General features: G+C 33.3%; 43 protein-coding genes and 9 pseudogenes (1 of these 52 cut by a window edge). 29 read left to right on the top strand and 23 right to left on the bottom strand.

Annotated elements, in window-relative coordinates:
* The 4 genes from P700755_RS18650 to P700755_RS05400 all read left to right on the top strand — a co-directional run.
* On the top strand, positions 1–1,106 hold the 3' portion of the coding sequence (locus P700755_RS18650) for a leucine-rich repeat domain-containing protein (protein ID WP_015023720.1). The gene continues 382 nt to the left of window position 1, outside the view; only the last 1,106 of its 1,488 coding nucleotides appear in the window; its start codon lies off the left edge, out of view; it ends in the stop codon at positions 1,104–1,106.
* An 87-nt stretch (positions 1,107–1,193) separates the two neighbouring features.
* Positions 1,194–2,480 (top strand): tetratricopeptide repeat protein, encoded by a 1,287-nt coding sequence (locus P700755_RS05390; RefSeq protein WP_015023721.1) that lies wholly within the window; start codon positions 1,194–1,196, stop codon positions 2,478–2,480.
* A gap of 514 nt (positions 2,481–2,994) precedes the next feature.
* Entirely contained in the window at positions 2,995–3,363 is a 369-nt protein-coding gene (locus P700755_RS05395) for a hypothetical protein (RefSeq protein WP_015023723.1), read from the top strand.
* A gap of 12 nt (positions 3,364–3,375) precedes the next feature.
* Positions 3,376–3,615, top strand: a complete 240-nt coding sequence (locus P700755_RS05400; RefSeq protein WP_015023724.1) for a hypothetical protein — start codon at positions 3,376–3,378, stop codon at positions 3,613–3,615.
* Positions 3,616–3,932: 317 nt separating this feature from the next.
* Here the strand turns inward: P700755_RS05400 and P700755_RS21205 are convergent.
* A pseudogene (locus P700755_RS21205) lies at positions 3,933–4,217 on the bottom strand (IS91 family transposase); the annotation flags it as partial.
* Between the two features lie 1,133 nt (positions 4,218–5,350).
* Between P700755_RS21205 and P700755_RS05405 the strand changes: the two are divergent.
* Together P700755_RS05405 and P700755_RS05410 are read left to right on the top strand one after the other, a co-directional pair.
* Entirely contained in the window at positions 5,351–5,626 is a 276-nt protein-coding gene (locus P700755_RS05405; RefSeq protein WP_245536006.1) for a type II toxin-antitoxin system HigB family toxin, read from the top strand.
* Positions 5,599–6,177: a helix-turn-helix transcriptional regulator gene (locus P700755_RS05410; protein ID WP_015023726.1), complete on the top strand. Its 579-nt coding sequence runs from the start codon at positions 5,599–5,601 to the stop codon at positions 6,175–6,177. Before P700755_RS05405 ends, P700755_RS05410 begins: the two co-directional genes overlap by 28 nt.
* A gap of 303 nt (positions 6,178–6,480) precedes the next feature.
* Here the strand turns inward: P700755_RS05410 and P700755_RS21210 are convergent.
* Positions 6,481–6,735, bottom strand: a pseudogene (locus tag P700755_RS21210) (IS91 family transposase); the annotation flags it as partial.
* Between the two features lie 809 nt (positions 6,736–7,544).
* On the opposite strand from P700755_RS21210, the gene P700755_RS05415 reads away from it, so the two are divergent.
* From P700755_RS05415 to P700755_RS05430, 4 genes and pseudogenes are all read left to right on the top strand, one after another.
* Positions 7,545–8,651 (top strand): hypothetical protein, encoded by a 1,107-nt coding sequence (locus tag P700755_RS05415; RefSeq protein ID WP_015023727.1) that lies wholly within the window; start codon positions 7,545–7,547, stop codon positions 8,649–8,651.
* A 230-nt stretch (positions 8,652–8,881) separates the two neighbouring features.
* Positions 8,882–9,931, top strand: a pseudogene (locus tag P700755_RS05420) (serine hydrolase domain-containing protein).
* On the top strand, positions 9,928–10,845 hold the full coding sequence (locus tag P700755_RS05425; RefSeq protein ID WP_015023728.1) for a hypothetical protein: 918 nt from the start codon (positions 9,928–9,930) through the stop codon (positions 10,843–10,845). Before P700755_RS05420 ends, P700755_RS05425 begins: the two are co-directional and overlap by 4 nt.
* A gap of 792 nt (positions 10,846–11,637) precedes the next feature.
* Positions 11,638–12,156: a YybH family protein gene (locus P700755_RS05430; protein WP_015023729.1), complete on the top strand. Its 519-nt coding sequence runs from the start codon at positions 11,638–11,640 to the stop codon at positions 12,154–12,156.
* Positions 12,157–12,501: 345 nt separating this feature from the next.
* Here P700755_RS05430 and P700755_RS05435 read toward each other — a convergent pair whose 3' ends face one another.
* Both P700755_RS05435 and P700755_RS05440 read right to left on the bottom strand, forming a co-directional pair.
* On the bottom strand, positions 12,502–13,269 hold the full coding sequence (locus tag P700755_RS05435) for a DUF481 domain-containing protein (protein ID WP_015023730.1): 768 nt from the start codon (positions 13,267–13,269) through the stop codon (positions 12,502–12,504).
* Positions 13,270–13,504: 235 nt separating this feature from the next.
* Positions 13,505–14,212: a class I SAM-dependent methyltransferase gene (locus P700755_RS05440; RefSeq protein ID WP_015023731.1), complete on the bottom strand. Its 708-nt coding sequence runs from the start codon at positions 14,210–14,212 to the stop codon at positions 13,505–13,507.
* Between the two features lie 690 nt (positions 14,213–14,902).
* Here P700755_RS05440 and P700755_RS05445 point away from each other — a divergent pair.
* The 6 genes from P700755_RS05445 (at position 14,903) to P700755_RS05470 (ending at position 23,806) form a co-directional block, all read left to right on the top strand.
* Positions 14,903–17,884, top strand: coding sequence for a M16 family metallopeptidase (locus P700755_RS05445; RefSeq protein WP_015023732.1), 2,982 nt, complete (start codon positions 14,903–14,905; stop codon positions 17,882–17,884).
* Between the two features lie 219 nt (positions 17,885–18,103).
* A complete protein-coding gene (locus P700755_RS05450; protein WP_015023733.1) occupies positions 18,104–18,466 on the top strand; it encodes a cupin domain-containing protein in 363 nt (120 codons plus the stop codon).
* Between the two features lie 195 nt (positions 18,467–18,661).
* Complete coding sequence (locus P700755_RS05455; RefSeq protein ID WP_015023734.1) at positions 18,662–20,092, top strand: IS4 family transposase; 1,431 nt, start codon at positions 18,662–18,664, stop codon at positions 20,090–20,092.
* Positions 20,093–20,184: 92 nt separating this feature from the next.
* On the top strand, positions 20,185–21,423 hold the full coding sequence (locus P700755_RS05460; RefSeq protein WP_015023735.1) for a TraB/GumN family protein: 1,239 nt from the start codon (positions 20,185–20,187) through the stop codon (positions 21,421–21,423).
* Positions 21,424–21,726: 303 nt separating this feature from the next.
* Positions 21,727–22,518, top strand: a complete 792-nt coding sequence (locus P700755_RS05465) for a peptidoglycan-binding domain-containing protein (protein WP_015023736.1) — start codon at positions 21,727–21,729, stop codon at positions 22,516–22,518.
* Between the two features lie 568 nt (positions 22,519–23,086).
* Positions 23,087–23,806 (top strand): alpha/beta fold hydrolase, encoded by a 720-nt coding sequence (locus P700755_RS05470; RefSeq protein WP_157609254.1) that lies wholly within the window; start codon positions 23,087–23,089, stop codon positions 23,804–23,806.
* On the opposite strand, the pseudogene P700755_RS05475 reads toward P700755_RS05470, so the two are convergent.
* Positions 23,780–24,187 (bottom strand): annotated as a pseudogene (locus P700755_RS05475) (IS5 family transposase); the annotation flags it as partial. The gene P700755_RS05470 and the pseudogene P700755_RS05475 overlap by 27 nt on opposite strands.
* Positions 24,188–24,453: 266 nt before the next feature.
* Here P700755_RS05475 and P700755_RS05480 point away from each other — a divergent pair.
* The 3 genes from P700755_RS05480 (at position 24,454) to P700755_RS21445 (ending at position 28,170) form a co-directional block, all read left to right on the top strand.
* Positions 24,454–25,623, top strand: a complete 1,170-nt coding sequence (locus P700755_RS05480) for an ATP-grasp domain-containing protein (protein WP_015023739.1) — start codon at positions 24,454–24,456, stop codon at positions 25,621–25,623.
* Positions 25,624–26,129: 506 nt separating this feature from the next.
* Positions 26,130–27,689, top strand: a complete 1,560-nt coding sequence (locus P700755_RS05485; RefSeq protein ID WP_015023740.1) for a GMC oxidoreductase — start codon at positions 26,130–26,132, stop codon at positions 27,687–27,689.
* A gap of 232 nt (positions 27,690–27,921) precedes the next feature.
* Complete coding sequence (locus P700755_RS21445) at positions 27,922–28,170, top strand: DUF3024 domain-containing protein (protein ID WP_483474993.1); 249 nt, start codon at positions 27,922–27,924, stop codon at positions 28,168–28,170.
* A 99-nt stretch (positions 28,171–28,269) separates the two neighbouring features.
* On the opposite strand, the pseudogene P700755_RS20580 reads toward P700755_RS21445, so the two are convergent.
* Positions 28,270–28,405 (bottom strand): annotated as a pseudogene (locus tag P700755_RS20580) (IS1595 family transposase); the annotation flags it as partial.
* A gap of 1,212 nt (positions 28,406–29,617) precedes the next feature.
* Between P700755_RS20580 and P700755_RS05495 the strand changes: the two are divergent.
* The 3 genes from P700755_RS05495 to P700755_RS05505 all read left to right on the top strand — a co-directional run bounded on the left by P700755_RS05495 (position 29,618) and on the right by P700755_RS05505 (position 31,938).
* The gene (locus P700755_RS05495; RefSeq protein WP_041758157.1) at positions 29,618–29,923 is read left to right on the top strand and encodes a hypothetical protein; all 306 of its coding nucleotides are present in this window, start codon (positions 29,618–29,620) and stop codon (positions 29,921–29,923) included.
* Positions 29,924–29,949: 26 nt separating this feature from the next.
* On the top strand, positions 29,950–31,200 hold the full coding sequence (locus P700755_RS05500) for a hypothetical protein (protein WP_041758158.1): 1,251 nt from the start codon (positions 29,950–29,952) through the stop codon (positions 31,198–31,200).
* Positions 31,201–31,512: 312 nt separating this feature from the next.
* Entirely contained in the window at positions 31,513–31,938 is a 426-nt protein-coding gene (locus P700755_RS05505; RefSeq protein ID WP_157609255.1) for a T9SS type A sorting domain-containing protein, read from the top strand.
* An 850-nt stretch (positions 31,939–32,788) separates the two neighbouring features.
* Here P700755_RS05505 and P700755_RS21080 read toward each other — a convergent pair.
* The 3 genes and pseudogenes from P700755_RS21080 to P700755_RS20595 form a co-directional block, all read right to left on the bottom strand.
* Positions 32,789–32,890: a T9SS type A sorting domain-containing protein gene (locus P700755_RS21080; RefSeq protein ID WP_157609256.1), complete on the bottom strand. Its 102-nt coding sequence runs from the start codon at positions 32,888–32,890 to the stop codon at positions 32,789–32,791.
* Between the two features lie 131 nt (positions 32,891–33,021).
* Positions 33,022–34,404 carry a S8 family peptidase gene (locus P700755_RS05510; RefSeq protein WP_015023741.1) on the bottom strand — a complete coding sequence of 461 codons (1,383 nt, stop codon included), beginning with the start codon at positions 34,402–34,404 and terminating at the stop codon, positions 33,022–33,024.
* A gap of 11 nt (positions 34,405–34,415) precedes the next feature.
* Positions 34,416–34,704, bottom strand: a pseudogene (locus P700755_RS20595) (aminomethyltransferase beta-barrel domain-containing protein); the annotation flags it as partial.
* A gap of 102 nt (positions 34,705–34,806) precedes the next feature.
* Here P700755_RS20595 and P700755_RS19845 point away from each other — a divergent pair.
* A pseudogene (locus P700755_RS19845) lies at positions 34,807–35,233 on the top strand (IS4 family transposase); the annotation flags it as partial.
* 487 nt (positions 35,234–35,720) lie between these two features.
* Here P700755_RS19845 and P700755_RS19850 read toward each other — a convergent pair.
* Positions 35,721–35,879: a hypothetical protein gene (locus P700755_RS19850; protein ID WP_015023742.1), complete on the bottom strand. Its 159-nt coding sequence runs from the start codon at positions 35,877–35,879 to the stop codon at positions 35,721–35,723.
* A gap of 367 nt (positions 35,880–36,246) precedes the next feature.
* Positions 36,247–36,933 carry a T9SS type A sorting domain-containing protein gene (locus P700755_RS05515; protein ID WP_015023743.1) on the bottom strand — a complete coding sequence of 229 codons (687 nt, stop codon included), beginning with the start codon at positions 36,931–36,933 and terminating at the stop codon, positions 36,247–36,249.
* A 275-nt stretch (positions 36,934–37,208) separates the two neighbouring features.
* On the opposite strand from P700755_RS05515, the gene P700755_RS05520 reads away from it, so the two are divergent.
* Together P700755_RS05520 and P700755_RS05525 are read left to right on the top strand one after the other, a co-directional pair.
* Positions 37,209–37,742, top strand: a complete 534-nt coding sequence (locus P700755_RS05520) for a hypothetical protein (protein WP_015023744.1) — start codon at positions 37,209–37,211, stop codon at positions 37,740–37,742.
* Between the two features lie 10 nt (positions 37,743–37,752).
* Positions 37,753–37,965, top strand: coding sequence for a helix-turn-helix domain-containing protein (locus P700755_RS05525; RefSeq protein WP_015023745.1), 213 nt, complete (start codon positions 37,753–37,755; stop codon positions 37,963–37,965).
* Positions 37,966–38,245: 280 nt separating this feature from the next.
* Here the strand turns inward: P700755_RS05525 and P700755_RS05530 are convergent, their stop codons facing one another.
* From P700755_RS05530 to P700755_RS05565, 8 genes and pseudogenes are all read right to left on the bottom strand, one after another.
* Positions 38,246–39,382, bottom strand: coding sequence for a glycerate kinase (locus tag P700755_RS05530; RefSeq protein WP_015023746.1), 1,137 nt, complete (start codon positions 39,380–39,382; stop codon positions 38,246–38,248).
* 6 nt (positions 39,383–39,388) lie between these two features.
* Complete coding sequence (locus P700755_RS05535) at positions 39,389–41,038, bottom strand: sodium:solute symporter family transporter (protein WP_015023747.1); 1,650 nt, start codon at positions 41,036–41,038, stop codon at positions 39,389–39,391.
* 917 nt (positions 41,039–41,955) lie between these two features.
* Positions 41,956–43,254 (bottom strand): MGH1-like glycoside hydrolase domain-containing protein, encoded by a 1,299-nt coding sequence (locus tag P700755_RS05540; protein ID WP_015023748.1) that lies wholly within the window; start codon positions 43,252–43,254, stop codon positions 41,956–41,958.
* Between the two features lie 1,204 nt (positions 43,255–44,458).
* Positions 44,459–45,001: a hypothetical protein gene (locus P700755_RS05545; RefSeq protein WP_015023749.1), complete on the bottom strand. Its 543-nt coding sequence runs from the start codon at positions 44,999–45,001 to the stop codon at positions 44,459–44,461.
* Between the two features lie 23 nt (positions 45,002–45,024).
* Positions 45,025–45,273, bottom strand: a pseudogene (locus P700755_RS05550) (DUF2806 domain-containing protein); the annotation flags it as partial.
* A 21-nt stretch (positions 45,274–45,294) separates the two neighbouring features.
* Positions 45,295–45,672 carry a hypothetical protein gene (locus tag P700755_RS05555; protein WP_041758161.1) on the bottom strand — a complete coding sequence of 126 codons (378 nt, stop codon included), beginning with the start codon at positions 45,670–45,672 and terminating at the stop codon, positions 45,295–45,297.
* Positions 45,673–46,509: 837 nt separating this feature from the next.
* Positions 46,510–47,259: a lipase family protein gene (locus P700755_RS19115; protein ID WP_083858476.1), complete on the bottom strand. Its 750-nt coding sequence runs from the start codon at positions 47,257–47,259 to the stop codon at positions 46,510–46,512.
* A gap of 1,123 nt (positions 47,260–48,382) precedes the next feature.
* A complete protein-coding gene (locus P700755_RS05565; RefSeq protein ID WP_015023750.1) occupies positions 48,383–48,829 on the bottom strand; it encodes a hypothetical protein in 447 nt (148 codons plus the stop codon).
* A 419-nt stretch (positions 48,830–49,248) separates the two neighbouring features.
* On the opposite strand from P700755_RS05565, the gene P700755_RS05570 reads away from it, so the two are divergent.
* Entirely contained in the window at positions 49,249–50,283 is a 1,035-nt protein-coding gene (locus P700755_RS05570; RefSeq protein ID WP_015023751.1) for an IS630 family transposase, read from the top strand.
* A 178-nt stretch (positions 50,284–50,461) separates the two neighbouring features.
* Here P700755_RS05570 and P700755_RS05575 read toward each other — a convergent pair whose 3' ends face one another.
* From P700755_RS05575 to P700755_RS20600, 3 genes are all read right to left on the bottom strand, one after another.
* Positions 50,462–51,577 (bottom strand): ISAs1-like element ISPto5 family transposase, encoded by a 1,116-nt coding sequence (locus tag P700755_RS05575; protein ID WP_076611591.1) that lies wholly within the window; start codon positions 51,575–51,577, stop codon positions 50,462–50,464.
* 332 nt (positions 51,578–51,909) lie between these two features.
* The gene (locus P700755_RS05580; protein ID WP_015023754.1) at positions 51,910–52,809 is read right to left on the bottom strand and encodes an oxidoreductase; all 900 of its coding nucleotides are present in this window, start codon (positions 52,807–52,809) and stop codon (positions 51,910–51,912) included.
* 509 nt (positions 52,810–53,318) lie between these two features.
* Positions 53,319–53,525 (bottom strand): hypothetical protein, encoded by a 207-nt coding sequence (locus tag P700755_RS20600; RefSeq protein ID WP_245536007.1) that lies wholly within the window; start codon positions 53,523–53,525, stop codon positions 53,319–53,321.
* Between the two features lie 861 nt (positions 53,526–54,386).
* Between P700755_RS20600 and P700755_RS05590 the strand changes: the two genes are divergently transcribed.
* The 3 genes and pseudogenes from P700755_RS05590 to P700755_RS21215 form a co-directional block, all read left to right on the top strand.
* Positions 54,387–54,818 (top strand): DoxX family protein, encoded by a 432-nt coding sequence (locus tag P700755_RS05590; RefSeq protein ID WP_015023755.1) that lies wholly within the window; start codon positions 54,387–54,389, stop codon positions 54,816–54,818.
* Positions 54,818–55,267: a MarR family winged helix-turn-helix transcriptional regulator gene (locus P700755_RS05595; protein ID WP_015023756.1), complete on the top strand. Its 450-nt coding sequence runs from the start codon at positions 54,818–54,820 to the stop codon at positions 55,265–55,267. The genes P700755_RS05590 and P700755_RS05595 overlap by 1 nt, the downstream gene beginning before the upstream one ends.
* A 145-nt stretch (positions 55,268–55,412) precedes the next feature.
* Positions 55,413–55,623: pseudogene (locus tag P700755_RS21215) on the top strand (IS91 family transposase); the annotation flags it as partial.
* A 312-nt stretch (positions 55,624–55,935) separates the two neighbouring features.
* On the opposite strand, the gene P700755_RS05600 reads toward P700755_RS21215, so the two are convergent.
* Positions 55,936–57,030: a HigA family addiction module antitoxin gene (locus P700755_RS05600; RefSeq protein ID WP_015023757.1), complete on the bottom strand. Its 1,095-nt coding sequence runs from the start codon at positions 57,028–57,030 to the stop codon at positions 55,936–55,938.
* Positions 57,031–57,671: the final 641 nt, after the last annotated feature.

Below are 57,671 nucleotides of genomic sequence, written 5' to 3' on the forward strand. Positions count from 1 at the left end.
AAAAACAAAAAGACCAACAAAAGGACCAACAAAATTGGAAGGTAGCGCTATCAGAAAAAACAATAGCATCTTTTGAAAATTATCTTCAAAATTCAAAAAACGCATTGTATCGCATTGAAGCTAAAAAATACCTAGAACATAGTGCTATAAAAAATCTAATGCTGCTTCCTGATGGCTATGAAGCTAATGCAATGAATTACTTGACAGTTAAAAATTTTAAGAGTATTAAAACATACTTTAATGTGACTTCTATTGTGATTACAAAAGCACATCCAATCCCTTATTTACCAGAAGAAATTGGCAGTTTGTCTAAATTAGAAGAATTAGATCTAAGTCAGTGCGGTTTTACAACCTTACCCGAAAGTATTGGTAATCTCACAAGCTTAAAAAAACTTAATTTAGTTAGTAATAATTTAACAACATTACCCGAAAGTATTGGAAACCTTACAAGCTTAGAAGAACTCTATTTAGGTAAGAATAATTTAACAACGTTACCTGAAAGTATTGGAAACCTCTCAAGATTAAAAACATTTTTTTCAGGGAGTAATAAATTATCGGTACTTCCCGAAAGTATTGGGAATCTTACAAGCTTAGAAGAACTTTTTTTAAGGGAGACTGATTTAACGACACTACCCGAAAGTATAGGAAATCTTATAAGCTTAGAAAGACTTTATTTAAATGAAAGTAATTTAACGGCTCTTCCCCAAAGCATTGGAAACCTTACAAGCTTAGAAAAACTCAACTTAGATGGGAATAGACTAACAACGTTACCCGAAAGTATTGGAAACCTTACAAGATTAGACCTACTTGACTTACAAGGAAATAAGCTAACAACGTTACCCGAAAGTATTGGGAACCTTACAAGCTTAGATGAATTTATTTTAAATAATAATGCTTTAACTGTACTACCCGAAAGTATTGGGAATCTTATAAAGCTAAGTGCACTTTACTTATTTGGTAATGATTTAACCACGTTACCCGAAAGTATTGGAAGTTTAAAAAATAATTTAACAATCTATATGTTAAAGTCTCAATATACAAGATGTGAAAAATCCATCAAATTAATAAAAAAGAATAATGAAACATTAGAAATAACGCAATATTAATTACTGTTGCTAAAAAATAAAAACACTATAAATAACGACGGCATTGTTGCGTTTATCACTTGAATCCACCAAATTAAAAAACATCTTATGAAAATAAAAATCATTCTATTACTAATTATTGGCTTAAGCTTAAATACAATGGCTCAAAATCCAGAAGCTATGGCAAAATACCATTTTATAGAAGCACAAAATGCTTACGGAAATGGGGATAATAACACAGCAACAACCCATTTGGAAGACTGTATAGAAGCTTTAACTAAAACAAATGCAAAAATTGAGGCGTTGTATACAAATATCTACTTAAGCAAAAAAGAATATCTAAAAGCTAAAAAACATATCACAGTTTATTTTGAAATTGCACAGGAAGATCATAGTGATTATATGAAAATGATTTCGCTATCAACAACAAACGAAAATAACTTCAAAAAAGCAGAGCAAGAAAAAATAGTGGAATTAAAGAGACAAGCTGACATGGGGGTTACAGACTTTAGTAATTACGATGAAATAGCTGACTTTGGTTCGGATAATGACTGGGCAAATAAAATACAATCATCGAGGAATTCTACTTCATTTATTAAAAGCGAATTAGAGAAAGCAAAAAAATACAAGTCAGCTCAAGGCAAAGCACGTTTGGCATTCTTTTATTTAGAAGGTATAGGTATAATCGAAAGCGAGAATTGGAAAGATGATTATACTAAAGCCGAGAATTTATGTTTAGATGGCGTTAATCTCAAACTATCTTTGGCATGTTACATTTATGCCAGAACCAAATATGGAATGGACAGTGGCGAAGAAGCCTATTTCAATTTATTGCAAATAGCAGATGGTAAAATAGATATAGCAGACTACGCTATAGGATACATGTATTTATCAGAATATACTGATGAAGGAACTCCATATAAGCCAACCTTGGGCTTGGAATATTATAAAAAAGGCTTTGGAAAACTCAAAGTAGTTAATAGTGAAGCAGCTTCCCGTATAGCAAGTTCAATTGCAAGTGCTTATAGTAAATATGATAATGAAATTACAAGAGACAAGACCTTACAATTAGAATGGTTGAAAAAATCTTACAATACATTTCCTAATGGGAGAGCAGCATTTAGTATTGCAGATTTTTATCTTTATAATTATAAGAATCCACAATATAATATTTCAAAGAGTGAAATAGGAAAATGGTATCAAAGATCAGCAGACTTAGGTTATCGCCCAGGGATGAGTCAAGTTGCATATGCTTATATGAAAGGATATTTCGGCTATTCTATGAATAAAAACCTTGCAATACAATGGTATAAAAAAGCAGCAAATAAAGGAGATAAATCGGCAATTAAGAGCTTAAAAGAGTTAGGTATAGACTATATCCCCAATAAGGGATAAATTTTCACTAGCTGACTAAATTAAAAAATGGAATTTAGAGTTAATTATTAGAAAAAATAAACTAAGCTCCTCTTTTATCTGCAGTCTAAAATAGTTTTATTATTAAACTGCAGAATGGAAACTACATCTGGCAACAAGAACGAATGGCAACAATGTATAAAAATAATAAGGGCGTTTGTGCTAAACAGAAAGTCAATGAGTTTTAACAAAGTCCACCAAATCGTTGATTTGGCTTTTATAAAGGAACAAATTAAAAACAAAATACAACGATTTGGCTAAGTGCTTAGTCTAAAGAACACTACTTTTAATTCCCGCACTAACCATAGCCGAGACGTTAGCACCAATTATGAAATCGAGCACTTTAATAATATTTCTGCTTTTATTTGGGTTATTTTATTCTTGCAATTAAAAACCTGAAAATAGGAAAGCGGAATTTATTGAAAGTAAATTATTTGGAAATGTAAAAAGTGTCGAAATAAAAACTTTTGAAAATGATACTTTAAAATCAAGAGTATTGGAATTTTATGGAGAAAACGGGATAATTGAAAAAGAAGAAACCCGTTTTGAACCTAATTTATCTTCTGTTGTTAGACTTTACGAATATGACAATAGGAATAGATTAATAAAAGAACAAATTGTAACAGATGGAGATTCCACCTTTTCGAGTAAATATTCATACAATAATCTCGGACTTGAAAAAAAAGAAGAATCTTATTTAAATAAACTTCAAACGGTTACAGAGTTTAAACTTGATAGTTTCGGAAAAACTATTGAAAAGAAATTTGGATATGTGGACACAAATGGATTTAGGAATTGGGAATATGAATATCCTAATGAAAACACAACTCTGACAAAAGAATTTTTTAAAAGTAATTCGCCATAAAAAATAACTGAATTGAAAATTTTCCCTCGAGAAAATAAAAAAGTTAAGACTACGAAATATTCGTTTCCAACATCAGAATCAAAAGAAATTTTCTATCATAATAACTTGGGAAATCTAGTAAAAATGGAAAAGTATTATAATGGAAAATTGACAGAAAGCAAAAGCATTACGTATGAATTAGACTTGAATCAAAATTGGATAAAGTCAGAAAGTGAATTGACAAGAAAAGAAAGAATTATAGAATATTACTAAAAAAATAACAGGTGCTAATAACTAAGCATATGGCTTGCCGATAGGCCAACACTTCGACAGGCTCAGTGGAGTCAGCTATATGATTTATTGACTGATCCGGGATTGCTGGTAAGGAGGGAATTCGATGAGTTAGCAAGACACTTACAATAGGAGAAGGTTATTTTTAGAGTGCTTTGCATCCCTTTTTATTCAGTTGCTTATCTAAATAAGATACCTTTTAGGGAGATCACCTTTTTTTTGTGTGAGAATCTGCTGTTTTTTATCATTTTCCTTCAGTTTGGGTATTAGTATGTCAAAGCTCTTTTTAGAACTGTTTTTTAATTTTTGTATTCTAGTTTATCCTTTATAATTTTTTTGTAATCCTTAGGCGGCCCACGACTGTCATAGTTGAAAAGTGTAATCAAGGTTTGCTTTTTACAACTCGGACAAAAGCGATGTAAGGATTTCTCTTGAATCGCAAAGGTTACAATGTGTGCCAAGTTTTTATCTCTTAATTGCAATTATAATAGCGGTAACTTCTCTTTTTTCCAACTGCTGCTTAAAAATTTATAATGCCTTATTCGAGTAAAGCCTTTGGGAATAATATGGAGTTGAACCCTTCGTCAAGCTCAGGATAAACTTCTGTGAACCATCGATGAGGTGTCCCCGAAAAAACGAGGCAGGCTGAGAAGTAGGAACCTCCAGTCAAAAGCTACAGGGCGGAGCGTTAAGAAAATGTCCTGAGGACATTTTTAGTGAATGAGCCAGTTGGCGTCGGGCATACGGAGTGAAATGAAATGTTAGCAATAACATTAATTACAGAGATAACCTATTTATTTTCTGTAAAGTCCCGATATCTATCGGGATCATTTAGGTGGCAAAACCTGCCCCGTCTTTTTCGGGGAACTTTACTTGGACTTAGTTACGAAACTTGGGAAACTACTTATGAATGATAGACTTGTTTAAAGCTAACGCATTAGGATTCGCTACAAGTCAAAGGGAAATATTCAATCGAAACAATCGAGAGATAGTCCCTATAGGTATCGGGAGAAGTTATAAGCAGAAGCGGACTCATTCGTAGTAGTGTTGATCCTGATATCTATCCTCTGTTAAATATAGCCAATCGCATAAAGACTTATATGTTAGGATCGTATCAAAAAGTGGAATCAAAATGAAAGCGCTGATTGCTGTGCAGAGAAAAATGCTTGAACTTATTTTTGTGATAGATAAAAACCAGAATCCCTATGAAAATGACTATCATCAAAAAAGGGTACACCACACGAATGCGGAGGTACCCTTGCAGGCTAACTTATAGTTGCCTTCAGATATCAATATTAATTAAATAAATTGAAATATCACTTGGTTATTAACACAGAATCTATCGGGAGTGTAATGGAACTGGAGCAAAGGGATGAGCTAATTTTTATTTACAATTTGCCAACTTGCAAAAGGAAGAGCTTATTTTTGTAAATTAAATTAGAAGAACCCCCGACAAAAACGGTGCAGGCTGAGTGAGGGGAGACTTTCAAGCACGGTGGTGCACTGAGCCTGTCGAATTTTTCTGTGAGAGGCTTGGGGTGAAATTCCCCTTGTCTACTCGACCACATCACGTTGGGCAACATAAAAAACGAAATCTAATAGTTCCACAATATATGAAACTTTTTTACTATCTTTGCAGTAAGTTATTTGAACTTTGAATTTACTAAACAAAAGAAAACTTTTAAAACTTGAGAAAAAGAATCAAGGAAATAAGAAGTTGACTGAAGCTATTGAAAAATTAATCGAAGATATTGAGAATGCGGAATGGAAAAAACCTCTTGAAATAAAAGAAGAAAGACCAGATGCTGACAATGTTCATCCAGAAGGCTTTTACTTTTTTAATATAAATATTCACAGGGCAATGATTTTAATTGTATTTGAGGATTCAGAAGCTTCAATCGTTTGGACAGGAAATCATCAAGAATATGATAAAATATTTAAAGGAAATAAAAACACAATAGAAAAATGGTTGAGAAACCAAAATTTGATTTAATTATGGAAAAATTTTCAATTCAAAATATAGAAAAAATCAACTTCTTAAATAGTGAATTAGAAGTTGAAAAAGCAACGAACTTATTTCTAAAATTAAGAGTTTTAGCTAAAGAAAATGAATCTTATAAAGTTTTGAGAAAACACTTATCAAAATTAATTAAAGATTACGAGGATAAAAATTGGTCAAATAATGAGAATATCACGAGCGAACAAATTGAGGAAAGTGATTTAGCTGAACATATTGTACAAGCAGAAAATAAGTTCTATTTAAAAAGAAAAGAAATCATTCGTGAAAAACTGAAAGAAAGCGGTTTGAATCAAACTGATTTAGCGAAAATTTTAGGACATAGAAAGGGTTATATTTCTGAACTAATTAACGGAATTAGACCATTTTCAAAAGATGACTTAATAATTATAAATCGTCTATTCAAGATTGAACTTGAAAAGTTAATTCCAACTTTTATAAAAGAGGAAAAAGTTATACATATTAGAAAAACTCTGAAATCAATTCCAAAAAGCCGAATAATATTATCGAAAGAGATATTGAATTGAATTGAATTTAGAAAGTTACGTTACCCAATAACTAAGCATATGGCTTGCCGATAGGCCAACGCTATATGATTTGTTGACTGATCCAGTATTTTTAAATAAGGGGGAATTCGATGAGTTGGCAAGAACCTTACAAGAGGAGAAAGTTGTTTTTAGAGTGCTTTGCATCCCTTTTTATTCAGTTACTTATCTAAATAAGGTACTTTTTAGTGAGATCATGCTTTTTTTGTGTGAGAATCTGCTGTTTTTTATCATTTTCCTTTAGTTTGGGCATTACTCTGCTAAGGCTCTTTTTAGAACTGTTTTTTAATTTTTGTATTCTAGTTTATCCTTTATAATTTTTTTGTAATCCTTTGGAGGACCTCGACTGTCAAAAGTAAAAAGTGTGATTAAGGTCTTCTTTTTACACCTCGGACAACAGCGATATAAGGACTTCTCTTGAGTTGCAAAGGTTATTATGTGTGCCAAGTTTTCATCTCTTAATTGCAGTTGTAATAGTGGTAACTTCTCTTTTTTCCAACTGCAACTCAAAAACTTATAATGCCTTATTCGAGTAAAGCCAAATTATATTTATAATGCCGTATGAATAAATTGAATTATACTACGGCGTAGCTCAGCACAGGTTTTTTGATTGATTGAAATCAAAAATAACTAGCATAGCCTTAGCTAAGGTAATTATTTTTGATGAAAAGCAGGCGAAAAAGAAACGATTTATTGCGACATTATTGGTCTAATTTGGTATAAAGCCTTTGGAAAGAATATGGAGTTGAAAACGCCGTATAAAATCTTTAGTGGAGAGTGTTAGTGTGGTTTTTTTAATAATCTTACAGCAATCATCAGTCGACGGATTACTAAGCAAAGTTTGCATTTATTTTTCACAACATCTCGACGAGGTCATAACTTAAGGATATCCGTTCTTAAGGGTTAAATACCTTTAAATGATTAAAAAGTAGTTTTTAAAAGTCTGTTTTAACTAATTTAGGAGACCAAGGCATAATTAATCTATGACTAAAAATAACTAAAGCATCTAAAGTTCAAGGTATATCGCAAAGCTTTAAAAGCAACAAGACTAAGCCTTTGAGGATCCCACACGCTTTACGTCATAGTTTTGCCACACCCCTATGGAACGGGGAACAAGCTTAAGACATATTCAGATCACTTTAGGTCATAATAGCTCTAAAGCGGCAGAAATTTACAGTAGAGTTTTAGCGATGAATACAAAGTCTGTTGGATATTATGTGCGAAAGTGTTAGTTTAGATAAAAATAAAATAACGTCCTAAATAAATATATACCCTATACTGAGGATTTGAATAGGGTTTATACGGATGTTGCCAGCAATTGAAACAAATAACAAAAACCAATCAATATTATGAAAAAGCAAATTTTAACAATTCTATTTGTAATGATAGGATTCTCAGTATTTAGTCAAAATTCAACTTGGCTATTTGACAAAAAAGTAAAAACTGTTAACTTTCTAGGAGATGGTATTGACAAATATGACAGAAAGAATAAGGAATTACTGACAGACCCAACTTCTGAATGTAACTCAATACCTGTTAAAATTGATACCGTTCAGATTAAGAACTCAAACATTACCGAATTTCAATATAAATCAAGGGACTTTTTTACTAAATTTTTCAATACTAAATCCATTCGTATTACAGATGTCAAAATGTACAATCCTATTGAATATACTCTCGACTACAATACTGTTAAGAATATGCCGAGAAATGAATATTTTGTATATTCTGGACAAAGTGCGGATTCACTCGAATTTAAATTTTCATTCGCTAGAAAAACCGAAGTTGATATAGATGAAACACTTAATACTATCACTAGCATTTTAACAACAACAGGACTTGATATGTCTATGGCGACTGAATTCATACCCCTTTTTGATGAATCTAGAATTGAATCACTTGACAGTTTGATATATAAGTATATCATAAAAGACCCGAATGCACTTTTTAGAGTTCAAGTAATTAAAAAGAAGAATACAAAATTTGACCCAAGTGGAGATGATTACAGACTTTACTTCCCATCATTAACTAGTTCAAAAATAAATATTAAAGATACTCAAGTCCTAAAGTTTGCAACACCAATGGCAATTACACAAAAGGAAAAGCCTAGATTCGGTTGGTACAAATTAGGCAAAACATCAAATAATGCTTATAATTTAAAACTTGATAAAGAAAAAAACGGAGAATTACGACTAGGTGTTGAATTTATTGACGGAACAGTAAAAAACACATATTTCAGACCAAAGATGAATGGGGAAAAACGTTATTGGCAAGAAACTATATTGGTAAATACTTTTAGAACTGGGCGAGTTAGAAAACTAGTTTATGTATCCATATTTGCTGAACAAATCTCAACAGATGAAGTTAAGGTAACGAATAAAATAACTACTAACGGAATTGAATCAAAAGTAAGTTATATGTCATATCCTGAAATAAAACTAAAGTATTTGAAATAAAAACTGCTGGCAACAATGGCTATAGTTAATACGGGTTTTGGTGCTCAACCCTAAGTGAAGTGCCTTGAACAAAGTCCGCAAAATTTTCAATTTTGCGTGTCTGTTGAAATAAAGATAAAATTAAAAATTCGGCTAAGTGCTAGTCCGAAAGTTCAGTTCTATGAATTCCCGCACTAACCATAGCCGAGACGTTATGAGCAATTCAATAAAATACATCGCCCTGAAGTAGTATGAAAAAGAAACAAATAAAACGAATTCTCAGAATAGCATTTATTATTGCAAGCATATCTTCTTTGTGGTTCGTACCATGGATTTTGGTAAAGGCTTGGGTTTTACCACTTCCTGATACAGTTCAAGAACAAGTAAATGAGGCAATTACCCATAAATTTGATGGCATGATTGTTTATGTGGAACAAGCAGGGAAACCACCAGAATATTACACAAGTGGCTGGAAAGATAGAAAAAATAAAATACCAGCCGACCCAAAATCATTGTTCAAAATAGCCAGTATTAGCAAGTTATATACCGCTGTAGCAGCTACTAAATTGGTCAAAGAAAAGCGTTTAGCATTTGATAAACCGCTAATAGATTACCTACCCGAATTAAAAGGAAGAATAGAAAATGCCGAAGAAATCACTTTGAAAATGATGGTTCAACATCGGTCTGGGATTCCTAATTTCACAGATAATTCTGCCTACTGGCTAGACGAACAGTGAAAAGGTCAAAATGCCATAGACTTTGCTTTAGATCTGCCTGCCAGCTTTGCCCCAGATGAAGGATATGAATATTCCAACACCAATTATTTATTGCTTCGCAGGATCATGGACGATGTCTTAGGTTACAGCCATAACGATTATATCAAAGAGAAAATATTAGAATCACTAGAACTTAAGAACACGTTCTTTTCAATTACAGAAGTCGATTTAGATGATGTTATGAGTGGGTATTATGTAGGATATGAGGAAGATTTTAAAGCTCGTGAATACGGGATGTTGGCTACAGCAGAAGATGTGGATATATTTTTGCGAGCCTTAAACGATGGTTCGGTATTTAACGAGGAAGAAAAGGAAATCTATCCTTATGAATATAACCATGGAGGTTTGGTAGTTGGCTATCAAAGCATTGCAGAATATCACAAAGATATTGATGCGGTAGTTGTTCAATTTATCAACACCACGGATTTTGAAGGTTTTGACTGGAACCTATCGGAAATCATATATATATACCAGAAACTAACTCTTCCTCAATCGGAGGTATTCCTACTGGTGGCTATCCTTTGAATCCTAATTTTGTTTTTTGGGTATTTAGAGAATTCTCTAAAAACTTTGACTTTCTTAATGCTGCAATTTTTAATGACAAAAACTTATTACTAAAATTAAAAGAAAAAGAGCCAAATATCTCATTATCTGGTCAAGGAAGTAAAAAGATAAATGATGTTCCACACCTTCCTATCATTGAGGACATAAATATTGATGAAGATTCAAGAATTTTTCTAAGTCAAATCGCAAGAGCAAGAATAGCATCATTTATCAAGTATACTGGATATTGCGAGCAAAAAGAATTAATCCCTGTTTTTCCTTCAAACGCTTATGGTAATATTGGAGCACAATTACTAAATAATGTAAATAATCTACTATCAAAACCCGATAGTGCTGATCCTTTCTGGTTGCAAAGAAATAGAGTATTAAAATTATGTCACGAGGAATATTTAGATGATTTACAACTTGATATGATGAGCATTAAAGATATTCTCAAATTCAGAACTAAAATATGGGGAGAACAAGCTAATGCAAGAGAAGAACTATTTAGTTCAATTGGTAAACTAAGCCAAGAAATTGGTCAAGATGAAATCTTTAATAAAAAAGCTACAGAACAAATAAAGGGTTATAAAAAAATTGCAAGTGAGCTTGAACGAGAACGTAAAAATATCAAATATCAAATTAAAACGGATATTGCTGGAGGTTTACTTCGAGCAGGAGGAGTTGGTTTGACTGGAAGGTATTTATCTCAATTTGAATCTCCATTTATTAGTGTTGCAGCAACACTGATTGCTGGAGGTGTCTGGGCATTGGATAAGACGAAAAACTATGTTCCCGAATTAAATAAATTAAAAGACCAAGAGAAAGAATTCAACCGAGGGGCAGAAATGGGAATTCAAAATTTCTATTCTCGAATATCTGATGAAATAAAATAACTGCCCATAACAAAGTACCGTGATAAAAAACAAGTAAAAAGTTATTAATTTCTCACTAAAGTACTTCGATAAGTAGCACAATAGATCAAGCCTAATTTGGCGATGGCGAAGGCTTGTTTCAACAGGGTATTACAGGCCCCTATGAGTGCTAGTTTTTACTCTTTCGTTGGCAACTATTTTTTATAAAGATCTCTGCAAGATGTGTCGCTTCTCCCTGCCAGCTAGTTTACAAGTATTAAAACTGCCCATAAATAATAAATTGAATTATTTTTTGATTGCCAATTTTACGTGTTCAAAGTCGTCCTTTTAAACTGCTCCCACTTTGCCTAATCACTAGTGTCAAACCTGCTTAACTACATCATTCTGCTGTACTTGAAAACCGATCAAAACCGACGGTAAGACCAGAGGATTTTTACAAACCCATTAATTTACCAATGCTAGGTTACTCTAGAGCCATTGGATACCATTTATCAGCTATTGACTTGCCTATTCGTAGCTAGAAAACAGTATTTTGATATGTGTTTAGAGGTTATTAATTATTTATAATAAAGTGTACTTTATTATAAATAATTTGAGATTAAAATTAGTTAGCTCCGAGATTTCACCGTTTATTAAAACATGTATTTAATGTTAATATTTTTAAGACAATAAAAAAATCACTAAATTTAGAATGTAGATAAAGTAAATGATACAAAAAATTGTGTCATCTAAATGTTGTGCATCATACGAAAAACGAAAAAACGGGGAAGCTGAAAACCTATTAGAGTAAGCACTAACTAAATAGGTATAATTATGAAAAAACTAAATAAATTAACTTTAATCACAATGATATTTGCATTGTCTTTTGCAATTCAAAGTTGTGAACAAAAGCAAAAGGAACCAACGGTAGAAGTTGAAAAAGAAGAAATCTCCAAATCTGCCACTTTAGAAGAACTCGGACAGATGAACCGCGATTTTGCAAAAGCATTAACAGCAAAAGATGCTGTGGCTGCTGCCATTGTTTATGACGAGAATGCTTCTATACTTCCGCCAAATGAACCTATTGTTACTGGACGCGCCAACATTCAAGCATATTGGCAAGGAGCTATTGATGCCGGGATTATTGATGCAACTGTAAAAACGATTGATGCTAAAAGTGTAGGTAATTCAGGTTACGAAATTGGAACGTTTACAATGCGGTTTCACGGAGCGAAAAATGATACACTAGTTGAAGTTGGGAAATATACAGAAATACTTGAGCTAAATAAGGAAGGAAAGTGGATGGCTATTTATGGTATGTGGAGTAGTAATGAACCAATGCCAACCGAATAAAAGTACGAACGCACAACAAAGAACTGAGGTGAAAAACAACTCTTTTCTCTATTGATTTTGAGACACTTAAATTCTAAGCTCATGGATTTATAATACTGATTCTTTGAGCTTTTTTAATTTATTTTTCTCTATTTATTTAGGCAACACAGAAACTTTCAACTTCATAAACAACTGTGGGCCAACGAGGCTTCGAAAATCATTGCAATAATCAAGGCTTTTTTGTGACGTAAAACGAAACTGATCTATAACCCCCTAAATGCTGACCAACTACTCCCCTATTATTCCTCGTAGCAAAAGAAAACAATGATTTTACTTCACCCACTAGCCATCTTCAAAACAGCAGCATTAGTCAAGACCAAAACTTTTTAGGGTAAAGCCAAAAGTCAGAAACCTATCTTCTTGACTTTGATTTTCAATCACAATACTCTCGAAAGTATGGATATAATTTATTTTAAAATTCAGAAACTTCCAAAGGGGTAGTTCTAAAGCTAAATCTGCTTGCCATCTAAAATTATCACTTTGCTCCAAAGAAGGCTGGAAATAGAGTTCATGTTTTAAAATGACTTTCTTTTTAAATAAATTATATTTACCATTCACCCAAACGGTACCCCGAAACGTGTTAATAGATTCACTTCCATCATAGTCTGAACGGTTAAAGTTAGTTTCCCCAAAAGCTGTCTGTTCGTATTCACTAGAAAGGGAAAGCTTTAGCCAGTGGCTTTTCTTGTTCACAATTTGATAGGTAACCCCTGCCCCTAGCAGAGAACGTAAATCAATTTCTCTTCGGAAATTGGTACTTATAAAACCTAATACTAAAGGATATAGTTTGCGGTCGGGATTTAGGTATAAAAAGTTTACACTTAAAATATCCTCATCAGCTTTTTCCTTTCCAAACTCTTGATACACATATGAATTTTGAGTTTTGAAAACCAAATTTTTTAAAGGTTTAAAACTAAAATCTGATTTTGCTCTAAAAATGATGGTTTCTACATTTCCGCCCTGATAAAATCCAGTTAATGAAAGGTTTGCTTTTATGCTAAGCGTATCACTTTCATTAATTTGAGCTGAAAGAAGCATAGGGAAAAACAAGAGGAAGTACAGAAACTTAGTCATTCTAATTAAGGATAAGCCTATTTAAATTGAAGTACCAAAATAAATCATTTATTCTAAACAGAGAAATGTTCTTTGTAGATCATGCACTTAGAGGCAACTTACTTAGTTTTTGCCTTCATAAAGCTAAATTTTAAAAACTTAAAATTAAAATGCCACAATAGATTCACCTTAAAGTAAAGTGTGGAGTTTACTTTGGTTTTGTTGAGAAACACAAAACAAATCTAGGAGGAGAAATTTATGATTTAACGAATACCATACAATGTTGCCACGGAAGATTTCCTTTATTTTTTTCTAACGTAAAACCTGCAGCTTCAAATTCTTTAATCGCTTGCTTTTCACTCATTTTATGAACCTTTTTAATGGGGACACTGGGATCTTCGGCTCGATACTCGATTAAATAAATTTTACCGTCTGCTCGCAAAGCACTTTTTATGGAAGCCAGCATTTCTATGGGGTAACTAAACTCATGGTAGACATCTACCATAAGTATTTTATCAACCGAATTTTTAGCTAAGTTGACACTCTTTTCACTTCCTTTAACAAGCGCCACATTATCAATCTCGTTATCGGTAATACGTTCGTTCATTTCTACAAGCATTTCATCTTGAATATCTACCGCATAAACGAATACGTCTTTGGCTATTGAAGACATTTTAAACACATGATACCCAGATCCTGCTCCAATATCTGCAATGATATCTCCTGAAGTGATATTCATATGTTGTAATAATTTCGCTGTGTTCTCTTCCCTTTCGCGTTCAGGACGATCTAGCCAGCTCATCCCTTGAAAACCCATCACGTAGGCAATTTCTCTTCCCATATACCATTTACCTGTCCCATTGGGATCTCCTTCCTTATACGCATAGATGTCTACTGAACTTGGACTTTGAGCTATTAAAGTAATTGAAAAGCAGAATACGAGTAAACCTATAATTTTTCTCATAAGACAACTCTTTTTTTCATTTAACCTAAAATTAATATTTTTTATTAAGAAATAAGAAAAGACTTAAATTTTTAAGAACTGTTTGAGATCTGTACTATGCATAAAGCAATAAACAGCCTATGCACTAAGGTTTTACTCGACTAGGCTTTACATAACAGCAGGATCTGAACATAAAGTAATACACTACGGAAATCCAAAATGGCTAGGTCTTCTTCATTTAGACATCTTTATACCAGGTTTAAATATCGGCATTGAGTATCAAGGAAATAGCATAAATAGCCTGTATAGTCTTTTGGAAGAATTGAAGCTTTCAAAAAAACCTTGGACGTGATAAGCGAAAAAAAAAACTCAGCTCTGATAATAATTTGAAACTATTTTATGTTTTTTCAGAAACCGTCACCATAAAATTTATTACAAAAATAAAAGAAAATATAAAAGCTTTAAACACTAAATAAGCATTTATGTGATTCTTTCGTCCTAGCATGATTACCACTTTATCTGTACCGTTTGTTCATCTCATTAATAGGTAAGAATCCCTTGGAAAAAGAACCTTTATGACCATTGACAAAAGACTAGGCTCTATAATTCAGTTAATTACGAGGATAAATCTTTAATTTTTTTAAAAAGGGAGGTGTTTATTTGTGGAATACAAGCTATATTTATATATATTAATTCTTAATAATCAATCTTATGAAATATGTTAAGCAGTATGTTTTTATTCTAAGCCTTGCCCTTTTAAGTAGTTGTACACAAAATTCAACAGAAGAAGGCTATCCCATTAAAACACAAGAAGACGCCAATGGCTTTAGCTATGAAATGGCAGAAAATGACCCTTCAGGATTAAGACTCTACACCTTGGATAATGGTTTAAAAGTCTACCTTGGAAAGAATGAAGAAGATCCCAAAATTCAAACCTTAATAGCTGTAAGAGCTGGATCTACCTACGACCCCGCCGATAATACTGGACTTGCCCATTACCTAGAGCACATGGTCTTTAAAGGAACAGATGACATAGGCACTTCAGATTATAAAGCTGAATCTAAATTACTTGCAGAAATTTCAGATTTATACGAAGCACATAAAAAAGAACAAGATCCTGAGAAGAAAAAAATAATCTACAAGCAAATAGATTCTGTTTCTTATGAAGCTTCGAAATTAACCATAGCCAATGAATATGATAAAATGGTGAACTCTTTAGGTGCTGAGGGAACCAACGCTTTTACATCGAACGAGCAAACGGTTTATGTCAACAAAATACCATCAAATGAGTTGGAAAAATGGTTAACCGTAGAAAGCGAGCGTTTTAGTAAATTGGTTTTACGCTTGTTTCACACCGAATTGGAAGCTGTTTATGAAGAATTCAACAGAGGTCAAGATAGCGATGGCAGAAAGCAATACTTCGCTACCTTAGAAGGACTTTTTCCTACACATCCCTACGGAACTCAATCTACCATTGGAATTTCTGAACACTTAAAAAATCCATCTATGGAAGCTATTAATGCTTATTTTGATAAGTATTATGTTCCTAACAATATGGCGGTAATTTTGGTAGGAGACTTAGATTTTGATGCTACCATCCAAAAAGTGAATGATGCTTTTGGAGATTATGAACGCAAAGAAGTAACGCATCCAACTTTTGAAAAATTAGCTCCACTTACAGCACCAGTAAAAAAAGAAGTCTATGGCCCTACATCGGAGTCTGTTTACTTAGCATTTAGAGCTGAAGGGAAAGGTTCTGAACAAGAGGTTTTACTTACGCTTGTAGATTATATGCTAGCCAATTCTCAAGCTGGACTTATCGATTTAAATTTGAATCAGAAGCAAGTCGTACAAAACGCATCTTCTTATACCAATTTTGATAATGACTATGGATTCCATCTTCTTTATGGGAGCCCAAAAGAGAATCAAACCTTAGATGAAGTAAGCGATTTACTATTGGAGCAAATAGAAAAAATTAAAAAAGGAGAATTTGAAGATTGGTTGCTTGATGCGGTTGTCAACGATTTAAGATTATCACAAATCAGACAATACGAAAATGCTTCTTCTACAGCTTACTCTTATTTAGAGGCCTTTATTGGCTTTCAAAACTGGAATAGTAGATTGGAAATGCTAGACAGAATGAAAGGAATTAGCAAAGAAGATATTGTAAAATTTGCCAACGAATTTTATGGAGACAATTATGTAGAGGTACATAAGTTAAAAGGAGAAGATACTTCTATAGTTAAAGTTGAAAACCCTGGCATCACTCCAATAGAATTGAATAGAGATAAAGAGTCTGCCTTCTTGAAAACTTTCAATGACGTTGAATCTCCAAATTTAGAACCACAATATATAGACTATAAAACAGCGATATTGGAAACAAAAACCAAGAATAACATTGGAGTTTCCTATATTAAAAATCCAAACAATGATATTTTTAATTTGAATATCATTTTTGATATGGGTCAAGATAATGACAGAATGGTGTCACTTGCTGCTGGTTATTTAGATTATTTGGGAACCGATAAATATACACCAGAAGAGCTAAAACAAGAATTTTATAAAATTGGAATAAACTACAATGTATTTTCATCTAATGATAAAACTTACGTAGGTATTTCTGGCTTAAAAGAAAATCTTGATTCAGGTTTAGTCTTATTAGAGAACCTTTGGGACAATGCAAAGCCTAACCAAGAAGCTTACGACAAATATGTAGAAAGCATTCTGAAAGGAAGACAAGATGCAAAAACTCAAAAAGGTTTTATATTTAGAAATGGAATGATGAACTATGCCCAATATGGTGAAAATTCTAGACTGCGAAACATCTATTCTGAAGCAGAACTAAAAGCATTTGATCCTGCCGAATTGGTAGATAAAATGAAAGATTTGCGGGCGTACAAACAACGCGTATTTTATTATGGAAACGATGTGGATGCTGCTGTTGCATCTTTAGATGCACACCATATAGTACCTGAGACTTTGTTGGATTATCCTGAGGAAATGGAGTACCAAAACCTAGATACAGGAGGTAATGTTTATTTTGTAGACTATGATATGGTCCAAAGTGAAATCATGCTCATTTCTAAAGGAGATACTTTTAATGAAGAAAAAATGGCGGCTTCTAGATTATTCAATACCTACTTTGGAAGTGGTTTATCTTCTATTGTTTTTCAGGAGATAAGAGAATCTAAGTCTTTGGCTTATTCTGCTTATGCAGGCTATAGAATGGCATCTAAAGAAGGAGAGCCAGATTACACCATGGCGTATGTAGGCACACAAGCCAACAAGCTAGAACAAGCTGTAGATGCTATGATGGAATTGATGAACGACATGCCTGAAGCGGAAGAACAATTTAACCAAGCCAAAAAAGCTACCTTAAAGCAAATTGCTGCTGAACGCATTACAAAGTCAGATATTTTCTGGACGTTTGAAGGCCTAAAGAAAAGAGGGATAACCAATGATTACCGAGAGGAAATGTACAAGACCATCGAAAAAATGACCTTTGATGACCTAAAAACATTCTTCGATGAAAACATTAAAGGTCAAGACTATAATGTAGCTGTGATAGGTAACAGAAAGGATTTGGATTTTGATGCACTTGGTAAACTAGGTAGGGTTAAAGAATTGGATATTGACTATCTTTTTAACTACGAAAAGAAAGAAAAGGAGAGTATTAAAGAGGTCAAGCTTTAAATTAAGTCAAGCATAGAAAACCCCAGCATTTTAATTAAAATGCTGGGGTTTTTATTTAAATGAACATTGGTGTAAAGACCTTAAATGAAGGTCTCTATCCGTCGAGGTTAGCTGGTTCGATTGTATATCGATACTCTATGTAAAGGAGTGAGATTATTTTTAAAAAATTAAATTTGTTTAGCCAAATAAAAAGCTTTTTTAGGAATCTAAAAAAAAGAAATGATAAAAGCCATCAACATAAAGGACAAACTGGAGTTAATCGATGAACTCTGGACCCCAAAAGTCATTGCAGAATTAAATGGGCAGCAAGTGAAGCTTGCTAAAATCCAGGGGGAGTTTGTATGGCACGACCATAAAGAGGAGGATGAGCTCTTCTATGTCCTTAAAGGAAAATTGGTAATGGAGTTTCGAGATAGAAAAGTAGACGTAAACGAAGGCGAGCTTATAGTGGTTCCAAAAGGAGAAGAGCATAGGCCTGTTACCAAAGAGGAAGTATGGATTCTTCTATTTGAGCCTAAAACCACAAAACATACTGGCGAGGTAAAGTCAGACTTGACCGTCGATACCCCAGAAGAGATATAGGCGAATGAAAAATAATCTTATAATTTTCTATTCCCTTGACAGAGTTTTTCATTTAGTATTCTTTTTTAATTATATTTAATACTCAAGTTTCGCACCCATTATTCACAGGGTTTAATTGGAAAAAAATAGCATGAAAACCAAGGGAAACCCCTGGTTTTACTGTATCTTTAAGTAACTAAACACAAAGTACAAAACATGCTACAACACGAATATATTGCAAAAGTTCAAGAAATAAAAGGGAAGTTTAATAAGGTTTGGTTTAATTCAGACTATTTACGGGCACATCTAAATATTTTAGGCTTCAATAGAATAAAAAAACAATTCAGTTGGTGCAAAAAGGCGGGTTTTTCATTTGAGGATTTGATCGCTACACTCTTGATTTTGCCCCTTATTGGAATTAATTCTATTTATGGACTTACAACTGACAAAGATCCAGAACTTAATAAATGTGGAAAAGATTCATACTATCGAATCTTGGCAAATCAAAAAATTAATTGGAGAGCTTTTTTGGCCCAGTTTGTAAAGCAATATCTATTGAAAGATGAACTCTTCACCCCCTCAGCAGACCCTACAAGATGCTTGATCTTTGATGATACTGATCTTTCAAAAACAGGAAAGACTATTGAAGGAGTCTCAAAGATCTACAACCATGTGTCAAAGACCTACTATTTAGGTTTCAAGCTACTTGTGGCTGGGTATTGGAATGGAAGTGTTTTTATCCCCATTGATTTTAGTCTGCACCGTGAGAGCAAAACATCAAGATTAAAATATGGTCTAACCGCAAAGCAGCGTAACGCCCAAAAGAGACACCAAGATGTAGTAAAACAGTTGCGGCAAAGAGGTATAGGGAACTCAATAAAAGAAACAGACGTAGTAGTGCAAATGTTTTCCAGGGTTGTAAAGCGTAAAATTCCTGTAGACTATATTTTAATAGATACCTGGTTTACAAGTGTGGGATTACTTAAAAAGTTACGAAGTATTTGCAGTTCGACCCATATTATTGGGATGTATAAATACAATAGTAAAATTGAAGTCAGATCAAAGGTCAAAACTTTAGCACAACTTAAAAAACAGAAAGCAAAGCCCAAGCGCTGTCGTAAATTCAATTACTACTACCATCATTACATAGCTGAAATTGATGGGCTCAAGGTTGCTCTCTTTATTTCGAAGCGTGGGAAGAACGGCAAATGGCACACCTTAATAACCACTGATACATCACTCAAATTTGTAAAAGCAATTGAAGTATATAGTATTCGATGGTCAATTGAAGTCTTTTTTAAAGAAGCCAAGCAGCTCTTTGGTCTTGGAAAGTGTCAGTCTACCAATTTTGATGTCCAGATTGCACAAATAACAATTGCAATGACCCAATATCTGCTCACAAGTATTCGGTACAGAATGGAGGCTTATGAAACCATAGGCGGATTATTTAAAGATTTAAAACAGGATTATATTGAAAATAAGCTGAATATCAGAATATTGGCAGTTGTCAACTTAATTTTAACCAATTTGGAAAAACTAGTAGAATCAATTGATATTGAACTTATTACATCCAAAATAATAGAGGATATTGAGAGTTATGGGTTTCTAACAAATACCCATAGCTTTAATCATCAAGGTGTTAAGTGAAATTGATTAGGTGCGAAACTTGAGTTTAATACTTAAATATTCTGTTAAATTTATGCACTAATTGGAGTATTCTTAATTAAATAAAAAAAGAAATGATAAGAAATTTTTTTAAATGGTCATTTAGGATCCTAGTAGGCTTACTACTGCTTGCAACATTATCCTATGGTGGATTTCATCTATGGGAATATTCAACAGGTGGAAAGTATATAAAATATTTATCTGAAAATAGTGAAACCATACCTTTGGAATCAAATTTTACTTATGAGGCTTTAGGTAAAGATATCAAAAAAAAGCAGCTGATTTTGGTCGGTGAGATTCACGGATTTGATGCGCCTGCAAAATTTGACGTTGATTTTTTCAAATATCTACATGAAAATCATAATGTTAATCACTATATAGCTGAAGTCGATTTTGTACAAGCAAGTCTACTCAACGATTTTCTTATAAGTGGTGATGAGAATATGCTTAAACAGGTATTAAAAAAGTGGGTCGTTATTCAAGGTCGGAATAACAAAGACTATTTTAATAAATACGTTGAATTACAAAATTACTACGAACAACTTCCTGAAAACGATAAATTTAAATTTATTGGAATAGATAGAATACAAGACGGTGATCTATTAAAAGTTTACCTAAAAAAACTCTATCCAAATAGTACCTCCAAAAAGAAGGATGATATAGAAGATAAATCTATTGGTGATTTAATTGAGGAACTCAACGATATATATAGTAAAGTCCCTGACACCTTGTTTATCCTTTCCCACATAAAAACCAACGTATTATACATTGAAGACAAGATAAACAGAGAAGAGGTTATGTTCCAGAATTTTAGTAAAATACACAAGGCATATCATCTTGAAGAATCAAAATTGTATGGTTATTTTGGTTTGTATCACGTATTTCAATATGGAATAAATGGCAAACAACCCCTGGCATCTAAAATTAGGCAGTCAGGTTTATATCTTGATGATGAAATATTGTCAATTAATATGATGATGAACGACAGCTATATGGTGATGCCAAGTAACCAGTTACCTGAATTCATGAGCGATGATGGACCCTATACTAAAATGCCAATTTCCGCAGATAACATGCTCTTTATGTATATAGTTGGAATAAAGGATTTTAAAAGAATGACTCCAGAAAACCAAAAGTCCTTAATAAAAATGGACGGTGAAGACACCCCATATGGTAATTCTATAAGGTTAAATAAAACGATACAATTCCTTCCAGTAACAGATCTATTCGAAATGACAGATAAAGGTAAGCCATATGTTCAGTATACTGTTTTTATGAGAAACTCAGACTGGGCAGAACCCATGAAAGAATAAGAATTTACGAGAACAGACAAGTGAGGTTAGATTTAAATAAATCCAAATTAAATTTTTTCTCAAAAATCTGTAAAATTTCAACTTCTAGTTAGATAACTTTATTCCATTTATTGCTGAAATCAGTGCAAGTTTAATAGTTAAAAAATAAAGTCAACCTGTTTTGTATTTTATGAAGCATCACTGTTTCTGTCAAAATAATAAGTCTTTGAGTAATTGAATATTTATGTATATTTAATTATAATTTTTTTGTTATTAAAATTTAATCAATGAGCTCCTGAAATTTACCAACTAAAAATAAACTGTATGGAAAACTACCCTTACTACCCATCCTCTGTAAAAAAAGAAATAACTTATCCCGGAGACATAAAAAGAGGACGGCGTGGGCCGAAAGCAAAACGCGTTCAAGAGTGGCTTTCTTTTCATGATTTTAAAACCTCAACAGATGGTGATTTTGGTCCGGCTACTGAACTTTGTGTAAGAGATTTTCAAAAGGAGAATAAGATTAATGAAACTGGAATCGTAAACCAAATAACTTGGGAGGCGTTGGTTAAACCTATGACAGATGTTTTAACAGATTTGCATCCAATAGAAGGCACCACTGCTCCACAAAATGTCTTGAATTTTGCAAAACAACATCTTAAAGCACATCCAGTGGAAATAGGTGGGCAAAATAGTGGTCCTTGGGTTAGGATGTATATGAATGGCAATGAGGGTAACCAATGGCCATGGTGTGCAGGTTTTGTTACGTTTGTTATGGAGCAAGCGTATGCAAGTCTTGGACGTAAAATGCCTATTAAGGGCTCCTTTTCGTGTGATAATCTTGCCAATCAGGCTATAAAAGAGGGCTTGTTTGTAAAAGGAACAGACATTATTAAGGAGAAGATCAAGTGGGAAGATATGCCTGAATGCTGGTTATTTTTGAACAGGAAAACTTCAACCGACTGGACACATACTGGATTTGGCTTTTCAGGACATGGTGAGGTTTTTAGAACAATTGAAGGAAATACCAATGACGAAGGCAGTCGAGAAGGTTATGAAGTATGCCAACGTACTAGAAATAATAAAAATCGAGATTACATTAGGTTACCTGATTAACCAGAACCTATCCAGTCAATTTATCAATTCTGAAGAGTAAAAATAGCCGTGTTAAGCCAAAGAGTTTAATTCCATATACCGATCAACTATGAGAACCTATGCTATTTCTAAAGCATTACTGTTTCTCTACCTTCTTAAAGGTGTCGATTATTGGTTGTACACTACTGATAGTGGTTTCTTCCACTACGAAAGAAGTAATCTCTTCATTAATGTCTCCAATGACTTATACCAATTTAGACCTATAATGTCGCAATAAATCGTTTCTTTTTCACCTGCTTTTCATCAAAAATAATTACCGTAGCTAAGGCTATGCTAGTTATTTTTGATTTCAATCAATCAAAAAATAATTCAATTTATTCATACGGCATTATAAATATAATTTGGTATTACTAAGTATAAGTACCATTAGATAGATACATATCACTTACCAATTCTTCTATAGAACTCGAATTAAAAACTGTGCCTTCAAAAATGGCAATTACGAAAAACAACACTTTTGCCATGAGTTCTTACAATGAACAAAAAGATAAAATTAGAAACATTAACGTCACCTTTTAATCATTTCAGTATGCCATTATCAACAATAATTACGGGAGCGCTATTAGATATAGCAAAAAAACATGCTTTTGAAGTAGGTGAAAAAGTGGCTCATAGCTTTAAAGATTCTGCCACAGGGAAGCATATCGGGCAGCTTATAAACTATCGGTCTCAAAAAGAGTATAACAACATTGTTTTATTTGTTCATGGTTTTTCAGGTGATGCTGCAGAGACTTTTGGACGTACGCCAGAAATCATTTTAAGCAATCCAGAATTTGATGGGTGGGATGTTTTTAGTATAGGTCATAGTTCAGATATTTTTCCAAGTATAGGAAAAGGCTTATGGTCTGTAAATCCAGATATAACAAAGATTTCTTTTTACTTAAAGACATTACTACAACATCAATTTGGGCATTATGATAGGGTGGCCTTTGTTGCTCATAGTATGGGAGGCCTTGCTGTGCAACGTACCATTTTAGATTTATCGGGTCCTGATAAACATAAAATTTCCCATTTGCTTCTTTTTGGAACGCCTAGTAACGGTTTAGATAAGGCATATTGGTTTAGGTTTTGGAATACTCAAGTAAAAGATTTGAGTAGTAAGAGTGACTTTATTATAAAATTAAGAAACGACTGGAACACTCAATTTAACAATAAAATACCCTTTGCTTTTAAAACGATAGCCGGCTCTAAAGATGACTTTGTTTCGGTGACTTCATCGCTACAAGCTATCTGCCTTTTCAATGATTAGAGTATTCCAAGAGTCAAAATTTACTGCCCCCATTCGTTTACGAATAGCTACAAGTACAGTGGGATGAAAAGGGGGTTTGGTTTGAAAACACTTTAATCCACAAAAATATTGCAAGTAAATGTTTTCGCTAATCATAGCAACGGTCTCTCTATCGTTTAGACCTATCTTATGCTTTACAATAATTGCACCTATAACCATGCGGACATCAATACTCTCTCTACCATTACGTGCATTGAGTTTATTGGAATATACCTTTGCCAAAGCATCCCAAGGGATGAGTTGTGCTAATTTTACCCAGCGATTATCAGATAACAATTCTTGTTCGAAGGGATGTGAAAACTCGGATAAACTTAACTGATTAGAAGGCGTATATTTTATCATAACCGCATAGGTTTATGAGTAAAAGATACGAAAAACCATGCAATTACGCAAGAAAAAAACGTGTATTTTAATGAGTAAAACACTGATGCTTAATTTAATAGATTATAATTATAAGAAAATCAGCAAGCCCTAGTTAGGATGCAGTAGCTAGGATGTAGACCGCTTTCATAAAAAAAACTGCTGTTTTTTGATGCCCCTTAATTTTATAGCGTCTAAATTTAGGTTTTGAAAAGACTCTCATAAAAACAGACTAGACTCGATAAAGAATGATATTGATAGACCACCCCTATGTTTCAGATTTTCTACTCAAAACGATTAAAGAGTATAGTTTTGAAATTGTTTCTACTCCAGAAGCAAAGTCATTGATTACTGATGATTCTTTAAATTGGATTTCTGAAAAAGAAGCTACTCATAAAATCGTAAACACTGTAAATCCTCTGGTCTATACCAATTCTGAGAATTCTTTAGCCTGGGTTTTCAAACATTTAAAAGCAACTCCACTCCCTGGCCAGATGCAACTGTTTAAAGATAAGCTCAAATTTAGAGAGCTAACTCAAGACTTGTTTCCAGATTTCTTGTTTAGGAAAATTAAAATAGACGAAATCCAAACTTTGGCTATTGATGACTTGCAACTGCCCTTTGTAATTAAGCCTTCCTTGGGCTTCTTTAGTATTGGCGTGCATATTGTTCAGAACAAATCAGATTGGTATGCAGCTCAAAAGGAGTTAACCGTAGAGAATCTTAAAAGCATTTACCCTAAAGAAGTTATGGATGCGTCTACCTTTATTGTTGAAGACTATTTGGAAGGAGAAGAATTTGCTGTAGATGCCTATTTTAATGCCGACGGAGAAGTCGTTATTTTAAATATTCTCCATCATAAGTTTTCTTCCAGCACCGATGTTGGTGACCGGGTCTACTCCACCTCTCAAAGCATTATTCGCAACTACAAAGAAAGCCTTGAAATCTTTTTAAAACCCATAGGTGAAAAGGCAAATTTAAAAAATTTCCCTCTACATCTAGAAGTCAGAATTAATGAAGAAGGCATTATAATGCCTATAGAAATAAACCCCTTACGCTTTGGAGGCTGGTGCACAACTGGCGATCTTTCGTGGTATGCGTTTAAATTTAATTCCTACCGCTACTTCATTCAAAATAAAAAGCCAGATTGGGAGGAGGTTTTTAAAAATGATAAGGGAGAAATTTATAGCCTTGTTTTATTAGACAACACTTCGGGATTTCAGGCTTCAGAAATTTCTTATTTTGACTTTGATAAGCTCCAGCAAGATTTGGAACACATACTAGTCAACAGAACATTCGACTTTAATAAATACCCTGCCTTTGGGTTGCTGTTTACCAAAACCCGTAAAGGAAATGAGAAAGAGTTAAATGATATACTCATCTCCAACTTAAGTAAGTATATTGTATTAAAAAAATGAATCTTAAACCCCTAAAATCGACTCAAAATCAAAATGAATAAAATTAAGTTAACGCTAATCTTACTATTTGTTGTTCCTTTAAAATATTATAGCTAAGAATCTAGCAATGGAGTAAGGAACACAGCCATATGTAGCGGAATAGGTTTAATACCAATTTAGTTTTTAAATGTTGCTTTAAAATTTTGAATTATACTACGACGTAGCTCAGCACAGGTTTTTTACTTAGTTGAGGAAAAAAATATAAGCATAGCCATAGTTACGGTTCTATTTTATGACGATTAATAAGTGAAAAAGAAACTTATTTTATCCGACATTTAAATGTTAAGGTGGTGTAAATACATTTTTAGGAGTTGTAGTGACTTGAGAAAGGAATAAATCAGTTTTATTAGCTTTTTAAATGGTATTTTCAACTGGTCATGTGTTTTTATTCTTTTTATTTACTAGAAAGCAAAGAGAAAAAATTTAAACACAGATAGAGTTTAAGTAAATCCTTCACTAAAAAAAATATGGAGTACGATTATATTATCATAGGTAGTGGTTTCGGAGGTTCGGTTAGTGCTTTGCGATTATCTGAAAAGGGATATAAGGTTTTAGTCATTGAGAAAGGCAAATGGTACGAAGCCAAAGATTTCCCCAAAACCAACTGGAACTTTAGAAAGTGGCTATGGATACCCTTTTTAAGGTTTTTTGGTATTATGAAACTTTCCGTTTTCAAACATATCGCCATAATTTCTGGTACTGGCGTTGGAGGAGGCTCCTTGGTTTACGCCAACACTTTACCTACCCCTAAATCTGCTTTTTTCAATTCTGGAAGCTGGAAGGACTTAAAGGATTGGGAAAGTGAATTGAAGCCTTATTACGATGAAGCCTTAAGAATGTTGGGAGCTACAAAAAATCCAGAATTGTTTGACGGAGATTTGGGTCTCCAAAAGGTAGCCGAAAACTTAGACATCAAGAAGAAATTTGCCCCAACTCGTGTTGCCGTATTTTTCGGAAAACCCGGTCAAACCCAAAAAGACCCCTATTTTAATGGCCAAGGGCCGGAACGCTCTGGGTGTAATTTTTGTGGAGCTTGTATGACGGGTTGTAGACATAATGCAAAAAACACACTCGATAAAAACTACCTCTACTTCGCTCAAAAAAACGGTGCAGAAATACTGGCCGAAAATGAAGTTTATGATGTTCAACCTGTTGCCACTAAAGACGATTCTCAAGGGTATAACGTCTTTTTAAAAAGCAGCACAAAATTATTCAGCAAACGCAAGACACTAAAAACTAAAGGGGTAATATTCTCAGGAGGAGTTTTGGGTACAGTAAAATTACTGCTAAAACTTAAAAAGAAATCCCTGCCTAATTTATCAGATAAACTGGGTGAAGATATCCGAAGTAACAATGAAACCCTAGTAAGTGTTACCGGACTGGACAAAGACAAAAACTATTCGAAAGGGGTTGCCATAGGAAGTATCCTAGACACTGATGAAAACAGTCATCTCGAAATTTGCAGATATGGTGAAGGCTCCGATGCTTGGAAGCTAGCTCATTTACCATACGTGACGGGATCAAATGTAGTATCGCGTCTGTTTAAAATTTTCATAAAACTCTTAAAACATCCCATTGATTATTTCAAGATTTATTTTGTGAACGGTTGGGCCAAGAACACAGTTGTTTTACTTTTTATGCAAACTCTGGACAGTACCTTAAAATTTAAACGAAACGCTCTGGGGCAGATGACTTCAACCGTTAGTTCAGGAAAGGCTCCTACACCTTTTATCCCAGAATCTATAAAACTGGTTAAAGCTTACCGCAAAGCGATAAACGGAGTGAGCACCTCTTTTTCTTTAGAAACATTGGCGGGTATACCGTCTACAGCACATATTTTAGGGGGAGCCGTTATGGGAAAGAATCCTTCTTCTGGGGTAATCGATAAGGACAATAAAGTTTTTAACTATCAGAACCTTTATGTGATTGATGGGGCTATGATTTCTGCAAATCCAGGAGTAAATCCCTCCTTATCCATAACTGCTATTGCAGAGCATGCCATGCACCAAATACCCGCAAAAAAGTAAGCTAATGTGAAAAAGAACAATATATATAAAATACTAATATACTCTTACTTATAAATTCACAAGCATTAGGTATCCAGATTAAGCCCTTAGGTTCAGCTTTTTTTTTAAAAATTAGACCTTGCTAATCTATGAACTGAATGAAAAATACAACAATCGACATCAACGAAAATAGTATTAAAAAGTATGTAGAATCTTTAAAACCAGAGGATCTGTTATTCGTGAACAACTCGATTTGGGGTATTCTTATGATGGGAAAATTGCAATACTTTATGAAATTCGACCTTTTTGGGACAACCCGAAAGAAATTCAACACATGGAATTTGCTAAAATTAGATTTTACAAGTCAAGACAAGAATGGAATCTATATTGGATGCGTGCAAGCGGAAGATGGAAACTTTACGAACCATTTCCAAAATCAACTCATTTAGAAAAGATGATCGACATTATAAAAGAAGATCCATATGGCTGCTTTTATGGATAATATAAAGAAAATATTATAAAAATTGTGGAAGAATTCACTTCTAAAATTTAAAGCTTTTCTAGATCACTTAAATTTAAGAAGATTAATTAAGGTTGATATTTAAGCACATATTAATATGGAATGATATATTTTTGAGTTCATCCATCAGTCTACAAATAAGGTTGTGAAAGATAGTTTTCTTAGTTCTAGACTTCTTGAGCTGGTAACAAAATTCATCAAAATATCCATTTATATGTTATAAACTCCAACCAAATTAAATTTATAATGTCGTATGAATAAAATGAATTGTACTACGACGAGGCTCAGCACAGATTTTTTTGGTTTATTGAAGTTAAATATAACTAGCATAGCCTTAGTAACGGTAATTATTTTTGATAAAAAGTAAGCGAAAAAAGCCTGTGATGAATTCGTATCGGTAAAACGATTTATTGCCATATTAAAATTTATTTGGTATAAAATGATTTCAACTAAAAAAACTTAGAGAATTAGTTAATAGGATCAACTATAAGAGCAGCTGGTTCAATGTGCTTTCAGGCAAATGGAACGCGGACGTCATTACGAATCAATGGTATCTTTTATAAGATTTTGCAAACAACAACCGCAGTTAGACAATAATACTTTGCGGTAAGTGATAATAGATTTACGTTCACTAGCGTAGATCTCATAATCGACAAGGTTTCAAAAGTTTTACTCTCTAAGGCACCAAGTAACAATTATACTTTCTTCAATTGGTATAGCTGAAAACCGAACTATTATTGAATGCATAACCTAAGCTAATATAGGTTCTGTATCCAATAATCAGGCCCTTCAACTTCCTTTAAACATCAAAGTAGGTTTAAATACAAATGATTATATCGAGGTTTCTATATGATCCGGTAGCGATAGGTCAATTATTGTTTCGAATTTGCAGTTTAGAGTCACCGATTATCAGTAGTTAGGCCATTCTAATATGAAATAAATAGAAATTTATTTCTACCCTTTAAACCAATACTATAGCCTCATTTGCATTCATCAGGTTTTACATTGGTATTATCCTCTATATACAACACTGCCATCCCCGTATCGCCTTTATAACTCACTCCCACTAAAGCTATATGACCTGTATCATCTTAAGCCTCTAAAATCTGGTCTTTAGTAAGCAAGTACTCTATCGTTTTTATCTCCAAAATATAAAGCAAACAAAAAAGGAGTAAGGGTTCGTTCACCTTTACAGTTAATCAATATTGCTTTTTTTTAATTTTGTAAAACTTGTCAATCAAATTAATTCAAAACCATCATACTACAAATACTTAACAATAGAACAAATACTACAAACAAAGTCATAGCAAGGATTTAATTGAAAAAATACTGACTTTTCAAAGATATAATAGTGAATTATAAGCATTTATTAACAATAAGTATTTTCTTCTTATCAATAGGTTTGTGTGTAATTCATACATAAAAAATTATGAATAATTTACTATTTACAGCAACAACCATTAGTTTTTTAATAAGTTTTGTCTCATTGAAGGCAACAGCAATTAGTTCTAATACTGAAGGTGATATTGTAATTAATAACCTTACTCATAATGTGTCGATGTCAGAAATGAAAACATTTCCCGTTAATGATACTAATCCAGTTTTAAACATTTCAGAATGGCTCAGTTTTGAGACATTTTGTGCAACCCAAGCTGTTGCGGATTTGATATCCTTTCACGACAATTTAATGGCACAAACAATCACAGCAAATCTCCCTCAAGCTCTTGGTACATGAAAAATCTTTTATTCACAATTTTAATAATGTCAAGCATTCTATGTAATGCACAATTTTACGTATCTAATGGTGATGAAGTTTATGTTTCAGATCAAAGTACACTATACTCAAATGAGGATATAGAAAATAACGGTACAATACGTTTAGAGAACGAATCATACTTAATTTTTGATGCTGACTTAATTAACAATGCCACTATTTCATACCAAGATGGCAACAGTAAAGGAATTTTACAAATTGGTTCTGGTGAAGCTTCAAGCAATCAAGCTCAAGACATCCAATTTAATGCTACACAGGGTGAAGAAGCTCCGTTTATTATTCTTAATAAAACCTCTGGCGTTGCAAACATTACTCGTGGTCACATGCGTTTGTTAGAACGTTTTAAATCTATTAGTGGAACATTAGATGCTAATAGTGAAATTACAGGTGCAGATACAAACGAAAATATATCAAAAGGCTTAACATTTATAAATCCTGATGTAGCAACAATTTCAGTTGTTGAAGAATCTAGTGGCGGTATAGTAAAAAATGTGATCACCGAGCTCCTATTCCCGGAAGACTCAAAAAGAGCATTTAAATTTTTCTCATCTTCTGTAACTACGCCTGAATCCATAAATGCTAATCTTCAAGAAGGTGGTCATATTACATCAACAGTAGTAGGAACTTTTGATGATCCTTACCCTGGTTATGGAACTCATATCACTGGTTCAGAAACTGGAGAAAATGGCTTCGATGCTACTAATTCGGGGAATCCTTCAGTGTTTTTTTGGGATGCAAGTACACAGGTTTATACTCTTCTGCCAAATACGGACGAACGTACATTAACCGCTGGTGAAGCTGCTCTTATTTTAGTAAGAGGAAGTCGTGTACTTGATTTAACAGTAGATAATATCCAAGATAATTTTCCTACAATTCTAAGAACAATTGGTGATTTACATATTGGTGACTTTACTTTAACTAATCTTGCCTCTACAACTGAGGAATTTTCATTAATTGGTAATCCATACCATGCTGAAATGGATCTAGATGCACTCCTTAAGAGTCCAAATAACGTAGGTCTTAGTTCAAGCTTCGTATATTATTTTGATCCTACTTTAGGTTCACAGGGCTCATATGTAACTTTAGATCTTTCAGATCAAAGTACAACACCCCCTTCTCTAAATGATAAGTATCTTCAACCAAATCAATCGTTTTTTATTGAAAATATTGCTGATAACGCAAGTTTAACTTTCAAAGAAAGCTTTAAACGCTCAAACGAGCAAAGACAAAACAAATAAAATTTTTATCGCCGATACCGATTTAAGATAGACGTTAGTATGTTCGACTCCAACGCAGATGTGTTCAGGGGATGGTGTTACGTTAAGGTTCAATCCAAATTATAGCGAACAAGTCACTTAGAAGAAGATGCGACTAAAGTTTGGAATTCAGACGGATCCATAGCAATTCAAAACCAAGATAAATATTTATCGGTTGATAAACGCCCTTTACAGGATAATATAGTAGATGCTGTATTGTACATGTTTTATCCAAGGGATAATGATCAATTTTTAATTAATCTAAATTATCGCCTTGAAATTGATATTAAGAATATGCCTAGTTCTGGTGAGGTCGTTTTAATCGACAATTACTTAGAGACTAGAACACAATTAAACCAAAACTCAAACATATATAGTTTTAATTTGGACCCAATACTTCCTGAATCAGAAAATGTAAATCGCTTTGAGTTAGGCTTTGAAAATATAACACTTGGCACCACAACACCACAAGAGGAATTGGCTTTTTTAAGCTTATACCCAAATCCAACGACTGGTTTAATAAATATCGACTTAAAAGAAGCAGGGGAAGCTCTAGAGAATATAAAAATTTTTAGCACAGACGGTAAGCTAGTCAAACAAATTAATATCATTAATAATTCTACAGAGCAAATAGACGTTAGTGATTTATCCAGAGGATTTTATCTTGTTGAATTACAAACTGCCAACTCTATCTATGTTGAAAAATTGATTCTAAATTAAAGAGTAGTTGGATTCAAGTCATAAATACAAATTCTGCGTTAAATAATAATTGATCCATTACAAATATAGGATTTTCAAAATTGAACCTTTTTCTAGGTCTTATACCAAATTATATTTATAATACCGTATGAATAAATTGAATTATACTACGACGTAGCTCAGCACAGGTTTTTTGATTGATTAATTGAAATCAAAAATAACAAGCATAGCCTTAGCTACGGTAATTATTTTTGATGAAAAGCAGGCGAAAAAAGCCTGTGCCGAATTCGTATCGGTAAAACGATTTATTGCGTCATTATAGGTCTAATTTGGTATAGAACCATTGCTACAAACTTCACTTTCCCATTAACAATTCCACTGGCTGCTATTAACGGAATGTTTAATTCTTCTTTCACCATAGGATTAGGGTAAAAGGTGTAGTGTAGTCTACTCTTCATCATTATGCCCACCAGCTTCAAAACCTTCAGCGACTTCAGCCTCCTATACCTTTAATGCAAATTTTACGCTATAGACTACATGAACGACAGTAATATCGTTTTCTTTAAGTCTAGCTGCATGAATTTTAGTTATTCCTGCGGAAGTAAATACAACTTTAACGCCTCCAGAAATAATTACTTGGATAATCTATTCAATATTAAGATACATCATAAGTACATTGACTCCGAATGGTTTAGACGTTGCTTTTTGATATTTTATAATATGCTCTCGTGATACATTGACCCCACACTAAGCAAACCTAGGCCACCAGCATTACTTACGACACTAGTTGGTCGCAAGCAGCTGTTCCCATAACATTCAAGCTTGAGTGATCGGATATTGAATATTAAAAGCTCTGTAACTCTGTTTTTTACTATTCCTTAATTAGCTTGAAACTATTTGTTTTAGAACTTGATTTTATAGTAGCGAAGTACATTCCACTTGCTAATTCAGAAAGATCACAAATTATTAACATTGGAAATCTTGGTATTCAGCACTTGATCTCCCATGATATTGTACACAATAAAATCTGCTTGTGACATTCCTTCTGGAAAAGAGATATTAATATTGTTTTTACAGGGTTTGGATACAGTGCAAATTGATTTTTTAGTAACTGGTCTTCTGCTCCAAGAATAAAAGATTGTTAAGAGCATCTTCGAAATTTGGAATTCCATAGCCCATTCGATCTGTCGGATTATTAAATAAATGTGCTGATTCTCTCACAACCTGCATTATCTGTGCATTTGGGACTTCGGGTCTGGCTTGCCATAATGATGCTACCGCACCCGCCATAATAGGAGAACTAAAAGATGTTCCATTACTGGTAGTTACGTTTCCATTCGAACTTACAACAGCCGCATTTCGACCTTGAGCCATTACATCTGGCTTAACTCGACCATCTATTGTAGGTCCTATTGAGCTAAAGCTTACATAATCTCCATCTGAATCAACTGCACCAATGGTTAACATTCCGGGTGAATCTCCTGGAGTACCAACAAAAGGAAAACCAGAACTACCACCATTCCCCGCAGATGTAACTAAGATCATACCTTTATCAAAAGCGTGATTTGCACCACGCGCGCCAATCGTAGTTTGACCATCAAGATCCTCATAACTATGATCATAGGCAGAATTGTCATAACCTCGATATCCTAAAGATGTATTTACAACGTCAACACCTAGGCTATCTGAACGCTCTAGTGCTTCAACCCACCAGGCTTCTTCAACTGGGTTTTCGCTAGGACCAAATTCTGTCCTAAAAAGGTAAAAAGAGGCTTCGGGAGCAGTACCTACAAATTGACCTGAAATAAATCCACCTATATCACTAAATGTTTGTGCTCCATGCGACCCTGTTCCATCAACATTTTCTTGACGCAATGCAAAATCGTAAGTTCCAAGTAATCTGCCATCAGAAACAATATGCGAGAAAGCTGGATTATTTATCACGTTTGGAAAACCACTATCCAAAACGGCTACAACCATTCCATCCCCATTAAAATCTTGTTCATGTAAATAATCTACTTTTAGCATCGTAGTCTGATTTGCCGCAGCACCATAATTATATGTAATTTTACTTTGTTGGTTCTCGATGGCAAATTTATCTGGGGTAGCACCTGTTATTGACCTAAAATTTAGAGACTTGTCCATAAATTCGACTGAACTCACATAATCTTCGCCAAGTAAGTCATCAATATCCATCTGGGACCCACGAACATAAACGGCATTCATCCATTTGGATTTAGCATGAACACTTATGCCTAAGGTATTTTTAAGTTGTGTAATATAGGCTTCATTTACAGGAACATCACGATCATCAATTGTCGTATTTTGCAAGGCCTTTCTATCAATGGCCTCCTGAGTCATAATAGAGATAGGATTTGCGATAGAGGTGGCCACGTCTTCTTTATCTAGAAGAAAGACCAACGCATCCTGCTGCGAATACATAAACGGAGTCGCAAAGACGGCTAATAATAGTAAGATTTTTTTCATATTTTTATTATTTAAGCAATAACACCACTTCCAAGCAATTCTTCGTTAGAATACCAAGCAACAAATTGTACCTCAGTAATAGCCGATTGTAGTTTCTCAAAGGTAACATAAAGTCCGAAAGTGTTTGGTGTAAAGTTGCTTTTTCCAAATTTGACGGTTTCGAATACGCGCCATTACATCCAAGGTTTCATTAATATTTGGCTCTAAATCATTTCTCACCCAATGAACCTCTTCATTCTTAACAAGCAGTCCAAGACGATAGAGACCAGGATGTGCTTTACCCTGTCTTGTATAAATAACCTTACTTAAGTTTCGCAACTAGTATTCAATGGGTTTTCATGCTATTTAAGTTACCAAATACAAATCATGCTATAACAAGAAGATATTGCAAAAGTTCAATAAATAGAAGGGAAGCTTAATAAGGTTTGGCTTAATTCAGACTATTTACAGGCACATCTGGATATTTTAGGTTTCAAGAGAATAAAAAACAATTCAGTTGGTGCAAAAAGGTGGGTTTTTCATTTGAGGATTTGATCGCTATGCACTTAATCTTGTCCCTTATTGGAATTGACTCTATATATGAACTTACAACCAGTAAAGACGATGAACTGAGTAACTAAGGAAAAGATACGTACTGTCCAGTTTTAGCAAATCAAAAAATCAATTGGAGAACTTTTTTGGCCCAGTTCGTAAAGCAGTATTTAATAAAAGATGAACTTTTCACACCCTCACCAGGTGCTGCAAGAGGCTTGATCTTTGGTAATACTGATCTTTAAAAACAGAAAAGACTATTGAAGGTGGCTCGAAGATCTACAACCATGTATCAAAACCTATTATGCCAAATCAGCATTCAAATATCGCATAAAATCAGTTTCATTTTCACTTATTAACCGTCATAAAATAGAACCGTAACTAGTGCTATGCTTATATTTTTTTCCTTGACTAAGTAAAAAACCTGAGCTAAGCTAAGTCGTAGTATAATTCAAATTTTTGATATATCATTAAAAAACTAAATTGGTATAATTTGTTGCCAACAGTTTGTGTCTAATTTGTTGCGTGATTAAGCAATTGATTTAGCAAACAAATAACGGATAGAAAATCCCAGCGGAGTTTTCTAGGTGTGCACTTGCTCAATTAATTATACATTGTGTTGTAGCACATTTTTAATTAATTACTATTTCAACATTTAATCCTTGTTCACCTCTAAGCTTTGGAATCAGAGCGTGATATGTCAAATTTGGTGCTTCTGTCGTTTCATTTTGGTTGAAAGTAACAGTTAGGTTTTCATTTCCGATTACACAACTTTCAACTAATTCCTAGTCAATTGAACTATTAGCATTTGCAAGTCCTTTTTTTCCAATACCCAAATCGTAAACAGTAAAATCAATGGTAGGTTGGCAACTTCCTGATACAAATTCTGTAAAATCCACTTGATTTCTAATAATCATATGATTTTCAAATAATTCTATATCCATTTGGTATTTTGTGTTTATACAATCCTATTCACTTTCAAGACTTGTCGTGTTTATGAGCCTATCTGTAAAATTATCATCATTGTTACAAGAAAAGATTCTGAGAAATAAAAATGGGATAAGTAAAGCCTGATAGTTCATAATTATACTTTTCTATTAAATATATTTTTCTCGAATTGGTTGCGTTAAATGTTCTATGGTGGTATTTTACAAAAAACGTAGCGTTTAAAAAAAGGCTGCGTTTTCGAATAATACGCAAGCCATATTTTTAAATTTTGCCACCTGGAAAAAGCACCCAAGCCATTTCTATAACTTACGCTATTTTTATATGCTTAGTTGGTAGCCACTGGATATTCTATCCTATAATTCATCATTTTTTAATAATTTTCTTATTTAAAACCCCATTCTTCGTGTATATCTTCATCAGATAAATACCAACGGATAAATCAGAAATATCTAAAGTTTGAAAATCTGAAATTACAGATTTTTTAATCTGTCCGATTAAATTGAAAATTTCAATTTTTTGAATCACCATGTTTTTAGATTTTATAAATACTAAACCACTACTTGGATTTGGATAAATTTGACCATTACTAAAATCGAAATCAGTTGTCCTTAGAGTGAAATTTCTAAATATAGCTTGTCCAAATATGGCATTGCTAATTGTAAGAACTAAACCGTTGTCTTCTTGTGTAATCTCATAAGATCCGGCGTCTTGCATAAATGAGAAAAATTCAATTTCAAACGAAGTATGAGCTTGAACACCACAATCTTCATTTGTATTAGAATAATCGAAAGTTTCTAAAATATTCGAATTTGGAAAATTATATATTCCGCTAAACCTATTGCAAGCCCCTTCGCCAGAAAATTCATAGTTTTCGAGAATTGTTAAGGTAGGTGTAATTTCGGGTTCTATTTCTGATACTTCATAAGGCGTTCCTGCGTCACTTGATTGGACAAAATTTAAATTCCAAGTCTGAAATAAATCAGGATCTGGGTCTTGTGCATTCCCATAGAAGGCGGTGAATAGTACTACTACTAAAAGTGAATATTTCATGATCGCTGCTTTTTTCAGCTTGTGGATAACGCTTATGTGTGACAAGCCTTGTGTGATTTAGCTACTAAATTAACACATAAAAGCCGAACAGGAAATCTGCTAGTCCCAATACTTGGGGATTTATACGTAGGCTATAACCAATAAGTTATACACCGTGCTGTGTTTAATGATTTACAATTAAAAGATTTGATTTAAATAAATTAATGATAAACATTAATTTATATTTGTTAATCGTTATTTTGTGTTAGATTTATGCTCTTATAAAAACTCTCCTAATGAAATATATTACACACAAACCAAAATTAAAGGTTCTTAAAACATGGATTGCTTTATTTGTTTTAATGGTACTTCCATTTCTAATTGGCAGCTATATAGAACCTGAAAATCCTATTTATATAGTCACTATTTTTTCAATTGCAGGTTTTTTTATCTTCAATTTGGTTATAAGAAAATCACTGTTCTTTAAAAATTATTTTACAAGTCGATATAATATACTTACTTCAAAGGTTCATTCTAAAAAGACATTTAATATCTCTAAAGAGCTGATGTTTGAAAAGATTATAGAGGTTATAAATGATTCAAAATTTAGATTGGTTGAAACGGATAAAGACAAATTTGTAATTTTAGCAATTACATCGATTTCATTAAGATCTTGGGGTGAGAATCTATATATAAACTTTGAAACACGAGGAAATGAAACCGTGATGAAATTTTGTTCAGTAACCTTATTTCAAATATACTCTTGGGGTAAAAATGAAGAGAACTTAACCGATTTATTCAATGAAATCGAAAGTTCACTAACCGTATAAATAGAGAATTATGGCTATTGTAGTGAACTTAGATGTCATGTTGGCGAAACGAAAAATGATGTTAAAAGAACTCTCTGAAAAAGTTGGTGTGTCAACGGTAAATTTGTCAATTTTAAAACAAGGAAAAGTCAAAGCAATTCGTTTTTCGACTTTAGATGCAATCTGTTTGGCTTTAGATTGTCAACCTGGTGATATATTGGAATATGCTGAGAAAGAAAGATAAGTCATTGACTTATCTTTCTTAAATTTAGAAATCGTTTTTTTAGTAAAACACAACATCTGTAAAAACTCTATTCAAATCTTAAGTGTAAAGAATATATCTCTTAAAGGTGTTGTTTTTATTATCATCTAAACTTTTACCAAATTAAACCTTTGTATACTCTATTCAAGGGATATTTAATTGACTACCAAAAATGCTAGATTCAAGATTATAAGGCAACGAATGTTTACCAACCCTACTCGTTTATTCTTTTTCATTACAAATCAAACTAAGGTATTCCATATCATATTTCACTACTTATGGCTTTCTTTGCAAACGTTTCCGCTATTTCAGAAAGGTGTTTATAGCTGTTATTTAAAGCGTCTTCTAAATTAATTGACCTGCTTAAAACATCCTGAGCGTAGGTTATTCCAAAGTTATTTAACGCCTCCTTATCCAATTCTATCTGTCCACAGAATACAGCAACTGGAATAGAATAAATTTTGGCTGATTTTAAAACACCATCTATTGTTTTTCCTGATAAGGTCTGCACATCCAATTTACCTTCTCCTGTAATTATCCAATCGGCATCAGCAATTTGATGGTCAAAATTTGCAAGCTCCTTGATTACTTGTATTCCAGATTCCAACTTGGCTTTCAAAAATACTATTGTAGCAATGCCCATCCCTCCTGCTGCCCCCGCTCCATTAATCGTTTGAGGTTGCACATTAAATTGTGCGGTTAACACTTCAGAAAAACAAGTAAGCCCATGATCCAGCATTTCTATATCTTCTTTTGAAGCCCCTTTTTGTTTTGCATATACGTGAGCCGCCCCATCTTTCCCGTATAATGGATTGTTCACATCGCAAGCCACCTGAAACTCTACTTGCTTTAGTATTGACGATACATTTGCATCATCAATACTACAAATTTGGGATAAACTCGCACCAATTGGTTTTACCTCCTTATTGTCCCTATCTATAAATTTATACCCTAGTGCAGTCGCCATTCCAATTCCACAATCATTCGTAGCGCTACCGCCAATTCCTAAGATGATTTTTTTTGCTCCTTTTTCAATAGCATGTAAAATCATTTCTCCTGTACCGAAAGTAGTCGTATTTTTACAGTCTTGTTCTTCCTCCTTTAATAACCAAAGCCCTGAAGCTTCAGCCATTTCGATAAATGCGGTTTGTGATGTTTCCGCATATAAATAAGACGCAGTTATCAGTTGAAATAACGGGTTTTTGACTTCAACTTCAATTAAACGACCTCCAAGGTAATAATTAGCGATCTCAATAGTTCCATCGCCGCCATCGGCCAATGGCAACTTTAAGATATCTACTTCAGCAGATACTCGATGTATACCATCTTCTACGGCAGAACAGAATTCTAGACTAGACAGTGATCCTTTGAATTTATCGGGGGCTATTACAATTTTCATACTAAATTATTGACCAAAAATTGTTGGAATGAAGTAACTAAATATCAAAATAGCAATAAAGAAAGTCACTAATATATAGACTTCTTTAATCAAGAAGTCAGATTTTTTTAGAGTTATATTAAAGTTTGAAATTTCTTTTACCTTAACGCTTCTTGTCATGGCACTAACGGCGAAAGCAACTACAAATGCTATGATCACCCCAGTAAAATTTAACCAAATCCAAAAAACATTAAAGCCCAAATCGATATGAAATAAGTTCTGAATGGTTTGAGAAAACATTAAATTAATTAAAACCGCTACGATAATACCAGCATTCATTCCTATGTGATTAACCTTTTTGGAGAAAAACGCCAATAAAAACGTCACCAATACAGGACCATAAAATACGGAACCTATCGCATTAATTATTTCTATCACTGGACTGTTACTACCTCCAAATAAAAAAGCACAAGCAATACAAACCACTCCCCAGAATACGACTGCTGCTTTAGAAATAGCCATATACTTTTTCGGTTCTAATTTTGTTTTCCCTCTGTTGAAAAAATCTTCAACTGTAACAGCAGACAACGAATTTACCGTCGAGCTTAAAGACGACATTGCAGCGGATAAGATCCCAACCATCAAAATGCCAATAAGGCCATGAGGCAGATATTTCATAATAAAAACGGGCACCATTAAATCTGCTTTAATACCATTTGCCGCATATTCTTCTGGAAAATGTTTTTGTGTAGTCGAAGCAATATCACTCAGGAAGTCTGGAGCTAGTGTAATCAGGCTCCCTAAAATAAGACCCATCACACAATACACCAAAACAACAGGAAACCTTAATAGGCCGTTAGCTAATAATAAAGTTCGAATTGTCTTTTCATCTTTTGCGGAGAGTAAGCGTTGTGCTTGAGTCTGGTCGCATCCATAATAGGAGACATATAAAAAGAATCCTCCTATCAACATTGGCCAAAAACCATATTCATTGCCATCTCCGATACCTAAATTAAAATCTATGACTTGTAATCGTTCAGAATCAAAACCATCTGTTAAGCCTCCAAGATCTTGCACTGTGTTCCAGCCGTAAATCAGACAAATTATTAATCCTAGAAATAAAATAATCATTTGAATAGCATCTCCCCAAACCACTGCTTTCATCCCTCCTTGCCAAGAATAAATAATTGTTATTACACTGATTATTAATATAGTATATACAAAATCTATATCTAAAACAGCTTGTAAAATTATGGCAATGGTGTATACCATTACTCCTGTTCCCAAAGCACGACTAATTTGAAAAACAACACTTAAAATGAGTCGTGTAGAAGAACTAAACCTTTTCTCCACAAACTCATAAATACTCACTACCCCCGACCTAAATAAAGGCGGAATAATAACAATCATAATAAATAGCATTGCCAGAGGGACTGCAAATTCAAACGTTAGCCACTTCATACCTCCCCCTAATTTTAATCCTACAAAGGCAGGTGCCGAAATAAAACTTATGGCAGACAATTGCGTCGCCATAGTCGAAAGACTCAAAGGGAACCATCCCATGCTTCTTCCCCCTAAAAAATAATCTTTTGAATCTTTATTGTCTTTAAAGAAAAAACCCATCCCTAAAAAGAACACGATATATAATAAAATAATACTATAATCTAACCAATTCATAATTTTTCGTTTTTTGGAGTTATTCTTGTTTTTGACTATTGTTTATTGCTTATTCACTATTGCCCATTAATCATTGCTCTTTATTTTTTTTCTCTTCTCTTTTCTCTTCTCTTTTCTCTTTATTCTTATTTTGAATTCTTCACTACCGCCCGCCGTCTCACTACTCACCTCTCATTACTCACTTCTCACCACTCAAACAGTCACTTCGAGTAAAATTCAAATTACGCTAGTAAATTTGAATTTAGTATCGAGAAGTCAAATCTGCATGGTTGGATACTTAAATTGTTAGAGCAAAATGTGCGTCTCAAACTATAATTACACGAATCAACTTTTCACTGTGAACATTTCATTTTTTTCTTTCTTCTTATTTTGAATTCTTTACTCCCGCCTACCCTCTCACGATTCACCACTCACCTCTCACTACTCACCTCTCACAGCTCAATCCTCACCACTCAATCAGTCACTTCGAGTGAAATTCAAATTACACCAGTAAATTTGAATTTAGTATCGAGAAGTCAAATCTGCATGGTTGGATAATTCGATGGTTAGAGCAATATGTGACTCTCAAACTACGAATACACGACTCAACTTTCCACTGTGAACATTTCATTTCTTTTTTCTTTTCTCTTATATTGAATTCTTCACCCCCCGCCTACCGTCTCACCACTCACCTCTCACTCAGTCACTTCGAGTGAAATTCAAATTACGCCAGTAAATTTGAATTTCGCATCGAGAAGTCAAATCTGCATGGTTGGATAATTCGATGGTTAGAGCAATATGTGACTCTCAAACTACGAATACACGACTCAACTTTCCACTGTGAACATCTTTTTTCTTTTTTCTTTTCTCTTATATTGAATTCTTCACCCCCCGCCTACCATCTCACCACTCATTACTCACCTCTCACTCCTCACCTCTCATTCCTTATTCAACAAGTCTAATAACAACGAAGCCGTCCAAGAAAAGTTAATTCCTCCGTATCCTCCCTTACTTACTTCTTTTCTCGCATCAAAATACTCATAAAAACCATTTTCCTCTATAAGTTCGACCGTATCATCCTTTACTCTTTTAGAAATATCTTCAAACCCGTATTGTACTAATCCATTATAAAGAATCCAGTTTAAGTTGATCCAAACTGGGCCTCTCCAATACTTTTTTGGTTTATATAGTTCGCTTTCTGGATCGAAAGATGCACATAAATATTGATTTTCGTTGCCAAACCTACTCATCAAGGTCTGCACCAGTTTCTCTGCTCTTTCTTTACCGGGAATATTGGCAAATAATGGTGTAAAAGAAGAAGAAGAAATATGTTTTATTTTTCTTTCATTTCTTAGGTCGTAGTGAATATATGCTCCTAATTCTTCATCGAATAACTTATTATTAAACGACTTAATGGCTTTTTCTTGCCATGTTTCAAGTTGTTTAATTTTATTTTGGCTGCCTCCGATTAACGTGTATAATTCGATTAAGCTTTCGTTGGACTTTATTAGCATTGAATTAAATAAAGGGTCCTGAACCAAAAATGGAGATAATTCGGCTATTTTTTCATCGCTATAATTATGCTCTTTTGCAATTTCTAAGATATGTAGATAATGATCATATTCGCGTTTACTTGGTCTTTGAGAAGCATCGACATGCGTTGTATCTCGTCTTTCAAATTCATAATCTGGAGAGTCCATGTTGTGAATAATATCATCCCACATTGGCGAATTGTCTGTTCCCGATTCCCAGTTGTGGTAGATATACACTAATCCTTCATTTTGAGGATCTCTTTTGGTGTAAAAATAAGTGTGGTTGTCATAAACCTTATCAATAACACCCTCTATAAACTTCAAGGTCGCCTTTTTATCTGTGCTTATTCTTAAGATCTCTGCTAGCACAAATCCAAGTACAGGTGGCTGTGTTATTCCCGAAGTTTTGTATTTTTTTGAAGCATCAGGATGCAATTCTGAACAAAAGTAATCCGGTCCTGGAAAATAGGTATCAGTTTCAGTATGAAAAACTATGTGCGGTATAAAACCATTCCCCCATTGCGCATCTAATAAGGTAGATATTTCCTCTTCGGCTTTCGGCATATCGAAATGAGCAAAGCCAATTGCAATAAAACCGGAATCCCAATTCCATTGAAACGGATACAGTTTCTCGCATGGAATACTAAAACCATCGCGCCAATTTGCATTAAGAATTTCTATGGCTTTATTCTTTAGTTCATTCATTAGGTCTCAAATTAAAAATTATAAAAAAACTTCACCACTGTCTCTAAAGACCTAGTGAAGTAGGGTTAAATTGGTATAAAGTATAAAAGTATACTTTTATTTTAAAAGAACTACCTCGGCGCACAGCCATCGAGATATGAGAGACAAGACCGCTTCGCAGCTAGAAAAAAGACTTTTTATCATTCTTTCTTTTTACTACTGAGAAATATTAATCACTTCCAAAAATTGAAAATTGAAAAATAGTATTAATTATTGAAAGTTTCTTTCTAGTCATTAAAAATTTAAAAAATGACTTTTGTTTTAGCTGGTATAAAGCTACATACCGAATATGAGGGAGGAAGGATTAATAGATGGTTGAATAGTTAGATTGTTACAATAATAGACAGTTCGAGTATTGGATTGTTAGAGAAAATGGCCTCTCAAACTACTATTACACGACTCAATAAATCAACTTCTTGTACTTTTCTCACCACTCATATCTCAGACTGTCACTTCGAGTGAAATTCAAATTACACCGGTAAATTTGAATTTAGTATCGAGAAGTCAACTCTGGATTGGAAGAGCAAAATGTTACTTTCAAATTACGATTAAACGAATTAACTTTTCACTGTGAACATTTCATTCCTTTTTTCTTAATTTAAATTCTTCACTCCCCTCCGCCGTCTCAAATCTCAATACTCACCTCTCACAACTCATTACTCACCTCTCATTACTCACTCCTAACCTCTCAAAAAGTCACTTCGAGTGAAATTCAAATTACGCCAGTAAATTTGAATTTAGTATCGAGAAGTCAAGTCTGGATGTTTGGATACTTAAATTGTTATAGAAAATGGCCTCTCAAACTACGATTAAACGAATTAACTTTTTGTACTTTTCTCACTACTCATTACTCACCTCTCATTACTTACTTCTCACCTCTCAAAAAGTCACTTCGAGTGAAATCTGCATGGTTGGATACTTAAATTGTTAGAGCAATATGTGACTCTCAAATTACGAATACACGACTCAACTTTCCACTGTGAACATCTTTTTTCTTTTTTCTTTTCTCTTATATTGAATTCTTCACCCCCCGCCTACCGTCTCACTACTCATTACTCAGCTCTCAATACTCACATCTCATTACTCACATCTTACCACTAGTATCTCAAAATTAAAGGAGAAAAGAGTTGTTTTTTACCTCGGTTCATTTTCGGCAGTAGTATTTTTATTTTATGATTTTTAAAATCTCTAACAATCGTGGGATTTTGTCAACTTGTGTTTCTGTCCAAAACGTGTAATTTTTAAATTCATTATCATCATAATTATTCAGTTTTATAGTTAGTCTTCTGTTTTTTTCATAAACGAAATATGAGAGAGTCATTTCATTTGCTTTGAAGATGAATTCTGATGATTTATCTTTAAATCTCAAATCTAAATTTGGAATTACATTGTCTTCAATAAAATGAATAAATTCGTTAATTTCTTCAATTCCAATCCACGCAGTTTTGAATACTTCAGGTTTTTTAATATTCATATCAAGTTGAAGAGCATTTCTTTTTTCGCCTGTTTTTAAGTTTATAACTTCTATAGGATAAAATTCCACAGTCTCTCCAATTCCAGATTTAAATTCAGCGATAGTAGTCCAATCTTTATTAATTCTTGTGAATTGTGTTTCGTCAATAAATTTACGAGTGGATGATTCAATGTTTTGTGCGAAAGTGATTGTAGCAAAAATTAAAAATAGTAATAATAAAAATTGATTTTTCATAAATTGTTATTTTGTTGTTTATATTATTGCCAACGTGATGTAATCGAGTAGGCAAGGGGAATTTCAGAACTCACATTACAAAATGCAATAAAATGCTGAGCAGTAGTTTGATCAAGAGTTGACAAAGTTTGAAAATTTTTAGCTCCAAATGACCCTGATTTTCTTATCTCGCCTGCAAGAATTTTAGCTAAAAATAATTGCACATCTTTGTTGGATTTTGTCTCCGCAATTCTGGAAAACATTTCAAGCCAATCTTCATCAATTTCTTCTTTGGAATCATCTTTTGGAGGGTCCTATTGTAATTCTTTAGTAGTTTGTTCCATAACAGACTCTCTATTAATCTGTTCTCGTAAAAGTTTGGCGCCAAAAAAGTAAACAGACCTGTTTCCAAGTGCTCTGTATGTTTCAAATTCTTTTGAGGCAGCACTTGCAGCTTCCGTTGTCACAAGACTAAGACCATCTGCTTCATTTTTTACTTTTTGAACTTTAGCTTGTAAATTAGCAACTGGAACATCAACCAATACTGTAATTAATCTCCCCAATGACTTCCGTAAGCTTTTTTTAATGGCAGGAGGCAAAGGAATTCCATCTATAAGTGATAAAATATCTTTAGCCTCTATTGCTGAAAATTCAGCTTTATTTTCTTCTTGTTCTAAATTTTCATTACTCAATGGTCGGTGTTTTATTTGCCCATAATGTTTGCCTTAAAAATAGTACCCTCTAAAGATAATGATTTTTTTATCAATATTTTCAGGACATGTTAGGAGTTGTTTATTTAAAAAAGATTGGTTTTGAATGTGATTGATTTAAAAGTTTTAACATTAATAACATGATTTAATAAATGGTAAAATCTTGAAAGTTGTTGATCTGCCTCTCAAATCACATTTTTAGTATACTCTCTATTATAAATGCTTGAGGAATAACCTCCAGACACATATTAAAATGCTCTTTTATATCTGCTAATCCTCAAATCAATAGGTGATTAATAGCCTCCAACGGCTAGCCAATTACCTTGGATTGGAAGACCAACGGGTTTGCAAGGATTAAACGAATTAACAAATCAAATTTTTTTACTTTTCTCTCTACTCACTACTCAAACAGTCACTTCGAGTGAAATTCAAATTACGCCAGTAAATTTGAATTTAGTATCGAGAAGTCAAATCTGGATGGTTGGATACTTAGATTGTTAGATGATTACGAGCTGCTCCTGTGGGCGATTTTTTGTTAAAACAATTTACAATATAGGTTCTATGTATGCGAATAATATTAAGGTATTTGTTTCATTTTTTTAATTTCATTTTCCGCTTTCTCTATTTAGTTTTTAACTTCCCTTTTATTAATTATTAAGTTTTTTATGGTTATGTTGCATTACTGCCAATAGTCTAGTATATGAATCATGACATCCCAAAACGTGCAATGATTTCATATATATTGTTGTGCTTTCGTTTTATTGTTCCAAGTTAAAAATGAGCTTATTCAACTCGTAACTAAATCGGAAAGCTGTTATCTTATTTAACCTCTGCGCATCTATGATAATCATTATTGCATGGGCTTTCTGGATTCCATAATGCATATGCATAAGAGCAACATGGATCATGAGTTTTTTCTTCCTTACCATAATTAGCTTTAAATGAGATTTCAGTTCCTACTGTTACATATAAAAATTTAGGTGGGGAAGATTGTAAGTTGTTGGGGACATTAGGTACTTTATCAGCTAAATTAACAAGACGAAAGGTTTCTTTGAGTAGACCGGGAGAACTTCCAATTATAGTTAAGCTATTGTAGTAATCAGCAAAAGATTGAAGTCCAACCATTGGGCTAGCTGAATTGTAATGATAAACTTCCATATTATGTGCAATGAGTTCAGGTACTGCAAGTGTAGCAAGTGTAGATCCAAGGCTGTGTCCGGTTACAGTAATTTTTTGTCCTCCACCAGGATATGATTGAAGCTGCTTCCGTAAATCTGGCAGCAATCCATTGTGTACTTTATACCAGCCAGTTTCTACATTAATATCTGATGGAGGATTTGGGGTTGGAGCAGTATATAGAACAGGAGCATATTGAGCGTCTACAACAAAATCGACTATGCTTTTACTCCCGCGAAATACTAGGAAAAGTCTTCCATCCTTGTATTTGACAAAAGACCCGAAGGGTTCATGACAAGGCTTATTTAGATAGTTGAAATTACTCCAGATAAGCGGTCCAAAACTAAAATCGTCAACACTAAATTTGATCTTAGTTACAGAGCAGATATCGATTGGCTCATACTTTTGTCCAGTTCCCCAAGAAAATTCGGATTGGGATGGAGGAGGATTACTTACTGCCGTTCATTGGTTGTAAATATTACCAAGTACATTCACAAGAAAATTACAAAGCTGGAAGGTTGATTGGTCTGAGCGTCCAAATGAGATTGGTAATGGGTCTTTACAAATTGTTTTCATAATTTATTTATTTAATCAGATTTCCTGTTTAAAACCTTTCTCAAAGGTTCTTTGAATAGTACTAAATTTCTTATCTAATAAAGCACAACGTATGATTAGTATAAATTTAGTAATTTTTTTATTATCCTAAATTTTTTAACATACATAACATGATTTAATAAATGGTGAAATCTTGGAGATAATTAATCTACATTTCAAATCACAATATTTGAATACACTCAATTATGAATGCTAAAAAAATAAATTAGCAGCACTTATTAATATGCTGTTTTATAACTGCTAATCCACAAATCAATAGGTAATTAATGGCCTCCAACGGCTAGCCAATTGCCTTGGATTGGAAGACCAACGGGTTTGCAAGGATTAAACGAATTAACAAATCAATTTTTTGTACTTTTCTCACTACTCAACTCTCACCACTCAAACAGTCACTTCGAGTGAAATTCAAATTACGCCAGTAAATTTGAATTTAGTATCGAGAAGTCAAATCTCAATTGTTAGAACAAAAATTGTCTATCAAACCGCGATTATACGACTCAACTTTTAACTGTAAACATTTCATTTTTTTTCTTAATTTGAATTCTTCACTCCCCTCTGCCCTCTCTAAATTCTCTGCTCATTACTTACTTCTCACCTCTCTCCACTCACCACTCACCTCTCAAACAGTCACTTCGAGTGAAATATAAATTACGCCAGTAAATTTGAATTTAGTATCGAGAAGTTAAATCTCAATTGTTAGAACAAAAATTGTCTATCAAACCGCGATTATACGACTCAACTTTTAACTGTAAACATTTCATTTTTTTTTCTTAATTTGAATTCTTCACTCCCCTCTTCCCTCTCAAAATTCACTGCTCATTACTTACTTCTCACCTCTCAAAACTCACTACTCACCTCTCAAAACTAGTACCTCAAAATTAAAGTAGAAAAGACTTGTTTTTTAACTCAGATCTTTGTTTTGATAAGAAATATTTTCAAACAATCTTATCACAATTTCGCTCAATATTATTCCGTTTATAATAATAAAAATAAGTGGCACTGCATAAAATAATCCGATTACAATTCCGCTAACATCATCTCCATAATTAAAATCAATTGAGCTTTTTAATACTGTAATTCCTAAAATAATTGTCCCAATTGCAATTATCATAGAAAGGATTAAAATCGAGTTTTTTGTTTGTTTATTTTTTATTAATCCGTTCCTATAATTTGGCAAAACAAAAATTCCGCACAAAGCTATTGTCAAGGCAAAAGTATCAGTTGAATTCATATAAAATCCGTGTCCAGCTGCTCCCATTAAAAGGAAGTAAAATAGTACAGAAAATATTAAAATCAGCACAAAAAATAAGAGGCTATATTTTCTTAAAAATCCGATTTTCAATTTCAAATGCAGTTTTTATTATTCTAAGTAACGTTTTGTTCACACCTTGTTTTTGCTGGTATTTAGGCAAGCTTGATTTAACTCATTCTTGCATCTAAATTAGCAATTTGTTTTTGAAGTTCTATGACCTTTCTCTTTCTTTTTTGATCAAGATATTTATAAACAATTGTAATTTTGCCTTTCTAGAGCATATTCCAAAGTATAGTGGCTAATTTTCTTGCAGTAGCAGAAACACCTAAAGCCCTCCCTTTTCTGTAGGCTATTCTGTTGAAGAAATTAGAACGGTGAGTGTCTTTTAAATTTCAAATAGAAGTAGCAGCTTGTCTTAAAGACAATTTTAAGTCTATGACTGCTCTTCAGAGTTCTACTATTAACTTAGAATCAATAGTTCTTTATTTATAGTTAAATATTTCGTATATTTATAGATGGAAAAAATAGACTTAAGGAGTGTTTCTGATCAGGAAAGAGGTATAATTCGAAGGGATGCTGTAAAAATGATAAAACGTGGAGATAAAAAAAAAGACATAGCTCTGTTTTACGGTGTTCATGTAAATACTGTTAGAGATTGGTGGAAGCTTTACAATAAAGAAGGTCATAAATCTTTGTCTTATCAAAAACGAGGAGTCAAATCAGAAGATCGAAAACTACTCAATAAAGATCAAGAAGCTGCAATCCAAAAAATGATTATTGATGTAATGCCCGATCAACTAAAGTTAGATTATGCTTTGTGGACTACAAGGGCAGTAAGGGATTTGATAGCAAGAGAGTTTAGTATTACAATCGGAAGAAGAGCTGTCGGTAATTATCTCAACGCTTGGGGATTCACGCCTCAAAAGCCAAAAAAGAGAGCTTATGAACAATGTTCCAAAAAAGTTCAAAAATGGTTAGACGAAGAATATCCAGCAATAAAAGAGAAGGCAAAACAAGAGAAGGCAACTATTCATTGGGGGGATGAAACGGGTGTAAAAAACAATAATCATCATGGACGTTCCTATGCTCCAAAAGGAAAAACTCCTGTTAAAAAACATATGTCGAAGCGGTTTTCAATCAACATGATTTCTACAGTTACAAATCAGGGTTTAATTCAGTTTATGATATATAAAGAAAATATGAACTCAGATGTATTTATTCAATTTTTAGAACAGCTCATCAAATCGCAAGAAACCAAAGTATTCTTAATCCTTGATAATTTACGAGTCCATCATAGTAAAGTTGTAAAGAAATGGGCGGAAGAAAATGGCGAAACCATAGAACTATTTTACCTGCCATCATACTCACCTGAGCGAAACCCAGATGAATATCTGAATTGCGATTTAAAGTATGGACTCTCGGATAAACCGGCACCAAAAACACAAGAAAAAATGAAAGAAAATTTAGAGAATCATATGAAAATGCTTCAAAATGATAGCGAAAGGGTAGCAAAATATTTTAAACATGAGAGCATCAAATATGCTGCATAAAATTAAAGATCTTTAAGTGCGAGGTTAATACTCAGAATTCTTCCATATAGTTTATTATTTAGTACCAATCTAAGCCAGAATGAAAGGTGTGGTGCGTTTTGGAATTTAAGTATTTCATTTTCGCTAAGTCCACTCAATAAAGTCAGTGAAGTTCTGTGACTAAGACAGGGCAAACGCATTAAACTTTCATTAGATTCAGCACTTTTATCAGATAGTGATTGTCCCATCCCGCTTGAAGTCTTCTGCTCTTCACCCCTGTTTTTAATGATTTTTCATTTTTCAATAAATTTAATGCAATTTTATTGAGTATGGAGAAATTTTGAGTGGAGTTACCTGTTCTTTTTCTAGAAGCATCTTCTGAAAAAGCAACATCTAAAGTCCAGTGTAACTTATTTTCTATAGACCAATGAGAACGAATGGCTTTTTGAAAATCTTGGGAGCTAGCCTTTATACTTGAAATATAATATCGTATAGCGTGTTGTGCAGGCTTTTGTGAGTTTTTAAACTCACGTTTGCTTTCTATTTTTATAACACTTGTTAGGTTTTCCCAGTTATTGTTTTTTAAAATAAACTTAAAGTTGCTGATTACACTGCACGTCCTGGTTTCTATTCTGCCATGGTCTAGTTCTTGGCTAAGGTTTGATTCCATAGTTTTTCCAAATCTAAATTCATCTTCAATATGCTCTAGTAACTGAGGTTGATTCTCTTTTACAGCCAAGATATAGTCTGCATTTTTTTTAACGATGGCCTTAGCTATTTTAGTTTGACATCCCATAGCATCAATAGTTACAATAGTATTTTCTATGGATAAGACTTTTAATAATTTTGGAATGGCAGTGATCTCATTTGACTTCTGGGAAACTTTCACTTGTCCTAAAACCAAATTATTGTCATTTGCCCAAGCACTAACCATGTGTACTGGGGATTTTTTACCACCAGCTTTAGCACCTCTAATTGTTTTACCATCTATAGCAATGATTTCTCTGGGCTGTAGTTGTGCAAGAGCACTAACCCATTGTATAAAGCATTTTTCAAATTGATTACTGTCAATATTAGAAAAAACGCGATTAAATGTGTCGTGCGAGGGGATACCATTAGGCAAATCAAGGAAGCTACGAAGAAATTCTTCTTTTGAGTTGGCGTAGTTTTCCATTTCATTCCATGAATCTGCTCCACAAATCACTGAAATAATCCCGATGAGAAGGATGCTTTCTAAATCGTAAAGTTGCTTGTGAGAACGTCTAAAGTCGGGTATTTGACCAAATATGGTCTTTAGCTTTTGGGTAGTTTTCAAAATGTATAAAGTATTGGTTATCAATATAATATACAATATTTTAAACTAAAAAACAACAAATAATATGATGAATTTTAAGTGATTAACACTCATTTTTACCCAATTAACTTAAACTTTTTTTAATGCGTTCGCCCTGTGTGACTAAGACCTTCTATAGCACCAAAATCAAAAATAGTAATAAGAAACAAGGTGAAAATCTATGTTTTTTAGTGTGCCAGGTAAATTGAATAAAAATGATCCTCCAAAACCTAATTCAAGGATGGCTCCTAGAACTAATAATCCGATACCTGTTTTTGTGATTATGTTTAGTTTTTGCCAAACTGTTTTTTATTTTAATATTTAACACCTGTCAATTGTTCTGATATCTCCCATAGTCTTTTTGCATTTTCTTCGTTTTGAGCCATTTTGTTTGGCTGAACTATGACAGGATATCCTCTAGATTCAAAAAAGCTTTTTGGTCCAAAGTAGTCGCCAGATGTAGCATTTAAATCTGTGGCTGCTCTAAGTGATGGCAATGTTCCCGTTTCTACATTTTGACCAAATAGGGGAGCCAAGAGCCTTGTTATGCTCATATGCCTACCTAAATCTGTATTTGTCCCACCAGGATGAGCAACAGTGAATAGGGGTGCATTCGGATTGCCTTTGTACTTCCTTACCAGTTCATAGGTGAAATATAAATTAGCCAATTTACTGTCTGAATACGCTTTAATGGTGCTGTACTTTCTAGACTCCCAATTGATGTCGTCAAAATTTATGCTACCAGATTTATGTGCAATACTACTGGTTGCGACTACTCGTGAATCTTTGGTTTCTAATAATAGTGGTATTAAAAGACCTGTAAGTGCGAAATGGCCAAAGTGATTGGTTCCCATCTGAATTTCGAAACCATCTTCTGTTTTAGAATAAGGGCACATCATAATCCCAGCATTGTTGATTAAAACATCTAACTGACTGTAATCACTAGTGAATTCTTCAGCAAAAGTTTGAACAGACTTCAATTTACCCAAATCAAGATGTCTAATTTCTAATTTTGCGTTTGGAAAATCTTTACGAATTTCCATAACTACATCTTCTGCTTTTTGAGTGTTTCTAACAGCCAGTATTACTTTGGCATTTTTACTAGCTAATACTTTAGTTGCTTGTTTGCCTAAACCACTCGTAGCTCCAGTAATTACTATAACTTTATTACTCTGATTTGGAATATCTTCACTAGTCCAATTTAGATTTGTCATGTTTGCCCTTGTTATGATTATTTAGTTCACAAAATTACTTTTATGTTCGCTCTTGCTCATAACTATTTCGCAGAAGAATGGATAAATTTCTGAGAAGTCTAGCTTTTACCTTGTGCTTGACGTTGATGTAAAAAGTCGTTTTAACGCTTTTTACATCAATCGTTGGCATTGTTTTACAGGTAAAGGCACTAACGTGTTTTTAATGAAAGCAACTAGTGCGATGCCGTTTAGTTCATTAATATTCATCAACCTTATATTTTGAGCCCTTCTTTTAGAGGCTTTTGAAGTAGTATCAATTAAATTACCGCGATGTCTAACTAAGGTTCTTAGATGTTCTGTTTGTAAATCATGCAAAAAACTTCCTCGTAGAAGTCCGAGGGTATGTAATTTTTGAATCCACATACAATCTAGAACATCTGTTTTCTTTCCTTGGATATTTTGGTGAATTTTTCATTGGTTAGAATTACTTCAATAGATGAATTTTGTAATTCAGTAAATAAATTTTGCCATTACGAACCGGTAAATTCCATAGCCACGGTTTTTATATCATTTTCGAGTAACCACCTCACTAAATCTTTCATATCCTCAGCGTAAACTCCAAATTCACGTCCATTAGCGTTTACTTGATTAATTGCTACAAAATGAGAACGACTGCCAATATTAATTCCAGCTGCATTAGAATTGATGATTTTCATTTTTAATTTTCTCTTTGCCATTGTTTTTGGTTTTAGATTAATAAAAAACCCAAAGAGAATGTATATTGAAAACAAGAAAATATTCTGAACGACATATCCATAAAGGATTCATCAGTGTAATTATCACTAGCCTTGGATAGGTAAATATCAAAGACGTTTTACATTCCAAACAGAATTGCGCACGAGCTTTGAAGGCATCAATTTGAAATCGGTCTTGCAATGAGCTATTGAGCAAGATACAAACGTTACTTTAAAGTATTTTTTTTTGGAAAAGAGGGGAATTACAAATAACGGTTTAGTTTATTTGTAGTATGGCGTATTGACCTAATACCAAATTAGACCTATAATGACGCAATAAATCGTTTTACCGATATGAATTCGGCACAGGCTTTTTTCGCATGCTATTCATCAAAAATAATTACCGTAGCTGAGGCTATGCTAGTTATTTTTGATTTCAATCAATCAAAAAATAATTCAATTTATTCATACGGCATTATAAATATAATTTGGTATAAGTTGTTTTTTCGAAGATAGGAATAGTAGTGTTAACACATAAGTGATTTCTTGAAGCACAAACCCCTTATTATCGCATAGGTAATGTTATGTTCTTTATTAAACAGCACTTTACTTCTAATGGTTTTCACAACTTAAATTATCTCTTCAGAAAATTTTCGTTTATTGATTTCCCGTCCCTTTTCACTTTAAATAACGTATTTATTTTGAGTAGTCTACGGAATAAAAAAGAGGCAAATAAAATTCGTCAAGTCCACATCATTATTCCTTTGGAATTAATAGTTAGTCAACAATGCTAGCATCATAATAATAATTACCTACATTTGTATCGTGAACGATATAATCGTAAACGGTATAAATTAAGATGACATGAAAAAAGAAATTAAGACAACATTGACACAAAATATTTTTAGAATCCTTTTAGCCATTTTTATGGTCTATGCTGGATTTAGCCATCTTACTTTTAATAGAATCGACTTTCAGGCTCAGGTGCCAGATTGGATTCCAATGAGTAAAGATTTAGTCGTCATACTTTCAGGTATAGTAGAAATAGCATTGGGTCTTGGCCTAGCTTTTTGGAAGAAAAAAAGAGCAAAGTTCGGCTGGGCACTGGCTTTATTTTTCATCTTAATCTTTCCTGGTAATATTGCCCAATATTTGGATAGTAAAGATGCCTTTGGAGCATTAAACTCTGATAAAGCAAGATTGATACGCTTATTTTTTCAACCTGTCCTAATTGCTTGGGTTTTATGGTCATCTGGTGCTTGGAAGTCATGGAGAGCAAATAAAAATAAAAACTAATGGACAACTTACAATTAAGTAATCAGATCTGCTTTCCTATCTATTCGGTGTCTAGACTTATCACAAAGGCATACAAGCCATATCTAGATGAAATGGGAATAACTTACCCTCAGTATTTAGTACTTATGGTATTATGGGAAAACGATCACCTTTCGGTAAATCAAATTTCAGAAAAACTACTATTAAACACCAATACAATTTCACCCTTATTAAAACGTATGGAGAAATTGGACTTGATAAAACGAAATAGAAGTTCTAAAGATGAACGCAGTGTTAATGTCCAATTAAAAAATAAAGGGAAGCTACTAAAAGATAAGGCCAAACCGATTCCTGAGCAACTTCTTAAGATTCTACTGAATGATAATATCGAATTATCAGATGTAATTCAGTTGAAAGGAATACTTAATCATTGCATTGAAGTTCTAACTGACAATAATAAAACTAAATAGTTGGGGATTTATTTACACCGTGGAAACGATGTAGCTTTTTGAAGTTGCATTCTACAAAGACCTTATAAAGATTGTGAATTCAGATAAATTGATCAAGCTATTATATTCTGAGAAGCGAATTTTAAATACTGTTAAGTGCGTTGGAAAAAAAGGGAAGTTACCGCTATTACAACGGCAGTTAAGAGACAAAAACTTGGCACACATATTAACCTTTGCCTTTCAATAGAAGTTCTTAAATAGCTGTTGTCCGAGTTGTAAAAAGGAAACCTTGATCACACTTTCCATCTTTGACAGCCGAGGGCCAAAATGATTACAAACAAATTAAAAAGGATAAACTACTAGAATACAAACATTAAAAAACAGTTCTAAAAAGAGCACTAGCAGAATACTGCCTAAACTGAAGAAAAAAGGGCAATATCGAGTGAAACTCACATAAAAAGAAACAAACCAACCCAAAAAACAGTTGCTTCAAGTAACCATCAAAGAAAAACAGTGCCTAATTTGATGTAAAATCGACCTTATCCTTTTTTGAGGTCTATGGCCTAATCGTCGATTTCCCCATTATCAGCAATCCCTGATCAGTCAACAAATCATAGAGCAGACTCCACTGAGCCTGCCTGTCGAAGTGATAGCTATCGGCACGCCATATGCTTAGTTATTAGCCACAGTTATTTCATTTTTTTGTCAATCGTAGTTTTCATTGCATAATAGTCCATTTCGTAACAAACACGACCTAATAATATAGCAGGGTTAATTTTATGTTTATCTCCTAAAGCTTTTATTTTCTCATCGTTTAAAGGAAGATGATTGTCTAAAATGTCTTGCCATATGTCTTTAGAAATCAGTTTTTGTTGAGCGTAGTTATCTGCTTCAGTCTCGCATTTGTCCAAATTCTGTTTTCTAGTCAAGTCCATAAATTTCCTATCCTTATCATTTCTCAAATGCAAATCTATATGTCCAATTTCGTGCAAAATTGTAAAAGCAAAATTGTCAATCCGATTATATCTCAAAGTCAATGCAATAGATGGATTTTTCTCTGACCAAAAGGAAAACCCATCAATAGGTGTTTTCTCAAGTTTGTCAATCAGCAACATTTTAATTCCAAATTGATTAAGTACTGCTTTAACTTTTTCTGGTGTTCCAGAATTTTCGTAAAAGATATTATTCAGGTTTATACAGAGTTGATTTAAATTGTCAAAATTAAAAGTATTCGTTTTTTGGTTTTTAGCTTCATATTGAGCTAATGAACTCCAAGCGAACATATTTTTCTCATCAATTTTTAACTTATCAGATTTACGATAATAAGCAAATTTATCTTTAGAAAAAGAAGTTACTAAAGAATCAATAGTTTCCACTTCATATATATTCTTTATTGTTTTTATGTCACTTTCAATGTCATCATTTAAATATTTGTGTTTTTTAAAATATCGAACAGGAACATATTCTTTGATAATGCTCCATAGTTCAATATTTCTAACTTTTTTAATATTTTTCTGCTTAACTCTTGCCTTATCAATCTCATATTGAGATTGGAATTTCATCCAATAGTCTGCTGAAATACCTAATATTTTTTCTAATAAAATTGCAATATCTGCGGTTACTGGTCTTTTTCCTTTTATAATTTCATTTAAAAATGAAGGTTGTACATCTAATTCTTTTGCCAATATTCTTTGGTTTAAATCAGGTATCGCATCTAATTCATCTTTAATTAAAACTCCTGGATGTGTCGCTTGTACTGGTGTTAAAACTTTGTTTGTTTCCATCTTTCCCTGTGTTTGCTTGTAGTTATTACTTGTAATGATTACTCAATTCAATAATTGAGCATATTGTAATACTATCTGGTTCTTCTCCTTCTAGTGTAATTATAAATTCTATTCGATACTTGCCATCCACTCGAACAGATTCTAATCCTTTATTATCGCCAATAAGTTTTTCATAATTCAAACTCCTAATGGGATATAACTCTTATGTATTTTTTGCAACTCTTAATTTATCTATTGTTTGTATATACTTTTTGATAACACTTAGTTGAAACCTATGTTTTTTGCTTCGAGCCTTACAATTTTCGTACAGTTCTTTCAGATAATCTTTCTCGAAATTTATTTCCACAGCTTTCTTTTATCATATTGTAAAGATACAAATAAATAATAAAAGTTCACTTAATTAGTGAACTTTTATTATTGCTCGTAATTGATGCCAACATCCGTATATACACTATTCAAATCTTAAGTAGTTGGTATATATCTATTAAAGGAGGCTATTTTTTTTATTTTCAACTAAGCTAACACTTTTGTAGATATTATTCAATTCACTTTTTAGTGTTCAATACCACTTTCCTTACAATTTTAATGAAAGCCTAACCAGAACATAGCTTGCCACCTAGACTACTTAAATTTGAATAGGC

The organism is Psychroflexus torquis ATCC 700755 (assembly GCF_000153485.2).
GTDB lineage: Bacteria > Bacteroidota > Bacteroidia > Flavobacteriales > Flavobacteriaceae > Psychroflexus > Psychroflexus torquis.

Excerpts from the sequence above, each read along its gene's own strand:
- P700755_RS05460 (WP_015023735.1), top strand. The coding sequence starts at position 20,185 with ATGATAAGAAATTTTTTTAAATGGTCATTTAGGATCCTAGTAGGCTTA.
- P700755_RS20600 (WP_245536007.1), bottom strand. The coding sequence starts at position 53,525 with ATGGCAAAGAGAAAATTAAAAATGAAAATCATCAATTCTAATGCAGCT.
- P700755_RS05580 (WP_015023754.1), bottom strand. The coding sequence starts at position 52,809 with ATGACAAATCTAAATTGGACTAGTGAAGATATTCCAAATCAGAGTAAT.
- P700755_RS05435 (WP_015023730.1), bottom strand. The coding sequence starts at position 13,269 with ATGACTAAGTTTCTGTACTTCCTCTTGTTTTTCCCTATGCTTCTTTCA.
- P700755_RS05510 (WP_015023741.1), bottom strand. The coding sequence starts at position 34,404 with ATGAAAAAAATCTTACTATTATTAGCCGTCTTTGCGACTCCGTTTATG.
- P700755_RS05520 (WP_015023744.1), top strand. The coding sequence starts at position 37,209 with ATGAAATATATTACACACAAACCAAAATTAAAGGTTCTTAAAACATGG.
- P700755_RS05445 (WP_015023732.1), top strand. The coding sequence starts at position 14,903 with ATGAAATATGTTAAGCAGTATGTTTTTATTCTAAGCCTTGCCCTTTTA.
- P700755_RS05600 (WP_015023757.1), bottom strand. The coding sequence starts at position 57,030 with ATGGAAACAAACAAAGTTTTAACACCAGTACAAGCGACACATCCAGGA.
- P700755_RS05535 (WP_015023747.1), bottom strand. The coding sequence starts at position 41,038 with ATGAATTGGTTAGATTATAGTATTATTTTATTATATATCGTGTTCTTT.
- P700755_RS05410 (WP_015023726.1), top strand. The coding sequence starts at position 5,599 with ATGGTTGAGAAACCAAAATTTGATTTAATTATGGAAAAATTTTCAATT.
- P700755_RS05485 (WP_015023740.1), top strand. The coding sequence starts at position 26,130 with ATGGAGTACGATTATATTATCATAGGTAGTGGTTTCGGAGGTTCGGTT.
- P700755_RS05500 (WP_041758158.1), top strand. The coding sequence starts at position 29,950 with ATGTCAAGCATTCTATGTAATGCACAATTTTACGTATCTAATGGTGAT.
- P700755_RS05455 (WP_015023734.1), top strand. The coding sequence starts at position 18,662 with ATGCTACAACACGAATATATTGCAAAAGTTCAAGAAATAAAAGGGAAG.
- P700755_RS05415 (WP_015023727.1), top strand. The coding sequence starts at position 7,545 with ATGAAAAAGCAAATTTTAACAATTCTATTTGTAATGATAGGATTCTCA.
- P700755_RS05590 (WP_015023755.1), top strand. The coding sequence starts at position 54,387 with ATGAAAAAAGAAATTAAGACAACATTGACACAAAATATTTTTAGAATC.
- P700755_RS05545 (WP_015023749.1), bottom strand. The coding sequence starts at position 45,001 with ATGAAAAATCAATTTTTATTATTACTATTTTTAATTTTTGCTACAATC.
- P700755_RS19850 (WP_015023742.1), bottom strand. The coding sequence starts at position 35,879 with ATGGATATAGAATTATTTGAAAATCATATGATTATTAGAAATCAAGTG.
- P700755_RS05430 (WP_015023729.1), top strand. The coding sequence starts at position 11,638 with ATGAAAAAACTAAATAAATTAACTTTAATCACAATGATATTTGCATTG.
- P700755_RS05390 (WP_015023721.1), top strand. The coding sequence starts at position 1,194 with ATGAAAATAAAAATCATTCTATTACTAATTATTGGCTTAAGCTTAAAT.
- P700755_RS05530 (WP_015023746.1), bottom strand. The coding sequence starts at position 39,382 with ATGAAAATTGTAATAGCCCCCGATAAATTCAAAGGATCACTGTCTAGT.
- P700755_RS05525 (WP_015023745.1), top strand. The coding sequence starts at position 37,753 with ATGGCTATTGTAGTGAACTTAGATGTCATGTTGGCGAAACGAAAAATG.
- P700755_RS05440 (WP_015023731.1), bottom strand. The coding sequence starts at position 14,212 with ATGAGAAAAATTATAGGTTTACTCGTATTCTGCTTTTCAATTACTTTA.
- P700755_RS05595 (WP_015023756.1), top strand. The coding sequence starts at position 54,818 with ATGGACAACTTACAATTAAGTAATCAGATCTGCTTTCCTATCTATTCG.
- P700755_RS21080 (WP_157609256.1), bottom strand. The coding sequence starts at position 32,890 with ATGTTAATAATTTGTGATCTTTCTGAATTAGCAAGTGGAATGTACTTC.
- P700755_RS05570 (WP_015023751.1), top strand. The coding sequence starts at position 49,249 with ATGGAAAAAATAGACTTAAGGAGTGTTTCTGATCAGGAAAGAGGTATA.
- P700755_RS05450 (WP_015023733.1), top strand. The coding sequence starts at position 18,104 with ATGATAAAAGCCATCAACATAAAGGACAAACTGGAGTTAATCGATGAA.
- P700755_RS05465 (WP_015023736.1), top strand. The coding sequence starts at position 21,727 with ATGGAAAACTACCCTTACTACCCATCCTCTGTAAAAAAAGAAATAACT.
- P700755_RS05515 (WP_015023743.1), bottom strand. The coding sequence starts at position 36,933 with ATGAAATATTCACTTTTAGTAGTAGTACTATTCACCGCCTTCTATGGG.
- P700755_RS05470 (WP_157609254.1), top strand. The coding sequence starts at position 23,087 with ATGCCATTATCAACAATAATTACGGGAGCGCTATTAGATATAGCAAAA.
- P700755_RS05540 (WP_015023748.1), bottom strand. The coding sequence starts at position 43,254 with ATGAATGAACTAAAGAATAAAGCCATAGAAATTCTTAATGCAAATTGG.
- P700755_RS05505 (WP_157609255.1), top strand. The coding sequence starts at position 31,513 with ATGCCTAGTTCTGGTGAGGTCGTTTTAATCGACAATTACTTAGAGACT.
- P700755_RS05480 (WP_015023739.1), top strand. The coding sequence starts at position 24,454 with ATGATATTGATAGACCACCCCTATGTTTCAGATTTTCTACTCAAAACG.
- P700755_RS05495 (WP_041758157.1), top strand. The coding sequence starts at position 29,618 with ATGAATAATTTACTATTTACAGCAACAACCATTAGTTTTTTAATAAGT.